We start from the raw sequence: 56,920 nt of genomic DNA, 5'->3' as shown, positions 1-56,920 counted from the left end.
TCCAACCATCGCGTCCACCATGCGCAAAATCCTGCTTACTTGGATCGTAACTACGGCGGTGTGTTCATTCTCTGGGATCGCCTGTTCGGTACGTTCAAGGAAGAGGATCCGGCGGAACCTGTGGTATTTGGTGTGACGACGCCGCTGGCCAGCTGGAACCCGCTGTGGGCCAACCTGCAGTTCTATGCCCAACTCTGGGCCGATGCCCGGCACACCGGCAGCCTGTGGGACAAGCTGCGTATCTGGTTCATGCCCACCGGTTGGCGGCCGGCCGACGTGGCCGCACGTTATCCACAGGCCAAGCAGAACCTGGCCCAGTTCCGCAAATTCGAAATCGCGCTTGGGCGAGCGCCGCAGGTTTACGTGGTGCTGCAGTTCGCCGTTTACGTGGCGTTGGGCAGTTACTTGATGGATGTGGCCGAGCACGTGCCGACTGCAGCCCTTGTGCTGGGCTGGTCGGTGATGGCGCTGGGGTTGTTCGCCTTGGGTGCGGCCTTGGAGAATCGGCCGTGGGCAGGGCGCCTGGAAGTGGCACGCCTGCTGCTGAATGCGCCGGCCCTGTATCTGGCTGGCGCGCTGGGCTTAGGGGTGGTTACGCCGTTGGTCTGGCTCTTGCTCGTGCTTTACAGCCTGCTCAGCCTCTGGGGCCTGGCTCTCTGCCGCCGCCTTGCGCTCCGCGCGCATCGTGCGAAAGCGCCGGCGCAGCCACAGCAGGGCACCAAGCAGCAGCAAGCCGCCGAGCACCCATAGCTCGTATTTCTTCACATTGCCGAGCATGCCTTCGAGAATGGCGCCAAAGTGGTACGCGGCAGCGCCCAGCGCCAAGGCCCAGACGGCCGCGCCAATACCGTTGAGCAGCAAGTAGCGGCGCGGAGGGTAGCCGGACAGGCCGATGGCCACGGGCATGACCGTGCGCAGGCCGTAGACGAAGCGGAAGCTCAGCACCCAGATGTCCGGGTGGCGGCGGATATGCTCCAGTGCGCGGTCGCCCATGGCTTGCCAACGGGGTTTGCGCGCCAGGATCTTGCGCCCATGACGGCGGCCCATGAAGTACCACAGCTGGTCGCCGGCGTAGCTGCCAAAAAATGCCACGACCACCACCAGACTGATGTCCATGTAGCCGCGAAACGCAAGAAACCCTGCAAGCACCAGGATGGTCTCGCCTTCGAAGAAGGTGCCTAGAAAAAGGGCAAAGTAGCCGAAATCCTGCAGGAATTGTTGAAGCATTTTCTGAGGTGCTGGCGAAATGAACGCGCAGCCTACCCCTTCGCGCGCATTCGTGAAAGTGTCCAAATGTGTCTCGACGTGAACATTTCCTACAAGGACAATGGCTTTGCCCCCATGCAGCGTCTTGCGCCTGACTGTCACACAGGCGTCATAATGGCTGCTTATCGTCCCGCTCAATAGATGATAGGGCGTTAACGTCCTCCAGGAACGTCCAGATGAATAATGAAGTGCTTACACCTGTCGTGATCAAGGATGCCGAGGCTGTCCCCGAAGAGCTGGTGCAGACCCCGCCGGATCTGCCTGAACTGCCGGAGCCAGCGGTTTCGGAGCCCGTAGCCGAAGCTGCCGCGCCGGCCCCCGTTGCAACCGCCGCGCCGGCCATCGCCGCCACGAGCCTGGACGACAGCAGCCTGTACATTCATCGCGAGCTGTCGCAGCTGCAGTTCAACATTCGCGTGCTGGAGCAGGCACTGGACGAGTCGTACCCGCTGCTCGAACGCCTGAAATTCCTGCTGATCTTCTCCAGCAACCTGGACGAATTCTTCGAAATCCGCGTGGCGGGCCTGAAGAAGCAGATCAACTTCGCCCGTGAGCAGGCTGGCGCCGACGGCCTGCAGCCGCACCAGGCGCTGGCGCGCATCAGCGAGCTGGTGCACATCGAAGTGGACCGCCAGTACGCGATTCTCAACGACGTGCTGCTGCCCGAGCTTGAGAAGCACGCGATCCGTTTCATCCGCCGCCGTTACTGGACACCCAAGCTCAAGACCTGGGTTCGCCGCTTCTTCCGCGACGAGATCGCGCCAATCATCACCCCGATCGGCCTCGACCCGACGCACCCGTTCCCGCTGCTGGTGAACAAGAGCCTCAACTTCATCGTCGAACTCGAAGGCGTCGACGCCTTCGGCCGCGACTCGGGCCTGGCGATCATCCCGGCGCCGCGCCTGTTGCCGCGGGTCATCCGCGTGCCGGAAGAGGTCGGTGGTGCGGGCGACAATTACGTGTTCCTGTCGTCGATGATCCACGCCCATGCCGACGACCTGTTCCAGGGCATGAAGGTCAAGGGCTGCTACCAGTTCCGCCTGACCCGTAACGCCGACCTGGCGCTGGATTCCGAAGAGGTCGACGACCTGGCCCGTGCTCTGCGCGGCGAGCTGTTCTCGCGCCGCTACGGCGATGCCGTGCGCCTCGAAGTGGCCGACACCTGCCCGAAACACCTGTCCGACTACCTGCTCAAGCAGTTCAGCCTGAGCGAGAACGAGCTGTACCAGGTCAACGGCCCGGTCAACCTGACCCGCCTGTTCAGCATTACCGGCCTCGACAGCCATCCAGAGCTGCAGTACACGCCGTTCACCCCAGCGATTCCCAAGCTGCTGACCAATGCCGAGAACATCTTCAGCGTGATCAGCAAGCAGGACATCCTGCTCATGCACCCATTCGAGTCCTTTACCCCAGTGGTCGACCTGCTGCGCCAGGCAGCCAAGGACCCGCACGTGCTTGCCGTGCGCCAGACCCTGTACCGCTCCGGGGCCAACTCGGAAATCGTCGACGCCCTGGTCGACGCGGCGCGAAACGGCAAAGAGGTCACTGCGGTGATCGAATTGCGTGCGCGTTTCGACGAAGAGTCCAACCTGCAGATGGCCAGCCGCCTGCAGGCCGCCGGTGCGGTTGTGATCTACGGCGTGGTCGGTTTCAAGACCCACGCCAAGATGATGCTTATCCTGCGCCGCGAGCAGGGCGAAATCGTCCGCTACGCGCACTTGGGTACCGGTAACTACCACGCCGGCAACGCCCGTCTGTACACCGACTACAGCCTGCTGACCTCCGACGACGCACTGACCGAAGACGTCGGCAAGCTGTTCAGCCAGTTGATCGGCATGGGCAAGACCTTGCGCATGAAAAAACTGCTGCACGCGCCGTTCACCCTGAAAAAGGGCATGCTCGACATGATCGCGCGTGAAACCCAGTTCGCCCTCGAAGGCAAGCCTGCGCACATCATCGCCAAGTTCAACTCGCTGACCGACGCCAAGGTCATCAAGGCGCTGTACAAGGCCAGCCAGTCGGGCGTGAAGATCGACCTGGTAGTGCGTGGCATGTGCTGCCTGCGCCCAGGGATTCCAGGGGTGTCGCACAACATTCAGGTGCGCTCGATCATCGGCCGCTTCCTCGAGCACACCCGGGTGTTCTACTTCCTCAATGGCGGCGAAGAGCAGATCTACCTGTCCAGCGCCGACTGGATGGAGCGCAACCTCGACAAGCGTGTCGAGACCTGCTTCCCGGTGGAGGGCAAGAAGCTGTTGCTGCGGGTCAAGAAGGAGCTGGAAGGCTACCTGACCGACAACACCCATGCCTGGACGCTGCAGCCTGACGGGCGCTACGTGCGCAGCAGCCCGACCGGCAACCAGAACCCGCGCAGTGCCCAGGCGACCCTGCTGGAGCGCCTGAGCAACCCGGTCCTCAACGTACGCTGAGGATGAAGTTGACCCGGGCCAGCCACTCCGCCTCATTGGCGAAGTCGGCCTGGGTCAGCTGGTTCTGCTCCAGCCAGCCCTGAGGGAAGACGACGTCGAGGCTGTTGTCGCCGGCTTCGAGTTGCACCTGCGGCATCTGCTGAGTGCCGCGGATGTGGTGGAAGAGGATGGCGAAGCGCAGCAATACGCACAGGCGCAGCAGTTTCACGCCTTCATCGCCCAGTTCGGCGAATTTCTCTTTGGGGATGTTGCGGCGGTGGCCGCGTACCAGCAGGGCCATCATCTGCTGGTCTTCACGCGAAAAGCCCGACAGGTCGGAGTGCTCGATCAGGTAGGCGCCATGTTTATGGTAGTGATAGTGGGCAATGTCCAGGCCGACTTCATGGATTTTTGCGGCCCAGCCCAGTAGATCGCGCCAGTTTCCATTTTCCAGATCCCACGCCTTGGCTACTTGGTCGAAGGCATGCAGCGCCTTGCGCTCGACACGCGCAGCCTGGCCCTGGTCGACGTGGTAACGCTCCATCAACGAATTCAGGGTACGCTCGCGCACGTCTTCATGGTGATGGCGGCCTAGCAGGTCGAACAACACGCCTTCACGCAGGGCGCCATCGCAGTGGTCCATGCGCTGCAGTTCCAACGCGTCGAAGATGGCTTCGAGAATCGCCATGCCGGCTGGGAAAATGGTACGACGGTCTGGTTTGACGCCTTCGAAGTCGATCTTGTCGACCTCGCCGAGCTTGAACATCTTGCGTTTGACCCAGGCCAGGCCTTCGGCATTGACCTCGCCGTTGCCCAAACCGCTGGACTTGATCGCGGCGCCGATGGCGCGGATGGTCCCCGACGAGCCGATGGCTTCGTCCCAGGTCAGGCGGTGCAAGGCGTTTTCAATGCTCATCAGCTCCAGGCGCGCGGCGGTGTAAGCCTGGGCGTAGCGCGCCGGGGTGATCTTGCCGTCGCGGAAATAACGTTGAGTGAAGCTGACGCAGCCCATTTGCAGGCTCTCGCGCAGCAGCGGCTCGAAGCGCTGGCCGATGATGAACTCGGTGCTGCCGCCGCCGATGTCGGCGACCAGGCGTTTGCCGGGAGTGTCGGCCAGGGTGTGCGAGACACCCAGGTAGATCAGGCGCGCTTCTTCACGGCCGGAAATCACTTCGACCGGATGGCCGAGGATGGCTTCGGCGCGCAGGATGAATTCGTTACGGTTGCGCGCTTCGCGCAGGGCATTGGTGCCAACGATACGCACGGCACCGGCCGGCATGCCGTTGATCAACTGGGCGAAGCGCTTGAGGCATTCAAGGCCTCGCACCATGGCTTCTTCGCTGAGCATGCGCGCTTCGTCGATGCCTGCGGCCAGCTGAACCTTCTCGCCGAGGCGCTCCAGAATGCGTATCTCGGTATGGTGAGCCTTGGCCACGACCATGTGGAAACTGTTGGAGCCGAGGTCGATGGCGGCGATCAGGGACAGGTTCTTCGCGGAGGTATGCGGCATGATCTGAGGGTTCTCGGTCGTTAACCTGGCAATCGTGCCACGTTCCTCGGCTGTCGCCAACGCGCGGCATGCCAAGGGTTGATGCAAGGCAATGTGCCATTCGATGCTATGACACTTGTGTGACAGTTTCGATTCGTGGCGTCTTGCACAACTATAGTTACACTCAATCGTGCGTGACTTCCTGTAGGCAGCCTCTGCGGCTATCATGGGCCACGTTTTTTTGCTTACGACCCCTGGAGATATCCATGAGCAGCGATCTGATCAAACACGTCACCGACGCCACCTTCGAGGCCGAAGTCCTGCAAGCCCAAGGCCCGGTGCTGGTTGATTACTGGGCTGAATGGTGCGGCCCATGCAAGATGATCGCGCCAGTCCTGGACGACATCGCTTCCACTTACGAGGGCAAACTGACCGTCGCCAAGCTGAACATCGACGACAACCAGGAAACCCCAGCCAAGCACGGCGTGCGTGGCATCCCGACGCTGATGCTGTTCAAGAACGGCAACGTCGAGGCCACCAAGGTCGGCGCACTGTCCAAATCGCAGCTGGCCGCGTTCCTCGACGCCCACCTGTGATGTGGAAAAGCCCCGGAAATCCCGGGGCTTTTTCTTTTGCAACCCACTAGACGTCGAAAAAAGCAAGTGTTACATTCGGCCTCGCACTGCTTCTCCAGTGCCCCCTGCACGCCGTCGCCGACGCACTCCTAATTAGAATCAGTGCGCGATCCTATCGCCTTCTAGCGGCGCGGCTTCATTAAGCCAGAGCTTAATCCTCCCTTCTTACATGATTACCTCACTCCCCTTATGAACCTGACTGAACTCAAGCAAAAGCCGATTACCGATCTGCTGGAAATGGCCGAACAGATGGGCATCGAAAACATGGCCCGTTCGCGCAAACAGGACGTGATTTTCGCCCTGCTGAAGAAGCACGCGAAAAGCGGCGAAGAGATCTCGGGTGACGGCGTGCTGGAGATTCTCCAGGATGGTTTCGGTTTCCTGCGTTCGGCTGATGCGTCCTACCTGGCCGGCCCCGACGACATCTACGTCTCGCCCAGCCAGATCCGCCGCTTCAACCTGCGCACCGGCGACACCATCGTCGGCAAGATCCGCCCGCCGAAGGAAGGGGAGCGTTACTTCGCCCTGCTGAAGGTCGACACGATCAACTTCGATCGCCCGGAAAACGCGAAGAACAAGATCCTGTTCGAAAACCTGACGCCGCTGTTCCCGAACAAGCGCCTGAAGATGGAAGCCGGTAACGGTTCCACCGAAGACCTGACCGGCCGCGTCATCGACCTGTGCGCCCCGATCGGCAAAGGCCAGCGCGGCCTGATCGTCGCCCCGCCGAAAGCGGGTAAAACGATCATGCTGCAGAACATCGCGGCGAACATTACCCGGAACAACCCCGAGTGCCACCTGATCGTTCTGCTGATCGACGAGCGCCCGGAAGAAGTGACCGAAATGCAGCGCACCGTGCGCGGCGAAGTGGTCGCCTCGACCTTCGACGAGCCGCCAACCCGCCACGTGCAGGTTGCCGAGATGGTCATCGAGAAGGCCAAGCGCCTGGTCGAGCACAAGAAGGACGTGGTCATTCTGCTCGACTCCATCACCCGTCTGGCGCGTGCCTACAACACCGTGATCCCGAGCTCCGGCAAGGTGTTGACCGGTGGTGTCGACGCCCACGCCCTGGAGAAGCCGAAGCGCTTCTTCGGCGCCGCGCGTAACATCGAGGAAGGCGGTTCGCTGACCATCATCGCCACCGCGCTGGTCGAAACCGGCTCGAAGATGGACGAAGTGATCTACGAAGAGTTCAAGGGTACCGGCAACATGGAGCTGCCCCTGGACCGTCGCATCGCTGAAAAGCGCGTGTTCCCGGCCATCAACATCAACCGCTCCGGCACTCGCCGCGAAGAGCTGCTGACCGCCGACGACGAACTCCAGCGCATGTGGATCCTGCGCAAGCTGCTGCACCCGATGGACGAAATCGCCGCCATCGAGTTCCTGGTCGACAAGCTCAAGCAGACCAAGACCAACGACGAGTTCTTCCTGTCGATGAAGCGCAAGTAAGCGTTTCACTCTGGCATTGTTGGGGCCGCTTCGCGCCCCTTCGCGGGGCAAGCCCGCTCCCACAGGTTTCATGCAATCCTTGTGGGAGCGGGCTTGCCCCGCGAAGGGGCGCCCAGCGGCCCCAAGTCATTTTTGCCCCAAACAAATCCCGATCAGCGCTACACTCTGCACCCCCGACCGATACGGCCAACACGAGGCTCATGCATGCAGTATCGCGATTTGCGCGACTTCATCCGCGGCCTGGAGCAGCGCGGCGAACTCAAGCGCATCCAGGTTCCGATCTCTCCCGTTCTGGAAATGACCGAGGTCTGTGACCGCACCCTGCGTGCCAAGGGCCCGGCCTTGCTGTTCGAAAAGCCCACGGGCTTCGACATTCCGGTACTTGGCAACCTGTTTGGCACGCCAGAGCGCGTTGCGATGGGCATGGGCGCCGAATCGGTCGATGAGCTGCGCGAGATCGGCAAGCTGCTGGCCTTCCTCAAGGAGCCAGAGCCGCCGAAAGGCCTGAAGGATGCCTGGTCGAAGCTGCCGATTTTCAAGAAGGTCGTATCGATGGCGCCGAAGGTGGTCAAGGACGCGGTGTGCCAGGAAGTGGTCGTCGAAGGCGACGACGTCGACCTCGGCCAGCTACCGATCCAGCACTGCTGGCCGGGCGACGTGGCGCCGCTGATCACCTGGGGCCTGACCGTGACGCGCGGGCCGAACAAGGACCGCCAGAATCTGGGCATTTATCGCCAGCAGGTCATTGGTCGCAACAAGGTGATCATGCGCTGGCTGAGCCACCGTGGCGGTGCACTGGACTATCGCGAATGGTGCGAAAAGGACCCCGGCCAACCGTTCCCGGTCGCCGTGGCGCTGGGCGCCGACCCTGCAACCATCCTCGGTGCCGTGACGCCGGTGCCTGATACCCTGTCCGAATACGCCTTCGCCGGCCTCTTGCGCGGCAACCGCACCGAGCTGGTCAAGTGCCGTGGCAGCAACCTGCAGGTGCCAGCGACTGCCGAGATCATCCTCGAAGGTGTGATCCACCCAGGGGAAATGGCGCCGGAAGGTCCGTATGGCGACCATACCGGTTACTACAATGAAGTGGACAGCTTCCCTGTGTTCACTGTCGAGCGCATCACTCACCGGCAAAAGCCGATCTACCACAGCACCTACACCGGCCGGCCGCCAGATGAGCCAGCGATCCTCGGCGTGGCGCTGAACGAAGTGTTCGTGCCGATCCTGCAGAAGCAGTTCCCGGAGATCGTCGACTTCTACCTGCCGCCGGAAGGCTGCTCGTACCGCATGGCCGTAGTGACCATGAAGAAGCAGTACCCAGGCCATGCCAAGCGCGTGATGCTGGGTGTGTGGTCGTTCCTGCGGCAGTTCATGTACACCAAATTCGTTATCGTCACCGACGACGACATCAACGCCCGCGACTGGAATGACGTGATCTGGGCCATCACCACGCGCATGGACCCCAAGCGTGATACGGTGATGATCGACAACACGCCGATCGACTACCTGGACTTCGCGTCGCCGGTATCGGGGCTGGGGTCGAAGATGGGCCTGGATGCCACGCACAAGTGGCCGGGCGAGACGACACGCGAATGGGGCCGGGTCATCGTCAAGGACGAGGCCGTCACCCGCCGCATCGATGAGCTGTGGGATCAGTTGGGAATAGATTGATGCAGGTAACGTTGCAGCCGTCCGGGGCGGTGCTGGCGCTCGAACCCGGGGAACGGATCCTGGATGGAGCGCGGCGGCTGGGCTATGACTGCCCGAACAGCTGCCGCAATGGCAACTGCCATGTCTGCGCCGCATTGTTGGTCGAAGGTCGCGTTCGCCAGAACGGTGAGGTGCGCGACCATGGCGAGCTGTTCACTTGCATCGCCGAACCCCTGGAGGACTGCGTTTTGCTCTGGGATGGTGTGCTGGCCCTGGGCGAGCTGCCAGTGCGCAAGCTGGCATGCACCGTCAGTGAGTGCGTCGACGTCGGCGGCGATGTCTGGCGAGTGCGCCTGCGCGCGCCAGCCGGCAAGCCGCCGCGCTATCACGCCGGGCAGTACTTGATGATCGAGCGCGAGGGCGGCAAGCCGGCAGCCTTCTCGCTGGCGTCCGCGCCCCATGGTGGGCGGGACCTGGAGCTGCACGTGCTGGCGCGTGAGGCCAGTGCCCTGCAGTTGCTCGATCAACTGCGGCGCAGCGGTCTGGCGCGGATCGAGATGCCGTTCGGCGACACCCACCTGGCCGAGTTGCCAGACGGGCCGCTGGTGCTGATCGCTGCGGGTACCGGCATGGGGCAGATGCACAGCCTGGTCGAGCATTGCCGCGCGCAGGGCTTTAAACACCCGGTGCACTTGTACTGGGGCGTGCGCCGTCCTGAAGACTTCTATGCCATCGAACACTGGGACGAATGGGAGCGACTGCCCAACCTGTTCCTGCACAAGGTGGTCAGCGACCTGTGTGGCTGGGAGGGCCGTTGCGGCATGCTGCACGAGGCCGTGTGCGAAGACGTGAAGGACCTCAACACCGTGCATGTCTATGCCAGCGGTTCGCCCAACATGGTCTATGCCACACTCGACGCCTTGGTCGAGGCCGGCATGGATGCGCATCGCATGCGTGCCGATGTGTTTGCCTATGCACCGCGTGGTTAATAACCTGAGTTCCACTTAGTGGTTATAAGGCGGTAATTAAATACCGCCTTCGCTGACAACTTTCACTACACTTTGGACAATGCTTTCCTCACCTCGGAAGTTAACAGAAATTTTGGCGGCAGCTCATGTCGGCACTTGAAAGTAGCTCCTGGAAAAGTTCTTATCCTCCGGCGCTCGACTTTGGCCAGCAACTGACCCGCGAGCAATTGTTCCACTCCATGCGAACGACCATGTCTCGTCATGCAGGTGGACCGGTTTGGCTGTTCGCCTATGGTTCGTTGATCTGGCGCCCCGAGTGCAATTCGGTTGAACGCCAGCGCGCCCGCGTGCACGGCTATCACCGTGGGCTCTACCTGTGGTCCCACGAGCACCGTGGCACGCCGGAAACTCCGGGCTTGGTGTTTGGCCTCGACCGTGGAGGATCGTGCAGCGGTTTTGCCTATCGCCTGGATGAAAGCGGCCTGGACGATTCACTGATGGCTTTGTGGCAGCGGGAAATGCCGTATCCGGCGTATCGTCCGCATTGGCTCAGTTGCCGGTTGGGCGATGGCAGCAAGGTTCAGGCCCTGGGTTTTGTGCTGGAGCGGCACTTGCCGTGTTACGCCGGTAACTTGCCGGACACCTTGCTCAGTCAGATTCTTGCCAGTGCCAAAGGACGGTATGGCACCACCCGCGAGTATGTCGAACAGACGTTGAATGCGCTGCGCAATCATCAGATGCCGGATCGCAACTTAGAGGCGCGCTTCAGGCGGTGCCATAACCTGCGCGAGGTTTGAGTCGCTTGTACCGGCCTCTTCGCGGGGCAAGCCCGCTCCCACAGGTACCCCACTGCCCTCAGGCCTGGTGGGGTGCCTGTGGGAGCGGGCTTGACCCGCGAAAGGGTCGGTTCAGTCAATACATTTGGAATGCCTTACTTTGTCAGCACTACCAACTTACCCACAGCCTTTCGCTGCCCGAGCTGCTCAATCGCAGCCCCAGCCTCGGCCAGTGGATAAGTTTGCGACACCAGCGGTTTGAGCTTACCTTCGGCATGCCAGGCAAACAGCTGTCGGAAATTGGCCGCGTTGTCCTCCGGCTGGCGCTGGGCAAATGCCCCCCAGAACACCCCCAGTACCGCCGCCCCTTTGAGCAGCACCAGGTTCGCAGCCATCTGTGGAATGCTGCCACTGGCGAAGCCGACCACCAGCAACCGGCCATTCCAGGCAAGCCCACGTACAGCCTGGTCGAACAGTTCGCCGCCGACCGGGTCGTAGATCACATCCACCCCCTGGCCGCCGGTCAGGCGCTTGATCTCGTCCTTGAGGCTGGCCTGGCTGTAGTCGATCAGCTCGTCAGCCCCCGCAGCCTTGGCCACGGCAAGTTTCTCGGCGCTGCTTGCCGCAGCGATCACTTTGGCGCCCAATGCCTTGCCGATCTCCACCGCGGCCAGGCCGACACCCCCGGATGCACCGAGCACCAGCAGGGTTTCCCCGGGTTGCAACTGGCCGCGCTGTTTGAGCGCGTGCATCGAGGTGCCGTAGGTCATGCCAAACGCGGCGGCGGTGGTGAAGTCCATGCTGTCGGGGATGGGCAGCACGTTGTAGAACGGCACGGCCACCTGCTCGGCGAACGCGCCCCAACCGGTCAGGGCCATAACCCGATCACCGACCTTGAACGCGCCAGCGCGCTCACCGACCGCGGCGACCACGCCCGCCGCCTCGCCACCCGGCGAAAACGGCAGCGGCGGCTGGAACTGGTATTTGCCTTCGATGATCAAGGTGTCAGGGAAGTTAACCCCGGCCGCCTGCACGTCGAGCAGAATCTCGTTCTTCTTCGGCGCCGGGCTGGCCACCTCTTCCAGCACCAGGTCGCGTGCCGGGCCCAGGGTTTTGCACAACACAGCTTTCATCGGGGCTATTCCTTTGCGGGTCGTGGCCGATAAGTGTAGGAGGGCCGCCTGCCGGGTCAACGAGCATGGCCGCTCCTGATGGGCTGGCATAAGCCGGGGCTTGGGTTTGAGCGAACTGCTGGGTAAGCTGGCGCCAATTGTTTTGAGGAGCGAATTCGTGAAAGCGTGGATCTTGATGGTGCTGGCCCTGATGCTGCCAGCGGCGGCCATGGCCGAAGAAGCCAAGGAAGGAGCCCCCAAGGTCTCCTACATCAGCCTGAGCCCACCCTTCGTTGGCAACTACGCTCTCGACGGTGGCCCCAAGCTGCGCGTCTATAAAGCCGACGTTGCCCTGCGCGTGACTGGCGATGAAGCCGCCAAGGCGGTGAAGCACCACGAACCATTGATTCGCAACCAGCTGGTGGCGCTGTTCACCCAGCAGGGTGTGGATAACCTGAGCAACGTCGAGGCCAAAGAGGCATTGCGTCAGCAAGCGCTGAAGCAGGTGCAGCAGGTGATGGAAGCGGAAGAAGGCAAGCCGATTGTTGAGGATCTGCTGTTCAATAACTTGATTGTGCAGTAATCAGCGGTGCATTAACCGCGGCAACTGTTATGCTCCGATTTTTGAAGTTGCCTATAACTCTGTGGGAGCGGGCTTGCCCGCGAACACGGGCGTAGCCCGTGCCATCCACCGTAGCGCCTGCTTCGCGGGCAAGCCCGCTCCCACAGTGGATGCCTGTAGCCTCAACGAGCAAGTGCAATAATCGCCTGCCACTGCTCTTCGGTCACCGGCATCACCGACAGCCGTGTCCCTTTCTGCACCAGCGGCAATTCCACCAACGCGCTTTGCTGCTTGAGCAATCCCAAACCCAGCACCTGCCTGAACGTCTTCACGTGCGCCACATCCACCGCGCTCCACGGGTTCTTGTCCGCAGTGGCCTTGGCGTCATGGTAATGGCTCTCCGGGTCCAGGGCTGTCGGGTCCGGGTACGCCGCCGCAGTGAGGCGGGCGATGCCGGCAATGCCGGGTTGCGGGCAGCTGGAGTGGTAAAAGAAAAACTCATCGCCCACGCTCATGGCGCGCAGAAAATTGCGCGCCTGATAGTTACGAACGCCATCCCAGCGTGCCTCGCCCAATCGATTCAAGTCTTCGATCGACAGCTCGTCGGGCTCGGATTTCATCAGCCAATAGGCCATGAATGCTGCTCCTGAAAAGGTTTGAAATAACCTGATGCACCAAACCGACAGTCGGTTGGCGTCAACGTTTGCGTGCAAGCTCAGGTTGTCGGAAAATGCGCCGATTTTAACGCTATACGCTCTGGCGACACCAAGAAGGTCGTGGAGCATGAACTGTATGCCTGGGGGGCATTCTTCGATGAATCAACGTAAACCGGACCTGCTCTGGGTTCTGGTCTTCATCTTCGGACTGGGTGTGGTCACCACTGGTTATGCTCAGGGTATCTGGGAGCGTAAGCTCGATACCGCGTACCAGACGCCCGTCGACGCCGCTCAGCCGCATCGCTGATCCCCGGTTGGCGCCGTTCAATTTGGCGCCAAGTACCAGCCACGGTCCGAGACCGTGCCCTGCAGTGGTACATCCCAACTGGCCTGCGCCAGTCGTTCGACCTTCTGGCACTCATGGGCCAGCCCCAGCAGCAGTGGTTTTTTCCAGGTTTTGCGGCGTGCCTGGTAGGCCAGGCTGCGGTCATAGAAGCCACCGCCCATGCCGAGTCGCCCGCCCACTTCATCAAACCCCACCAGCGGCAGCAGAATCAGGTCCAGCGACCAGATCGGACGCTGGCGCCTGCGGTCGGCCAAGGGTTCTGGAATCCGAAAGCGGTTACGCTTGAGCTTTTCACCCCGTTCAAAACGCTGGAACACCATGCGCGTGCGCGGCCAGGCATGCAGCACTGGCAAGTAAACCTGCTTGCCCCGGCGCTGGGCCTCGCGCAGCAGCAGGCGCGGGTCGATTTCACCGTCGTTGGGCAGGTACAGGGCAATATGCCGGGCGCGGCGGAACAGCGGGTTCTGCGCCAGTTGTCGATACAGGCCCAAAGTGGCCTGACGTTGCTGGGCGGGCGTGAGTGCGCGGCGGGCATTGCGTAGCAGGCGACGAAGCTGGGGGCGGGTGAGCGGCGCGGTGTCGGTCATGGCACAGGCGTTCCCAGTTGTCGCTAAAGGTGTGGTATCTGCCCGCGATGGTGGCAGGCAAAGAAAATGAGGCTCCCCGATAAGACCGCTATCGGTGTAGCCCTTGAACCCGAAAGTTCAAGGTGGAGATTGCAGGGGGCGTTAAGGCTTTCCGTCGGGCGGACATGCACACCGGCCCCAGCGTGCAACCCCCGTGGTTGTGCGTATCGGCTCAGGGACATAACCGACTGGCGCATCCCCCAGGGAGTGGCGCCAGTATACCAATCTCAGCCGTTTTTGGTACCCGCGTCGTCGGACAAAGCCACATCGACACGCTCGAGCAGGTCACGCACCTGTTCGCGGGTGGCGCCACCGGCGGGGGCGTCGGTGCGATCTTCCTGGCGGTGCAGCATCTCGTGGGTGATGTTCAAAGCTGCCATCACCGCAATGCGGTCGGCGCCGATCACCTTGCCGCTGCTGCGGATCTCGCGCATCTTGCCGTCCAGGTAGCGTGCGGCGCTGACCAGGTTGTTGCGTTCTTCCGGCGGGCAGATGATCGAGTATTCCTTGTCCAGGATCTGCACGGTGACGCTATTGCTTGAACTCATGAGTCTTGCTCCAGGGCCTTGAGGCGTAAGATCATCGACTCGACCTTGCGCCTGGCGATCTCGTTCTTTTCGATGAGGTGGGCGCGCTCTTCGCGCCAGGATTTTTCCTGAGCTACTAGGAGTGCATTTTGCCGCTTTAGTTGCTCGACACGTTCGATCAGCAACTCGAACCGGCTCATCAATGCTTGCAGGTCGTTCTCTTGCGTGGGTTGCACTCGATTCGCTCCGTCATTGAATCACCCGACGATGATGCCTCTCCCTGAGCGGTGGCGGCCAGTGCCGATGGTCTTGGCGCGCCTGCCGGTGCTAGGATACAAGGTCTCCATTCTAGTCAAATGCGCCGTCTGGCGCCTAGCCGACCATGCCTAATACCCAATCGCCTTACATCGCCTTCGCCATGCTGCTCTCGAGCAATGGCCATCCTGTCACTCCTGCCGAGCTGCATGGCTTGCTGGTCGGGCGCAGCTGCGCCGGCGCCGGCTTCGATGCCGAAGCCTGGCTGGCCGACGCCGCCCAACTGCTGGAAACCGAACCCGGTGACACTGTCCGCAATGCCCTGATCGGCCTGCAAGAGATGGTCAAGGGCGAGCTGAACAGCGAAGACATGGCCATCGTCCTGCTGCTGCCAACCGATGACGCCGCGCTGGCCGATCGTGCTGCGGCACTGGGCCAGTGGTGCCAAGGCTTTATCACAGGCTTTGGCCTGAACGCAGGTGGCAAGGACCTTTCCGCCGAGGCCAAGGATGTCCTGAACGATCTGGTTGCCATTTCCCAGGTGCAGGAAGCCCTCGAAGAATCCGAAGACGGTGAAAGCGACTACATGGAAGTCATGGAATACCTGCGTGTGGCGCCGCTGTTGCTGTTCTCCGAGCTGGCCAAGCCGGCAGCACCCGCGTCCAAGCCATCGCTGCACTGATCAACCGGGGGTAGTTCTGCCCATGAGCCACATACCCAAGGCCGAGTATGCCCGTCGGCGCAAGGCGCTGATGGCGCAGATGGTCCCCAACAGCATTGCCATCCTGCCGGCTGCCGCGGTCGCCATCCGCAACCGCGATGTCGAGCACGTTTACCGCCAGGACAGCGATTTCCAGTACCTCAGCGGCTTCCCCGAGCCCGAGGCGGTGATCGCGCTGATCCCCGGGCGCGAGCATGGCGAGTACGTGCTGTTCTGCCGCGAGCGCAACCCTGAGCGCGAGCAGTGGGATGGCCTGCGTGCCGGCCAGGAAGGCGCGATCCGTGACTTCGGCGCGGACGATGCCTTCCCGATCACCGACATCGACGAGATCCTGCCCGGCCTGATCGAAGGCCGTGAGCGGGTCTACAGCGCCATGGGCAGCAACCCCGAATTCGACCGCCGGCTGATGGACTGGATCAACGTGATCCGCTCCAAGGCGCGCCTCGGCGCCCAGCCGCCGAACGAGTTCGTTGCGCTGGATCATCTGCTGCACGACATGCGCCTGTATAAATCGGCGGCAGAAGTGAAAGTGATGCGCGTTGCCGCAGATATTTCTGCACGCGCCCATGTGCGGGCCATGCAGGCCTGCCGGGCGGGGCTGCACGAATACAGCCTGGAAGCCGAGCTGGACTACGAATTCCGTAAAGGCGGGGCGAAAATGCCCGCCTACGGCTCGATCGTCGCTGCGGGGCGAAATGGCTGCATCCTGCACTATCAGGAGAACGATGCGCCGCTCAAGGACGGTGACCTGGTGCTGATCGACGCCGGCTGCGAAATCGACTGCTATGCCAGCGATATCACCCGTACCTTCCCGGTCAGCGGGCGTTTTTCGCCTGAGCAGAAGGCCATCTACGAGCTGGTGCTCAAGGCCCAGGCCGCTGCGTTCGCCGAAATCGCCCCCGGCAAGCACTGGAACCACGCCCATGAAGCCACCGTGCGGGTGATCACCGAGGGCCTGGTCGAGCTCGGGCTGCTCAAAGGCGAGGTGCAGGCGTTGATCGACAACGAAGCCCACCGCGCTTTCTACATGCACCGCGCCGGCCACTGGTTGGGCATGGATGTGCACGATGTGGGCGAATACAAGGTGGGCGGCGAGTGGCGTGTACTGGAACCTGGCATGGCGCTGACCGTCGAGCCGGGTATCTACATTGCCGCCGATAACCAGAATGTCGCGAAGAAATGGCGCGGCATCGGCGTAAGAATCGAGGACGACGTGGTGGTGACCAAGCAGGGTTGTGAAATTCTGACCTCGGGTGTGCCCCGCACGGTCGCCGAGATCGAGGCGCTGATGCAGGCGGCACGTAAGGACGCGGCATGAACCGCGTGAATCTGGCGATCATCGGCGGCGGCCTGGTCGGCGCCAGCCTGGCCCTGGCCCTGCAGGCGGGTGCCAAGGCGCGTGGCTGGAAGATCCTGCTGATCGAGCCATTCGCCCCAGGCGACAGTTTCCAGCCCAGCTACGATGCGCGCTCCTCAGCGTTGTCGTTCGGTACCCGGCAGATTTATCAGCACCTGGGCCTGTGGCCAACCATCAGCCCGCGCGCCGAGCCGATCCGGCAGATTCAGGTGTCCGACCGTGGGCGCTTCGGCTCCACCCGCCTGGATGCAGGTGAAGAAGGCGTGCCGGCGTTGGGCTACGTGGTCGAGAATGCCTGGCTCGGCCAGTGCCTGTGGCAGGGCCTGGACAGTGAAGTGGTGAGCTGGCGTTGCCCCGCCGAAGTCAAAGCGATGCAGGCGATTGCCGGTGGCTACCGTCTGCAGCTGGACGACGACACCAGCCTGGAATGCGACCTGGCGATACTGGCCGACGGCGGCCGCTCCGGGTTGCGTGAACAACTGGGCATCCATGTGCGCCGCACGCCCTATGAGCAGAGCGCGCTGATCGCCAACATTACGCCGGGCGAAGCCCATTGCGGGCAGGCCTTCGAACGCTTTACCGAGCAAGGCCCAATGGCGTTGCTGCCGCTGCCTGATAACCGCTGCGCGCTGGTCTGGACCCGTCAAGGCATGGACGCCAAGCGTCTGGCCGAAATCGACGAACGCAGCTTCCTGCGCGAGTTGCAGGACGCCTTCGGCTACCGCCTCGGCGCCTTGCGCCAGGTCGGCGCACGGCACCTGTATCCGCTGGCGCTGGTCGAGGCCGAAGAGCAAGTGCGCCCGCACCTGGTGGTGCTGGGCAATGCCGCGCATAGCCTGCATCCCATTGCCGGGCAGGGTTTCAACCTGTCCCTGCGGGATGTTCAGTCGCTGGCCGACGCGTTATTGGCTGGCCCGCAACATCCAGGTGATCTGGCGACTTTGCAGGCGTATCAGCAGCGCCAGCGCCTCGACCAGGCCCTGACCATCGGCTTCTCCGACCAGGTCACCCGCCTGTTCGGCAGCAACCAGCCTTTGATCACGACAGGTCGCAACCTTGGCCTGCTCGGGCTCGACCTGCTGCCACCGGCCAAAAGCTGGTTCGCCCGCCAGGCCATGGGCCTGGGCACCCGCCCCGATTCGCGGGGCCAGGCATGAGCAACCCGCGCCGGCTGGCGCGACGGGCACGCATGCTGCGCTGGCTGCTGAACCTCTACCCGCCGTACCTTGGCGCCGGTATCCGCATCCAGCACATCAGCCCGGACATGCGCAGCGTCAAGGTGCGCATGAAACTGACCCGCTGGAACCGCAACTACGTCGGCACCCAGTTCGGTGGCAGCCTGTATTCCATGGTCGATCCGTTCTACATGCTGTTGTTGATCGAGCAGCTTGGCCGTGAGTACATCGTCTGGGACAAGGCTGCCAGCATCGACTTCATCTCGCCGGGCAAAGGCCCGGTATATGCCGAATTCCACCTTGATGACGCGCTGCTGGACGAAATTCGCCTCCAGACCGCCAGCGGCAAGAAATACCTGCCCCGTTTGCAGGTCGATATCCGCGACGGTGCCGGCGAGTTGGTGGCGCGGGTCGATAAAACCCTATACGTGCGGCTCAAGCCGCAAGCGAGGCAGGCGTAAGGCATGGAAATGCGCGCAGATCTGTTGATTGTCGGTGCCGGTATGGTCGGCAGCGCCCTGGCCCTGGCATTGCGCCACAGCGGCCTGGAAGTTCTCCTGCTCGACGGTGGTCCGCTGTCGGTGAAACCCTTCGATGACCAGGCACCCTTCGAGCCGCGGGTCAGTGCCCTGTCGGCCGCCAGCCAACGCATTCTCGAACGCCTGGGCGCCTGGGAAGGCATTGCCAAGCGGCGCGTATCGCCGTACTCGGACATGCATGTCTGGGACGGCAGCGGTACTGGGCAGATTCACTTTTCCGCAGCCAGCGTGCACGCGCAGGTGCTCGGCCATATCGTCGAAAATCGTGTGGTGCAGGATGCCCTGATAGAGCGCCTGCACGACAGTGACATCGGCCTGCTGCCCAATGCCCGCCTGGAACAGATGCGCCGCTCGGGCGACGAGTGGCTGCTGACCCTGGCCGACGGCCGGCGCCTGCGGGCACCGTTGGTGGTGGCGGCCGACGGCGCCAATTCGGCGGTGCGGCGCCTTACCGGTTGCCAGACCCGTGAGTGGGACTACCTGCACCACGCCATTGTCACCAGTGTGCGCTGCAGCGCGGCGCATCAGGCCACCGCCTGGCAGCGGTTCACTGACGAAGGGCCGCTGGCCTTCCTGCCGCTGACCCGTGACGGCCAACAGGACTGGTGCTCGATCGTCTGGTCGACCACGCCGGAGCATGCCGAGCAGCTCATGGGGCTGGAGGATCATGCCTTCCTCAAGGCCCTGGAGCGCGCCTTCGAGGGGCGTTTGGGCGAGGTGCTGGAGGCAGATCCGCGGGTTTGCGTGCCGCTGCGCCAGCGCCACGCCAAGCGCTATGTGGACGAGGGGCTGGCGCTGATCGGCGATGCCGCACACACCATCCACCCGTTGGCCGGGCAGGGCGTGAACCTGGGCTTTCTCGATGCGGCGGTGCTGGCTGAAGTGCTGGTGAATGCCTGTGAGCGCGGGGAGCGGTTGGCGGATGAAAAGGTACTCAGCCGCTACGAGCGCCGACGCATGCCCCACAACCTCGCGCTGATGGCGGCGATGGAGGGCTTCGAGCGGCTGTTCCAGGCAAACCCGCTGCCGCTGCGCTGGTTGCGCAACAGTGGGCTGAAAATGGTCGAAAAGCTGCCAGAAGCCAAGGCGCTGTTCGTGCGCCAGGCGTTGGGGCTGACGGGTGATCTGCCGGACTTGGCCAAGCCTTGAGGGTTCTTTGCAACATCCGGTAACTGCTGGGTGGATGAGCCGTAAAATGGGATTCACTACCATTTACGCCTTTCATACGATCCGAGGAGTGCTTTCCATGTTGCCACGCAAGCCCCTACTGGCCGCTCTGGCCTTGACCCTGTTCGGCGGCACGGCCCAGGCGGCGGACGAAGTGGTAGTGTACTCCTCGCGCATCGACGAGCTGATCAAGCCAGTGTTCGATGCTTACACCGCCAAGACCGGGGTCAAGATCAAGTTCATCACCGACAAGGAAGCCCCGCTGATGCAGCGCATCAAGGCCGAGGGCGAGAACGGTGTGGCCGACCTGCTGCTGACCGTCGATGCTGGCAACCTCTGGCAGGCCGAGCAGATGGGGATCCTGCAGCCGATCAAGTCGGACATCATCGACCAGAACATCCCGCCGCAATACCGCGCTTCGTCCCATGACTGGACCGGCCTGAGCCTGCGCGCACGGACCATCATCTACTCCACCGAGCGGGTCAAGCCGGCGGAGCTCAGCACTTACGAAGCCCTCGCCGACAAGAACTGGGAAGGCCGCTTGTGCCTGCGCACGGCCAAAAAGGTCTACAACCAGTCGCTGACGGCCACGCTGATCGAGACCCACGGCGAAGCGAAGACCGAGCAGATCGTCAAAGGCTGGGTGAACAACCTGTCCACCGACGTGTTCTCCGATGACAATGCGGTAATCCAGGCCGTCGCGGCTGGCCAGTGTGATGTGGGTGTGGTCAACACCTATTACTACGGCCGTCTGCACAAGCAGAACCCGAACCTGCCGGTGAAGATCTTCTGGCCCAACCAGAGCGACCGAGGGGTGCACGTCAACCTGTCGGGCATCGGTCTGACCAAGCATGCACCGCATCCGGAGGCCGCCAAGAAGCTGGTGGAATGGATGACCGGCGATGAGGCGCAGAAGCTGTTCGCCGACATCAACCAGGAGTTCCCGGCCAACCCGAAGGTCAAGCCTTCGGACGAAGTCGCGGCCTGGGGCAGCTTCAAGGCTGACAGCATTGCAGTTGAAGTGGCCGGCAAGCGCCAGGCCGAGGCCATTCGCCTGATGGATCGGGCTGGCTGGAACTGAGGTATCCTTCCGGGGGCCTGCCAGGGCCCCTTCGCGGGGCAAGCCCGCTCCCACAAAGTTCATCCAACACCGATCCTTGTGGGAGCGGGCTTGCCCCGCGAACGGCCGCGCAGCGGTCGCCATCGCATCCGAGACTTGAGCCTTGCCCCACACCCCCCAACGCCGCTGGTACCTCCCGGTCACCCTGACCGCCGCCCTGGTACTCCTGCCGCTGAGCGTCCTGCTGCTGTCCTGGCAGTCGATCGACCTGCAGATCTGGTCGCACCTGCTCGACACCCAGATGAGCCGCCTGCTCGGCAACACCCTCACCCTGGTGCTCGGGGTAGGCGTTGGCGTCACCGTGCTTGGCGTCAGCCTGGCCTGGCTCACCAGCCTCTGCGAGTTCCCTGGCAGACGCTGGCTGGACTGGGCGCTGATGCTGCCGTTCGCCATTCCCGCCTATGTGCTGGCCTTCGTCTTCGTCGGCCTGCTGGACTTCGCTGGCCCCGTGCAGAGCGCCTTGCGCGAGGTGTTCGGGCCGATGCGGCTGCCCCGGGTGCGCTCCACCAGTGGAGTGATCATCGTGCTGGTGCTGGTGTTCTACCCCTATGTCTACCTGCTCGCGCGCACCGCGTTCCTGGCCCAGGGCAAGGGCCTGATGGAAGCAGCGCGGGTCCTCGGCCTGTCGCCGCTGCAAGCCTTCTGGCGGGTCGCCCTGCCCATGGCACGCCCGGCAATCGGTGCGGGCATCGCGCTGGCGCTGATGGAAACGCTGGCCGATTTCGGCGCGGTGGCGGTGTTCAACTTCGACACCTTCACCACCGCCATCTACAAGACCTGGTACGGCTTCTTCAGCCTCTCCAGCGCAGCGCAGTTGGCCAGCCTGCTGCTGCTGGCGGTGATGCTGGTGCTGTACGGCGAGCGCCGTGCCCGTGGCGCCACGCGCACGGGCAACGAACGCCCGCGCGGGCAGGCGCTCTACCACCTGCATGGCTTCAAGGCGTTGCTGGCCAGTGGCTGGTGCCTGCTGGTGTTCGCCTGCGCCTTCGTCATCCCGCTGCTGCAGTTGCTCGTTTGGTTCTGGCAGCGCGGGCGGCATGATCTGGACGAACGCTACATTGGCTTGGTGCTGCACACGCTGTATCTGGGCGGCATGGCCGCTTTGATCACAGTATGCGTGGCGATGGTGCTGGCATTTGCCCGACGCCAGGCGCCGACCGGTGGTATCCGTGCCGGGGTTGGCCTGGCCAATCTGGGCTATGCCTTGCCAGGCTCGGTGCTGGCGGTGTCGATCATGCTCGCCTTCAGTTATCTCGACAATAACTTGGTGATCCCGCTGTCCACGTGGCTGGGCGGTGCCGGCAAGCCGCTGCTATTGGGCAGCCTCGCGGCGTTGCTGCTGGCCTACCTGGTGCGCTTCATCGCCGTCGCTTACGGGCCCCTGGAAGGCAGCCTGGAGCGTATCCGCCCATCGCTGCCCGAGGCTTCGCGCAGCCTGGGCGTCGGCGGCGCGAGATTGTTTTTCAAGGTGTATCTACCGCTCTTGGTGCCCGGCGCCCTCAGCGCTGCGCTGCTGGTCTTCGTCGATGTGCTCAAGGAAATGCCGGCCACCTTGCTGATGCGCCCGTTCGGCTGGGACACCCTGGCGGTGCGGGTGTTCGAGATGACCAGCGAAGGCGAGTGGGCGCGCGCTTCGCTGCCTGCCTTGAGCTTGGTGCTGGTGGGCCTGCTGCCGGTCATCGGCCTGATCCGCCGTTCCGCCAAGCGCCCCGGTCACAGTCACTGAGGGTGCCAGTCCGCGCCCTTGCAGCTACAATGCGCGGCATTCGCGCGACGGGTCCTACAAGAAGAGCTGACGATCAAACGTCATCGACCGCCGCCGCTTCGCCACGCCCGGAAGGAGAAACCCATGGGACAGCGCACGCTTTTATACGACCTGCACCTGGCGCTAGGCGCCAAGACGGTCGATTTCGGTGGTTGGGACATGCCCCTGCACTATGGCTCGCAGGTCGAGGAGCACCATCAGGTGCGCAGTGACTGTGGGGTGTTCGATGTTTCCCACATGACAGTGATCGATGTCGATGGCAGCGATGCCAGTACCTGGCTTCAGCGTCTGCTGGCCAACGATGTCGTCCGCCTCGATGGCGTCGGCAAGGCGCTGTACAGCCCCCTGCTCAACGAAAACGGTGGGGTCATCGACGACCTGATCGCCTACCGCACCGAGAGTGGCTACCGCCTGGTCACCAACGCGGCCACCCGCGCCAGGGTGCTGGCTTGGCTGGAAGCTCAGAGCGCTGGCTTCTCGGTCGATATCGAGGTGCGCCCCGACCTGGCCATTCTTGCCATTCAGGGCCCCCAGGCGCGGGAAAAGGTCGCAGCCCTGCTCAGCCCCACGCGCGCTGCGCTGATCCGCCAGCTGCGCCCATTCGAGGGGCTTGCCGAGGGCGACTGGTTCATTGCCCGTACGGGCTACACCGGTGAAGACGGGTTGGAGATCATCCTCCCTGGCCACGAAGCGGTGGCGTTCTACAACGATCTGGTCGGCGCCGGTATCGCTCCTAGCGGCCTTGGTGCCCGCGACACGTTGCGCCTGGAAGCCGGCATGAACCTCTACGGCCAGGACATCGACGAAAGCCACACGCCGCTGACGTCCAACCTGGGCTGGAGCGTTGCCTGGGAGCCAGCCGAGCGCGACTTCATCGGCCGCGCCGGCCTGCTGGCGGAAATCGAGCACGGTGTGCAGGACAAACTGGTCGGCCTGGTACTCGAAGAGCGGGGTGTTTTGCGTGCCCATCAGATGGTGCGCGTAGCGGGGATTGGCGAAGGTGAGATCACCAGTGGTAGTTTCTCTCCTACGCTGAGCAAGTCCATTGCCCTGGCGCGCGTACCCATGGCCACCGGCGACCGTGCCGAGGTCGAGATTCGCGGCAAGTGGTACCCGGTGCGGGTGGTCAAACCGACCTTCGTGCGCCACGGCAAGATCCTGATCTGAACATTTAACGGCGGGCCGACCGCTGACCCAATCGAGGAATACAAGACATGAGCAATATCCCCGCCGACCTGCGTTTTGCCGAAAGCCATGAATGGGCTCGCCTGGAAGCCGATGGCTCCGTGACCGTGGGCATCAGCGACCATGCCCAGCAGGCTCTGGGTGACGTGGTGTTCGTAGAGCTGGCTGAAGTTGGCAAGGTGTTCGCTGCTGGTGATGCGGCAGGCGTGGTCGAGTCGGTCAAGGCCGCTTCGGATATCTATGCCCCGGTGGGTGGTGAAGTGATCGCGGTCAACGAAGAGCTGGCTGACAGCCCGGAAGCGCTCAACGAAGAACCTTACGCCGCGTGGATCTTCAAGCTCAAGCCAAGCGACAAGAGTGAACTGGACAAGCTGCTGGATGCTGCCGGTTACAAAGCTGCTATCGGCGAGTGATACCGCGTCGCCTGCTTCGCGGCTGAAGCCGCTCCCACCGGATGTTCATTGAACCCGTAGGAGCGGCTTCAGCCGCGAAGAGGCCGGCACTGCCAAAGCAACTTTCCCCGCAAAAACGGCAATCCTTCCTAGACTTATAAGTCTCCATGAGACCTGGTCCAGGAAGAGAGCGTCGTCATGTCCCAATCGCCATCCCTGCATCAACTGCAAGAACTCAACCCTTTCCTGCGTCGCCACCTGGGCCCCGATGCCGCAGAGCAGCAGGCCATGCTCAGCAGCCTCGGCCTCGCCAGCCGCAGCGAACTGATCGAGCAGACCGTCCCCCCAGGCATCCGCTTCAACCGCGCCCTCGACTTGCCCCCGGCCCTGGACGAACAGGCCGCGCTGGCCAAACTTGCCGGCTACGCCGAACACAACCAAGTCTGGACCAGCCTGATCGGCATGGGTTACCACGGCACCATCACACCCACCGTCATCCTGCGCAACGTGCTGGAAAACCCCGGCTGGTACACCGCCTACACCCCCTACCAGCCAGAAATCGCCCAGGGCCGGCTGGAAGCCCTGCTCAACTTCCAGCAGATGGTCATCGACCTGACCGGCCTCTCCTTGGCCAACGCCTCGCTGCTCGATGAAGCCACCGCCGCTGCCGAAGCCATGGCCCTGGCCAAGCGCGTGGCGCGCAACAAGAGCAATGCGTTCTTTGCCGATGAGCACTGCCATCCGCAGACACTGTCGGTGTTGAAGACGCGGGCTGAAGGCTTCGGATTCGAGCTGATCGTCGACACTGTGGATAACCTCGCCCAGCACCAGGTATTCGGCGCACTGTTGCAATACCCGGACACCCATGGCGAGGTGCGTGACCTGCGTCCGCTGATCGACCAGTTGCACAGCCAGCAAGCCCTGGCCTGCGTGGCAGCCGACCTGCTCAGCCTGGTGGTGTTGACCCCGCCCGGCGAGCTCGGCGCCGATGTGGTGCTGGGCTCGACCCAGCGCTTCGGCGTACCCATGGGCTACGGAGGCCCGCACGCGGCTTACTTTGCCTGCCGCGACGATTACAAGCGCGCCATGCCGGGGCGCATCATCGGTGTGTCGCGCGACGCCCGTGGCAACACGGCGCTGCGTATGGCGCTGCAGACTCGCGAGCAGCATATCCGCCGCGAGAAGGCCAACTCCAACATTTGCACGGCCCAGGTGCTGCTGGCCAATATCGCCGGCTTCTATGCGGTGTACCACGGTCCTGAAGGCCTGCAGCGCATCGCCCAGCGCGTGCACCGGCTGACCTTCGTGCTGGCTGCCGGCCTCGAAGCCAAGGGTATGAAGCGCCTCAACCAGCATTTTTTCGACACCCTCACGCTGGATGTCGGCGGTGCCCAGGCGGCGATCATCGAAAGCGCGGAAGCGGCGCGAATCAACCTGCGCATTCTCGGGCGCGGGCATCTGGGCGTGAGCCTGGATGAAACCTGTAACGAAGACACCGTGCTGCGGCTGCTCGATATCTTCCTCGGTGTAGATCACGGTCTGGACATCACCACGCTCGACCAGCAGGCCCAGCCCGAAGGTATTCCCGCCGCGCTGGTAAGGCGCACGCCGTTCCTGGCCCACCCGGTGTTCAACCTGCATCACAGCGAAACCGAAATGTTGCGCTACCTCAAGCAACTGGAGAACAAGGACCTGGCGCTGAACCAGTCGATGATTCCCCTGGGCTCCTGCACCATGAAGCTCAACGCCACCAGCGAAATGATCCCCATCACCTGGCCCGCCTTCGCCAATCTCCACCCCTTTGCGCCTGCCGCCCAGGCCACCGGCTACAAAGCGATGATCGACGAGCTGGAGTGCTGGTTGTGCGCCATCACCGGCTTCGATGCCATCTGCATGCAGCCCAACTCCGGTGCGCAAGGTGAGTACGCCGGGTTGATGGCGATCACCCGCTACCATCGCAGCCGCCATCAACCGCAACGCACGTTGTGCCTGATCCCGTCATCGGCCCACGGCACCAATCCCGCTTCGGCACAGATGGCCGGCATGGAGGTGGTGATCGTCGACTGCGACGATGACGGCAACGTCGACCTCGATGACCTCAAGGCCAAGGCCGCTGTCGCTGGCGAGCGCTTGTCCTGCCTGATGGTCACCTACCCCTCGACCCATGGCGTTTACGAGGAAGGCATCCGTGAAATCTGCGACGTCGTGCACCAGCACGGCGGTCAGGTGTACATGGACGGCGCCAACCTCAACGCTCAGGTGGGGCTGGCACGGCCGGCGGATATCGGTGCCGACGTGTCGCACATGAACCTGCACAAGACCTTCTGCATCCCCCACGGTGGTGGCGGCCCGGGCATGGGGCCGATTGGCATACGCGATCACCTGAAGCCGTTCGTTGCCAGCCACCCGGTGGTGCCAGTGCCAGGCCTGGACCCGAACATCAGTGCGGTCAGCGCCGCGCCCTGGGGCAGTGCGAGCATCCTGCCGATCAGCTGGATGTATATCGCCATGATGGGGCCGCAGCTGGCCGATGCCAGTGAAGTGGCGATTCTGTCGGCCAACTACCTGGCCGGCCAACTCGGCGGCGCCTTCCCGGTACTGTACCGAGGCCGCAACCAGCGGGTCGCGCATGAGTGCATTCTTGACCTGCGGCCGCTCAAGGCACAGACCGGGATCACTGAGGAGGATGTTGCCAAACGCCTGATGGACTATGGTTTTCACGCCCCGACCATGTCATTCCCAGTACCGGGAACGCTGATGGTCGAGCCCACCGAGAGCGAATCCAAGGCTGAGTTGGACCGGTTTGTCGATGCCATGCTGGCGATTCGTGCGGAGATCGCCGAGGTGCAGGAGGGCAACTGGCCGGCGGAGGACAACCCGCTAAAGCATGCGCCGCATACGCTGGCCGATGTGTTGGCGCCCTGGACCCGGCCGTACAGCCTGGAGCAGGCGATCACCCCCAGCGCTCACGTGCGCCAGCATAAATACTGGCCAGCGGTGAACCGGGTCGACAATGTATATGGGGATAGAAACCTGTTCTGCGCGTGTGTGCCGGTGGAGGACTATCGCTAGGCTCTTCGCGGCTGAAGCCGCTCCCACGGATATGCATTGAACCCCGTGGGAGCGGCTTTAGCCGCGAAAAGAGCGACGCAGTTATTCGGCTACTGCATTGTTCGCCAGGATGGCTTCGGCCAGTTCCATGTCGCTGGCTTGCAGACTTGGGTTCTCAGCCCGTAGCTGATGCAAGGCCGCTTCCAGGTACGGTCCACGGATCGCGCCCTCGCTTGCCACGAAGCTGCCGGCATCGTCCTGGGCTGCGATGACCAGCTTCTTATCCCGGGAGGTCAGGTAGGTAGATGACGTGGTCGCGCCGGAAGTAAGCACGTCGCGCCAGGAGGCAAAGGCAGTGCCAACGGGCAGCGAAAGTACAACTGTGGCTGCGATGGCGGTTTGGAGACGCATGATGAAACACCTAGAAAAATGAGGGTTGAAGATGCCCGCTTAGATCCCGTCCAAAGGGCGCAAGTTCTTTATATACAAGGATTTTTCGCTTACGCACAGACGCGAAATACTTCCCCGGGAAGCGTCAGCCCACGGGCTACTTTTGCCTCGCCACAGCGGTGCAGGTCGAGCATGCCCTCTTCCAATGCTTGATGCCGCAAGCAGGCCAGGTCGGCCCCGGCGCCGATCCGTGCACGCAACGCTGCACTGGGCACCAACAGCTCGAACAAGCCCGTGCGACCATGGAATCCGGTGCCGCGGCACACCAGGCAGGGCTGGCCGCAGGCTGAAGATGCACCCCCCTGGCACTCGCGGCACAGCAATCGCACCAGGCGCTGGGCCATTACCCCGCCCAGGGTGGCCCGGATCAGGTAATCGGCCACGCCCAGTTCAAGCAGGCGTGTGATGGCACTGCAGCTGTCGTTGGTGTGCAGGGTCGACAGCACCAGATGCCCGGTAAGGGCGGCCTGCACGGCCACCAGCGCGGTCTCGCGATCGCGGATCTCACCGATCATGATGATGTCCGGGTCCTGGCGTAACAGAGCACGTACGCCGTTGGCAAAGCCCAGGTCCAGAGCCGGTTGCACCTGCATCTGGTTGAACGCCGGCTCCAGGCGCTCGATCGGATCTTCGATGGTGCACAGGTTGACCTCCGGCGTTGCAAGCAGCTTGAGGCTGGCGTAGAGCGTGCTGGTCTTGCCCGAGCCGGTAGGCCCAGTCACCAGCAAGATGCCTTGCCGGCGCTGCAACAGTGCCTGCCACTGCGCCAACTGCTCGCCCTCGAGGCCCAGGTGGGCGAAGTCCTCCTGCCGTTGCTGCGGATCGAATAGCCGCAGCACCAGTTTTTCGCCGAATGGAGTGGGCAGGGTCGACAGCCGCAGCTCCACCTCACAGCCACCAGACAGGGCGCTCTTGACCCGGCCATCCTGAGGGCGACGCTTCTCCGCCACATCCATGCGGCCCAAGTGCTTCAGGCGGCTGACCACGGCCAGCGTCACGCTGGCGGGAAAGGCATAGACCGTGTGCAACAGGCCGTCGATGCGGTAGCGCAGCCGGCCCTGCTCGCGCCGCGGCTCCAGGTGGATATCGCTGGCGCGCTGCTCGATGGCGTACTGCAGCAACCAGTCGACGATGTGCACGATATGCGCATCGTCGGCGTTGGCTTCGCCCTGGCGTTTTCCCACTTCCAGCAGCTGTTCGAGCTCCCCCAGGCTGGCCGCCTGCTGATGCTGTGCCCCCTGCACCGAGTGGGCCAGGCGGAACAATGACTGGGTGAGCTGGCGCAGTTGCAACGGGCTGGCCAGCACATGATGGACCGGTTTGCCCAGGCTGCGGGCCAGGTCGGCTTGCCAGTCGCGCCGGTAGGGTTGGGCGCTGGCCACGGTAACGCCATGGCTGTCGCTGGCGAGGATGAGTATGCCGTGGCGTTGGGCGAAAGCCGGGGAGATCAGCGCGTTGACCTGGGACAGGTCTAGCTGCATGGGGTCGATGCGTTGGTAAGGCAGGCCGACCTTGCTCGCCAGCCACAGGCAAAGGCTATCCAGGTTCAAGCGCTGACCGGGGTGCCGGCGATTTTCGAGGTTCAGGGCGGCGATGGTTTCGAGGGGATGGCGGGCCGGTTGTGTGGCCGCGAGGTCGAGCACCTGCCGTGCATCGCGGGGGTTCAGGTGCTGGTCGGCCTGCAGGGTATCCAACAGGCGTTCGAGGTCGAGGGATTGATCGTCGGGCTTGCGCATGGCGGCATCCGTGCCAGGTGATGAATTCCTGGTAAAGGCTAGCCGGGGTTGCTGAGCCGAGCGCAGGTAAAGGGTTTCGGGATCTTGCCGGGATGCTTTTGCGCAATCGGCTCAGCCCGCCAATATCATGACGTCGATGGGGGTGCTTTTCGCTATCATTTGATCAGTTTGCAGAATTAGCAGATGGATCAATTCATAAGGTTGAAACTTGAGGAATTATTAATGCAAGGCGAGTTGGATGCTTATGACAGGCGCATTCTGGAGCTGCTGCAAGAGGATGCGTCACTGTCCAGTGCGCAGATCGCCGAACGCGTGGGCCTGTCACAATCGCCCTGCTGGCGCCGCATACAGCGGTTGAAGGAGGAGGGGATTATCCGTGGGCAGGTTACCTTGCTCGACCGAAAGAAGGTCGGCCTGAACACGCAGATTTTTGCCGAGGTGAAACTCAACGCCCATGGGCGTTCCAATTTCACCGAGTTCACCGAGGCGATTCGCGGTTTTCCGGAAGTGCTGGAGTGCTATGTGCTGATGGGGGCGGTGGACTTTCTGTTGCGTATCGTCACCCAGGACATCGAAGCCTATGAGCGGTTCTTCTTCGAAAAGCTGTCGAACGTCCCGGGGATTCAGGAGGTCAATTCGATCGTGGCGTTGTCCGAGATCAAGTCCACCACTAGCCTGCCACTTTCTCGGTGAGGCCATTCGCGGGGCAAGCCCGCTCCCACAAATTCCTGCGCAGAACTTGTGGGAGCGGGCTTGCCCCGCGAAAGGCGCGACGCGCAATCAAGCCTTGAGCAGATGCTTCCAACCACGGCTCTGATCAACCGCCCGAGCCTGCTCGATACGCGCTTCAAGCAACTCGCCAGGCTCTTCACCCAGCGGCAACTCCGCCAGTTCATGCAGCTTCTTCAGATCGCCATACAAGCGGTCCATCTGCGGCGCTTCCAGCACCTGGCGCGCATGGTGCAGCCAGGCCAGCAACTGTTCGATACGCGGCAGCTGCTCAGCCAGGTCTTCCGGGCGCTGGGTGTACAACCCAAGCTTCAGCGCGCGGCCTTCTTCACCCAGCAGATGCGCCAGCCAGCTGGCCAGTTGCGCCTTGCCCTGGCGCTCGCCACGGCCTTTGCGTTCTGCGGTCCAGGCACGGGCCAGCAGCCAGCGCGAGGTTTCCAGGGAGAACTGGCCCCAGCGCACGTCTTCCAGCTCTTCGAGGAACTGCTCAGGCGCGGCGCGGCGGATGTCTTCGTCGTCATTGCCGGCCTGCACCAGCGGGCGCCAGTCTTCCAGCAGCGCGTCGAGGCTGGCGCGCAGCTCGCGGGTGGTGGCGCGTGGCGCGGCTTGGCCGAGGCTTGCGACCAGTGCGCGCAGTTCGGCCAGGCACTGCACCCAGTCCTGCAACAGGCGCCAGTGGCCATTGTGGCGATACTGTTCGGCCAGGCGCTGGCTGCTGCCGAGCAACTGCCAGGCGAGCGCAGTGAAGGCATCGTCCACCGCCATTTCCGCGTCCAGCTCGGTGCTGGGCAGGCCCAGTTCGTAGCTGTCCGGCTCCAGCAGGCGGTAGCCGCGCTCGGCCTTGCTGATGTCGCACGGCATCAGCGGCAGGCTGGCAGCCAGCTCGGCGGCCAGCTCCAGCAGGGCCTCGGGCTCGCCCTCGCGCAGTTCCAGCTCCAGCTCGCAGATCTCTTCCTTGCGCTTGCCGGCGATCACGAAGCCCTGGTCCAGCGCGGCCTCTATCACCACCTTGCTCTTGCCCCGGCCCCAGGCGATTTCAGCGAACTCGCGGGTGAAGTCGGTGGTGAACAGGGGCTTGATGGTTTTCTTGTCCAGCTCGGCCAGTTGCTCGGGCCAGCAAGTGGCATCGAGCTTCTTCAGGTCGAGCTTGGCCTTTTCCAGGTTCCACTCGTACTCGTTGCGCTCGGACAACCCCGCCACGCTTTGGCCGCGGCACTTCAAGGTCTGGATGATCACCTCACCGTCGCGGCGCAGGCGCAGCGCCACGCGGGCGGCAGAGAGTTCACGATCCGGAGTGTCGAAGTACTGGTTGAGCAGTTCGCGGGTCTGCCAGCCAGACTTGTTGCGCTTTTTCAGCAGCGGGTGCTCGCGCAGTGCGGCCAGGGTCTCGCGGCTGGCGCGGAGCTTGAGTTCGGTTTCTTTGTGCATCGCAGGCTCGAAGGGAAGGCGTGATTACCGTGCAGTCTACAGGACTGGGCTGGCAACGGTTTATTCCTTGCGGCGGATAGCCCTATGATGGGCAATGCTTTCGAGGAGTACGCGCATGCCGTTGCCAACGCTGAAAGACCAGTTTGCCGCTTTGATCGCCGCGCCCTCGGTCAGTTGCACTCAACCCGCGCTGGACCAGTCCAACCGTCAGGTCATCGACCTGCTGGCCGGCTGGTTGGCCGACCTGGGCTTCAGCTGCGACATCCAGCAGGTCAGCCCCGGCAAGTTCAACCTGCTGGCGAGCCGTGGCAGCGGCCCAGGCGGGCTGGTGCTGGCCGGCCATAGCGACACGGTGCCATACGACGAGCAGTTGTGGGCCAGCGACCCGCTGAAGCTGACCGAGGTCGACGGCCGCTGGGTAGGCCTGGGCAGCTGTGACATGAAAGGCTTTTTCGCGCTGGTCATCGAAGCGGTCATTCCGCTGCTGGAGCATGACTTCAAGCAGCCCTTGCTGATCCTCGCCACCTGCGACGAAGAAAGCTCGATGTCCGGTGCCCGTGCCCTGGCCGAGGCCGGCCAGCCGCTGGGCCGTGCGGCGGTGATCGGCGAGCCCACGGGCCTGCGGCCGATCCGCATGCACAAGGGCATCCTCATGGACCGCATCGACATCCTTGGCCGCAGCGGCCATTCCTCCGACCCCAACCTTGGGCGTAGCGCGATGGAAGCGATGCACGCGGTGATGGGCGAGTTGATGGGCCTGCGTCGGCAATGGCAGGACACCTACCGCAACCCGCAATTCAGCGTGCCAACCCCAACCATGAACTTTGGCTGCATCCACGGGGGCGACAACCCCAACCGCATCTGCGGCCAGTGCGCCCTGGAATTCGACCTGCGCCCGCTGCCGGGCATGGATGCCGAACAGCTGCGTGCGGCCATTCGCGAAAAACTGCAGCCGGTGGCCGAGCGCCACGAGGTGCGCATCGACTACGCAACACTATTCCCCGAGGTGCCGCCGTTCGAGCAAGCTGCCGATGCCGAGCTGGTGCAAGTGGCCGAACGCCTGACCGGCCATCGCGCCGAAGCGGTGGCGTTCGGCACCGAAGCGCCTTATCTTCAGCAGCTGGGTTGCCAGACCATCGTCCTTGGCCCCGGCGACATCGCCTGCGCCCATCAGCCCGGCGAATACCTTGAAATGTCACGAATCGAGCCTACCGTGCGTCTATTGCGTGACCTGATCCGGCACTATTGCCTCAATTAAACGTCCACCCTGCTGATTCGTTCTTGCCTAGAGGAGACCGCGCGTGACCGCAAGCCTGTTCCGACGATGATCCTGAACGCCATGTGATCCAACGTTCTCCGTCCACTTTATCCACAGGCCCTGTCATGCCCGATTACGTCAACTGGCTGCGTCATGCCTCCCCGTACATCAATGCCCATCGCGACTGCACCTTCGTGGTCATGCTCCCCGGAGATGGGGTGGAACACCCGAATTTCGGCAACATCGTCCACGACCTGGTGCTGCTGCACAGCCTCGGCGTGCGCCTGGTGCTGGTGCATGGTTCGCGCCCGCAGATCGAGAGCCGCCTGGCCGCCCGTGGCCTGACCCCGCACTACCACCGCGGCCTGCGCATCACCGATGCGGCGACCCTGGACTGCGTGATCGATGCCGTAGGTGCTTTGCGCCTGGCCATCGAGGCGCGCCTGTCGATGGACATCGCCGCCTCGCCCATGCAGGGTTCGCGCCTGCGCGTGGCCTGCGGCAACCTGGTGACCGCGCGGCCAATCGGCGTGCTCGAAGGGGTGGACTATCACCACACCGGCGAAGTACGGCGCATCGACCGCAAGGGCATCAGCCGCCTGCTCGACGAGCGTTCAATCGTGCTGCTGTCGCCACTGGGCTATTCGCCGACTGGCGAGATTTTCAACCTGGCCTGCGAAGACGTGGCCACCCGTGCTGCCATCGAGCTGGGCGCTGACAAGTTGCTGCTGTTCGGCGCCGAGCCCGGCTTGCTGGACGAGCAAGGCAAGCTGGTGCGTGAACTGCGCCCGCAGCACATCGCGCCTCACCTGGCGCGATTGGGTACGGATTATCAGGGCGAGCTACTGGATGCCGCCGCCGAGGCTTGCAAAGGCGGCGTGGCACGTAGCCATATCGTCAGCTATGCCGAAGATGGTGCACTGCTGACCGAGCTGTTCACCCGAGGCGGTGGCGGCACGCTGGTGTCGCAGGAGCAGTTCGAGGTGGTGCGTGAGGCGACCATCGAGGACGTCGGCGGGTTGCTGGAGCTGATCAGCCCGCTGGAAGAGCAGGGCATTCTGGTGCGGCGCTCGCGTGAGGTGCTGGAGCGGGAGATCGAGCAGTTCAGCGTGGTCGAGCGCGAAGGCATGATCATCGCCTGTGCGGCGCTGTACCCGATTGCCGATTCGCAGGCCGGTGAGCTGGCGTGCCTGGCGGTGAACCCGGAGTATCGCCATGGTGGGCGTGGGGACGAGCTGCTGGAACGGATCGAGAGCCGGGCACGGGCGTTGGGTTTGAATACGCTGTTCGTGCTTACCACCCGGACTGCGCACTGGTTCCGTGAGCGTGGCTTTGCGCCCAGTGGCGTGGAACGGCTGCCGGCGGCGCGGGCTTCGCTGTACAACTATCAGCGTAATTCGAAAATTTTCGAGAAGCAGATCTGACATGTATTGCTAGTGCCGGCCACTTCGCGGGCAAGCCCGCTCCCACAGGAACTCCACAGCACTTGAAGGTTGTGGATCACCTGTGGGAGCGGGCTTGCCCGCGAAGCAGACGATATGGTCCCGCATGAAAAACGCCGCCCTGATGGGCGGCGTTTTGGTTTACACGGTATGCAGATACCAGTTGTACTCGAGGTCGGAGATCGAGTGCTCGAACTCCTCCAGCTCGCTCTCCTTGCACGCGACGAAGATGTCGATGTACTTCGGATCGATGTACTTGTTCAGGATCTCGCTGTCGTCCAGCTCGCGCAGGGCATCGCGCAGGTTGTTCGGCAGGCTCTGCTCCAGCTGTTCGTACGAGTTGCCTTCGATCGGCTCGCCCGGCTCGACCTTGTTGGTCAAGCCATGGTGCACACCGGCCAGCACGGCGGCCATCATCAAGTACGGGTTGGCGTCGGCGCCAGCCACGCGGTGCTCCAGGCGTACGGCGTCCGGCGAGCCGGTCGGTACACGCAGGGCCACGGTGCGGTTGTCCAGGCCCCAGCTCGGCGCGTTCGGCACGTAGAACTGCGCGCCAAAACGACGGTACGAGTTGACGTTCGGGCAGAGGAACGCCATGGACGCGGGCAGGGTCTCGAGCACACCGCCGACAGCGTGACGTAGCGCGGCGTTCTGCTCGGGATCCTCGCTGGTGAAGATGTTGTTGCCATCCTTGTCCAGCACGGAGATGTGTACATGCAGGCCGTTGCCAGCCTGGCCCGGGTAGGGCTTGGCCATGAAGGTGGTGTCCATTTCATGGTCATAGGCGATGTTCTTGATCAGGCGCTTGAGCAGCACTGCATAGTCACAGGCCTTGAGCGGGTCGGCGACGTGGTGCAGGTTGACCTCGAACTGCGCCGGAGCGCTTTCCTTGACGATGGCATCGGCCGGGATACCCTGCTCCTTGGCACCTTCGAGGATGTCCTGGAGGCAGTCGGCGTATTCGTCGAGGTCGTCGATCAGGTAGACCTGGGTCGACTGCGGGCGCTTGCCCGAGATCGGCGAGCGGGGCGGCTGCGGGCGGCCGTTCACGTTCTCCTGGTCGATCAGGTAGAACTCCAGCTCGAACGCGGCACAGATGGTCAGGCCGAGGTCGTCGAACTTGCTCACCACCTGGCGCAACACTTCACGCGGGTCGGCGAAGAAGGGTTCGCCTTCGAGCTCGTGCATGGTCATCAGCAACTGCGCAGTGGGGCGCTTTTGCCAGGGTTCGTTGGAGAGAGTGCCAGGGATCGGGTAGCAGATGCGGTCCGCATCGCCGATGTCCAGGCCAAGCCCGGTGCTTTCGACGGTGGAGCCGTTGATGTCCAGGGCGAAGAGGGAGGCCGGCAAATTGATGCCTTTCTCGTAAACCTTGTGGAGGCTGGTGCGCTCTATGCGCTTGCCACGCACCACACCATTCATATCTGCAATCAGAAGGTCAACGTAGAGAACCTCAGGATGTTCCTTAAGGAACGCGTTCGCTTCGTTAAGCTGAACGGCACGCGGGGGTACCGACATGATGCAACACCTTTGTTGTTAAAAATATCAATCAAGGGGGGCTTGCAGGACCAGTCAATCGAAAAGCCATACTGATGTCAAGCCAACCCCATGATGCCCTGAAATGGCACATCGACGGCAGATTTGCTGCATATCGGGGCGTGCCATTATCCGCTATTTCCCTCATGCAGGGCTATCTCCGGCATGCCGTGTTTTATTTTTTACGCAGGTGTTGTGTAAAAAAATGAACAAGGCTAAGCTCGGTCACAACCCAAAACACAATAATACGAGGGTCACATGGTCCGCTTGCCGCGGCCTGAAAGCGCTGCCTGTGCAGTGTGTTCGGGCATTCCTGCCGCTGTTCGAAGCATACGCCAAGCGCGTGGCCGCCTGGCCGCAATAATTAACGCCCTCGTCGCAATTTTTGCCGCGCGCCCTCGCTGCGCCTTTTCTTCCTTCCTGCCCTTTATGCTCATTGCGGACACACGCAACCGCCGTGTATCCACCGTGCTCCTGCGCGGGTGTTTTGCTTTAGCAATCTACTCCATCCAGAATCAAGGCGCGGACCACCTTACCTCCTGAGGTATTTATGAGTAACAACCTCGACCAGCTCACCGATTGGTTGAAAGAACACAAGATCACCGAAGTCGAATGCCTGATCAGCGACCTGACCGGCATCACCCGCGGCAAGATCTCGCCGACCAACAAATTCATCGCCGAAAAAGGCATGCGCCTGCCCGAGAGCGTGCTGCTGCAGACCGTGACCGGCGATTACGTCGATGACGACATCTATTACGAACTGCTCGACCCGGCCGACATCGACATGATCTGCCGTCCCGACGAAAACGCCGTGTTTCTCGTGCCGTGGGCCATCGAGCCCACCGCGCAGGTGATCCACGACACCTACGACAAGAAGGGCAACCCGGTCGAACTGTCGCCGCGCAACGTCTTGAAAAAGGTGCTGCAGCTATACGCCGACAAGGGTTGGCAGCCGATCGTCGCGCCGGAGATGGAGTTCTACCTGACCAAGCGCAGCGAAGACCCGGACTTCCCGCTGCAACCGCCGGTCGGCCGTTCGGGCCGCCCGGAAACCGGCCGCCAGTCGTTCTCGATCGAGGCGGCCAACGAATTCGACCCGCTGTTCGAGGACGTCTATGACTGGTGCGAACTGCAGCAGCTGGACCTCGACACGCTGATTCACGAAGACGGCACGGCGCAGATGGAAATCAACTTCCGTCACGGCAACGCCCTGCACCTGGCCGACCAGATCCTGGTGTTCAAGCGCACCATGCGCGAGGCGGCGCTCAAGCACAACGTGGCCGCCACCTTCATGGCCAAGCCGATGACCGGCGAGCCGGGCAGCGCCATGCACCTGCACCAGAGCGTGGTGGATGCGGTCACCGGCAAGAACATCTTCAGCAATGAAGACGGCAGCATGAGCGAGCTGTTCCTCAACCACATCGGTGGCCTGCAGAAGTTCATCCCCGAAGCGCTGCCGCTGTTCGCCCCCAACGTCAACTCGTTCCGCCGCTTCCTGCCCGACACCTCGGCGCCAGTGAACGTTGAATGGGGCGAGGAAAACCGCACCGTCGGCCTGCGCGTACCGGATGCCGGCCCGCAGAACCGCCGTGTCGAAAACCGCCTGCCCGGCGCCGATGCCAACCCCTACCTGGCCATCGCCGCCAGCCTGCTGTGCGGCTACATCGGCATGGTCGAAGGCATCGCCGCCAGCGCCCCGGTGCAGGGCCGCGGCTACGAGCGGCGCAACCTGCGCCTGCCGCTGACCATCGAAGATGCCCTGGAACGCATGGAAGTCAGCCGCGCGCTGACCCAGTACCTGGGCAAGAAATTCATCACCGGCTACGTCGCCACCAAACGCGCCGAGCATGAGAACTTCAAGCGTGTCATCAGCTCCTGGGAGCGTGAGTTCCTGCTGTTTGCTGTGTGATCAACCCTGAGGCCGCCCGCCGGCGGCCTGCGGACCATGGAGAAGCACATGAGCGTCAAAAACCCGCAAACCCGTGAATGGCAAACCCTGAGCGGCGAGCACCACCTTGCACCTTTCAGTGATTACAAGCAGCTGAAGGAGAAGGGGCCGCGCATCATCACCAAGGCGCAGGGCGTGCATTTGTGGGACAGCGAGGGGCACAAGATCCTCGACGGCATGGCCGGCCTGTGGTGCGTGGCGGTCGGTTACGGGCGTGAAGAGCTGGTGCAGGCGGCCGAAAAGCAGATGCGCGAGCTGCCGTACTACAACCTGTTCTTCCAGACCGCCCACCCGCCTGCGCTGGAGCTGGCCAAGGCCATCACCGACGTGGCGCCCGAGGGCATGACCCATGTGTTCTTCACCGGCTCCGGCTCCGAGGGCAACGACACCGTGCTGCGCATGGTCCGCCACTACTGGGCGCTCAAGGGCAAACCGCAGAAGCAGACCATCATTGGCCGCATCAACGGCTATCACGGCTCTACCGTTGCCGGTGCCAGCCTCGGCGGCATGAGCGGCATGCACGAACAGGGCGGCCTGCCGATCCCGGGCATCGTGCACATCCCGCAGCCGTACTGGTTCGGCGAAGGCGGCGACATGACCCCGGACGCGTTCGGCGTGTGGGCGGCCGAGCAGCTGGAGAAGAAGATTCTGGAAGTTGGCGAAGACAATGTCGCCGCCTTCATCGCCGAGCCGATCCAGGGCGCCGGCGGCGTGATCATCCCGCCGCAAACCTACTGGCCGAAGGTGAAGGAGATTCTCGCCAAGTACGACATCCTGTTCGTCGCCGATGAAGTGATCTGCGGCTTCGGCCGTACCGGCGAGTGGTTCGGCTCCGACTACTACGACCTCAAGCCCGACTTGATGACCATCGCCAAGGGCCTTACCTCCGGTTACATCCCCATGGGCGGTGTGATCGTGCGTGACAAGGTGGCCGAGGTGCTCAGCGAAGGCGGCGATTTCAACCACGGTTTCACCTATTCCGGCCACCCGGTGGCGGCTGCGGTAGGCCTGGAAAACCTGCGCATTCTGCGCGACGAGAAGATCGTCGAGAATGCCCGCACGGAAGTGGCACCGTACTTGCAAAAACGTCTGCGTGAGCTGCAGGACCACCCGCTGGTGGGCGAGGTGCGCGGCCTGGGCCTGCTCGGCGCGATCGAGCTGGTCAAGGACAAGGCCACCCGCAGCCGTTACGAAGGCAAAGGCGTGGGCATGGTCTGCCGCAACTTCTGCTTCGAAAACGGCCTGATCATGCGCGCGGTGGGCGACACCATGATCATCGCGCCGCCTCTGGTGATTACCCATGCCGAGGTGGACGAGCTGGTGGAAAAGGCGCGCAAGTGCCTGGACCTGACCCTCGAAGCGATCCGTTGAGCGCCTGCTAGGCTAGCGAAGTGACATTAAGTCGTTACAAGGGGCTGCTTTCCTTGAAACAGCGCCTTGTAACTTGCCAGACTAGCGGCTGTTCCAGTCGCCCGGCGCTCTGCACCGTAGGTCCTGGCTGCTGAACAGATGGCTAAATAAAAATTCTGGAGCATGACGCATGAAGAAAATGGGCAAGACGTTGCTGGCTGCAGCCCTGATGGGTGCCATGGCCACCGCTGTTCAGGCTGACGACAAAGTACTGCACGTGTACAACTGGTCTGACTACATCGCCCCGGACACCGTGGCCAACTTCGAGAAAGAGACCGGCATCAAAGTCGTCTACGACGTCTTCGACAGCAACGAAACCCTCGAGGCCAAGCTTTTGGCAGGCAAGTCCGGCTATGACATCGTCGTGCCGTCCAACAACTTCCTGGCCAAGCAGATCAAGGCCGGCGTCTACCAGGAGCTGGACCGCGCCAAGCTGCCGAGCTGGAAGAACCTCGACCCGGCCCTGCTCAAGGCCGTTGGCGATGCCAGCGACCCAGGCAACAAGTTCGCCTTCCCCTACATGTGGGGCTCCATCGGCATCGGCTACAACCCGGAGAAGGTCAAGGCCGCACTGGGCATCGACAAGATCGACTCGTGGGAGGTGGTGTTCAAGCCTGAGAACATCGAAAAACTCAAGAGCTGCGGCGTGAGCTTCCTCGACGCCCCGACCGAGATGATCCCGGCCGCCTTGCACTACCTGGGCAAGCCGAGCGACAGCACCACCAAGCCTGACCTGAAGGCCGCCGAAGAGCTGTTCCTGAAGATTCGCCCTTCGATCACCTACTTCCACTCCTCCAAGTACATCTCGGACCTGGCCAACGGCAACATCTGCGTGGCCGTGGGTTACTCGGGTGACCTGGAGCAGTCCAAGGCCCGTGCCCACGAGGCCGGCGACAAGGTCAAGCTGAACTACGTCATTCCGAAGGAAGGTGCAGGCACCTTCTACGACATGGTCGCGATTCCGAAAGACGCCGAGAACGTCGACGCTGCCTACAAGTTCATGGAATACCTCCTGCAGCCGAAAGTGATGGCCGGCATTACCAATGCCGTGCGCTTCCCGAATGGCAACAAGGCCGCCACCGAGTTCGTGGAGAAGGACATCACCAGCGACCCGGCCATCTACCCGTCCGAGGAAGTGAAGGCGCAGCTGTACGCCATCAAGGCGCCTGAGAAGTCTGCCCAGCGCGACATCACCCGCAGCTGGACCAAGATCAAGTCGGGCAAATAACCCCGATGCAACACCTCTGGGCCGGGGTTTTCCGGCCCAGAGCCAGTGAATGGCAATTGTTGATTGCGGCATCGAGGCTGCGAAGGTAAGTTGCGCGCCGGTTTTACGCGCGCGGCAGCACCGCGCCGTTACCAGGGCACTGATTTTGAGGACTACCCACTTGTCTATTTCTGTATTACGCAAAGCCTTGATGGCTGGAGCGGGCCTGACGCTGGCATGCAGCGTCCAAGCGGCGCCTACGGTGCACCTGTACAACTGGTCGGATTACATAGGCCCGACCACGCTAGCGGACTTCGAAAAGGCCACCGGGATCAAGCCCGTGCAGGACGTTTTCGACTCCAACGAAACCCTGGAAGGCAAGCTGCTGGCCGGTAACACCGGCTATGACGTGGTGGTGCCGTCCAACCATTTCCTCGGCAAGCAGATCAAGGCGGGGGCGTTCCAGAAGCTCGACCGCAACCTGCTGCCCAACTATTCCAACCTTGACCCGGCACTGATGAAGCGCCTGGAAAAGAACGATCCGGGCAATCAGTACGCCGTGCCTTATCTGTGGGGCACCAATGGCATCGGCTACAACGTCGACAAGGTCAAGGCGGCGCTGGGCGTGGATACCATCGATTCCTGGGCCGTGCTGTTCGAACCCGAGAACATGAAGAAGCTGTCCAAGTGCGGTGTGGCCTTCCTCGACTCGGCGGACGAAATGCTCCCGGCGGTGCTCAACTACATGGGGCTCAACCCCAACAGCACCGACCCCAAGGACTACGCCAAGGCCGAGCAGAAGCTGCTGGCCGTGCGCCCGTACGTGACCTACTTCCATTCGTCCAAGTACATCACCGACCTGGCCAACGGCGACATCTGCGTCGCGGCAGGCTTCTCCGGTGATGTGTTCCAGGCCAAGGCCCGCGCTGAAGAAGCGAAGAAGGGTGTGAACCTGGCCTACGCCATTCCCAAGGAAGGCGGCAACCTCTGGTTCGACGTGCTGGCGATTCCCAAGGACGCCAAGAACGTCAAAGAGGCGCATGCCTTCATCAACTATTTGCTGAAACCTGAGGTTATCGCCCAGGTCAGTGATTACGTCGGTTACGCCAACCCGAACCCCAAGGCTGGCGACCTGATGGACCAGGCCGTGAGGACTGACGCCGCGGTATACCCACCGCAGGAAGTGCTGGACAAGATGTTCGTCAACAGTGAGTTGCCACCCAAGGTGCAACGTTTGATGACCCGCAGCTGGACCAAGGTCAAGTCGGGCAAGTAACAATCCAGGCCCGCTGACCAAGCAGCGGCGGGCACACAAATCTTGTTGGGAGTTTCACTCATGGCAGTTGCCTCCGGTGCCTATAAGAAAGCCCTCGAGGGTGGCCAGCAACCCAAGCAGGTGCTGGTCAAGATCGACCGGGTCACGAAAAAGTTCGACGAAACCATCGCCGTAGACGATGTGTCACTGGAAATCCGCAAAGGCGAGATCTTCGCCCTGCTGGGTGGCTCCGGCTCGGGCAAATCGACCTTGCTGCGCATGCTGGCAGGCTTCGAGCGTCCGACCGAAGGGCGGATTTTCCTCGATGGCGTCGACATCACCGACATGCCGCCCTATGAGCGGCCGATCAACATGATGTTCCAGTCCTATGCACTGTTCCCGCACATGACCGTGGCGCAGAACATCGCCTTCGGCCTGCAGCAGGACAAACTGCCCAAGGCCGACATCGACGCCCGCGTGGCCGAGATGCTCAAGCTGGTGCACATGACCCAGTACGCCAAGCGCAAGCCGCACCAGCTGTCCGGTGGCCAGCGTCAGCGTGTGGCCCTGGCCCGCTCGCTGGCCAAGCGCCCCAAGCTGCTGCTGCTCGACGAGCCGATGGGCGCGCTGGACAAGAAGCTGCGTTCGCAGATGCAGCTGGAGCTGGTGGAGATCATCGAGCGCGTCGGCGTGACCTGCGTGATGGTGACCCACGACCAGGAAGAGGCCATGACCATGGCCCAGCGCATCGCCATCATGCACCTGGGCTGGATCGCCCAGATCGGCTCGCCTGTGGATATCTACGAGACGCCGACCAGCCGCCTGGTGTGTGAATTCATCGGCAACGTCAACCTGTTCGAAGGTGACGTGGTCGACGACGCCGAAGGCCATGCGATCATTGCCAGCCCGGAGCTGGAGCGCAAGATCTACGTTGGCCACGGCATCACCACCTCGGTCGAAGACAAGCACATCACCTACGCCCTGCGCCCGGAAAAGCTGCTGGTGACCACCAAGCAGCCTGAATTCGAGCACAACTGGTCGCGCGGCAAGGTCCACGACATTGCCTACCTGGGCGGCCACTCGGTGTTCTACGTCGAGCTGCCGAGCGGCAAGGTCGTGCAATCGTTCGTCGCCAACGCCGAGCGCCAGGGCACCCGCCCGACCTGGGGCGATGAAGTGTACGTGTGGTGGGAAGACGACAGCGGCGTGGTACTGCGGTCATGAAACTGCGCAAGCTCAAGCGAGCCTTCCAGCGCATCACCCCGCAGGGGCGGCATTTGGTGATCGGCGTGCCGTTCATCTGGCTGTTCCTGTTCTTCATGCTGCCGTTCTTCATCGTGCTGAAGATCAGCTTCGCCGAAGCCGACGTGGCTATCCCGCCGTATACCGAGATCTACAGCTACGTCGAAGACAAGATCCAGCTGGTGCTCAACCTGGCCAACTACGGCCTGTTGACCGAGGATGAGCTGTACATCTCGGCCTACCTGGGTTCGTTGAAGATGGCCTTCTTCAGTACCCTGCTGTGCCTGCTGATCGGCTACCCGATGGCCTACGCCATCGCCAATGCCAAGAAGGAGACCCAGACGGTCCTGCTGCTGCTGATCATGATGCCGACCTGGACCGCGATCCTGATCCGCGTCTATGCCTGGATGGGCATCCTCAGCAACAACGGCCTGCTCAATGGTTTCCTGATGTGGATCGGCTTGATCGACCAGCCGCTGCAGATCCTCAACACCAACCTTGCGGTGTACATCGGCGTGGTCTATTCGTACCTGCCGTTCATGATCCTGCCGCTGTTCGCCAACCTGGTGAAGCACGACCAGAGCTTGCTTGAGGCCGCATCGGACCTGGGTTCGAGCACCTTCAACAGCTTCTGGAAAATCACTGTGCCGCTGTCGAAAAACGGCATCATCGCCGGCTGCATGCTGGTGTTCATCCCGGTGGTGGGTGAATTCGTTATCCCGGAACTGCTGGGCGGCCCGGAAACCCTGATGATCGGTAAAGTGCTGTGGCAGGAGTTCTTCAACAACCGCGACTGGCCGGTGGCATCCGCCCTGGCGGTAGTGATGCTGGCGATCCTGATCGTGCCGATTCTGCTGTTCAACCGCAGCCAGGCCAAAGAAATGGAGGGCCGCGCATGAAACGCTTCAGTTTCTCCAAGCTGATGCTGGTGCTCGGCTTGCTGTTCATCTACCTGCCGATGCTGATCCTGGTGATCTACTCGTTCAACGCCTCCAAGCTGGTGACGGTGTGGGGCGGCTGGTCGATCAAGTGGTACGTCGGCCTGCTCGACAACACCCAGCTGATGGGTTCGGTGATGCGCTCGCTGGAGATCGCCTGTTACACGGCGGTGGCGGCGGTGGCATTGGGTACCCTGGCGGCCTTCGTGCTGACCCGGGTCACCCGCTTCAAAGGCCGCACGCTGTTCGGTGGCCTGGTCACCGCGCCGCTGGTGATGCCCGAGGTGATCACCGGTCTGTCGCTGTTGCTGCTGTTCGTGGCCATGGCGCAGATGATCGGCTGGCCGCAGGAGCGCGGCATCGTCACCATCTGGATCGCCCACACCACGTTCTGCGCGGCCTATGTGGCGGTGGTGGTGTCGGCGCGGTTGCGTGAGCTGGACCTGTCGATCGAAGAAGCGGCGATGGACCTGGGTGCCAAACCGTGGAAGGTGTTCTTCCTGATCACCATCCCGATGATTGCACCCTCGTTGGCGGCGGGCGGCATGATGTCGTTCGCTCTGTCGCTGGACGACCTGGTATTGGCCAGCTTCGTTTCCGGGCCAGGTTCGACCACCTTGCCGATGGAAGTGTTCTCGGCGGTGCGGTTGGGCGTGAAGCCGGAGATCAACGCCGTGGCCAGCTTGATTCTGCTGTCGGTGTCGTTGGTGACCTTCTTCGTCTGGTTCTTCAGCCGCCGTGCAGAGGAGCGCCGTCGCAAGGCGATCCAGCAGGCGATCGAGGAAGGGGCGGCGGCCAATGTGTCGGCGCCGCAGGTCAAGCGGCCTGCCGCAGCGGCTGCTTCGGCCTGACGATCCTGAACTCTCAAGGGCAGCCCGATCCTCTGTGGGAGCGGGCTTGCCCCGCGAAGAGGTCATCTCTGAATGGCCAGGGCTCTGCCCTGGTTCGCGGGACAAGCCCGCTCCCACACACACACCGTGAAACAGCCGCCATACCCGCCCAACTGACCTCCATCAGTGTTTTTTCTGAACCCTGATCTACGCTAACAGTCGCATCCCACGAATCATTTGCGCGCAAGCTAGGAGCCTGCATGAGGGTGACGCGACCACTGTTGGCCGTAGGCCTGGGGCTGTTTGGCCTGCTCTCAGGCTGCGGCAAGGAAGAACTGCCCGAGGTCATGCCGCGGGTCGGTGTCGTACAAGTACAACCCACCGATTTTGCCGCCAGGGTCACGCTGACCGGCGATGTACAGGCGCGGGTGCAAACCGACCTGTCGTTCCGCGTGGGCGGCAAGATCATCTCGCGCAGCGTCGATGTGGGTGACCACGTCAAGGCCAACCAGGTGTTGGCGCGGCTGGACCCGAAAGACCTGCAGAACAACGTCGACTCGGCCAAGGCCGAGGTGTTCGCCGCCCAGGCACGGGTCACCCAGACCAGCGCTGCCTTCGTCCGCCAGCAAAAACTGTTGCCCAAGGGCTACACCAGCCAGAGCGAGTACGACTCAGCCGAGGCTGCGCTGCGCAGCAACCAGAGCGCGCTGAAAGCCGCCCAGGCACAACTGGCCAACGCCAAGGAACAACTCAGCTACACCGCACTGGTGTCCGAGGCCGATGGCGTGATCACCGAGCGCCAGGCCGAAGTCGGCCAGGTGGTGCAGGCGACGATGCCGATTTTCAGTTTGGCCCGCGATGGCGACCGCGATGCGGTGTTCAACGTTTACGAGTCGCTGCTGGTGGCGCCGCCGAGTGATGCGGGCGTAATCGTCAGCTTGCTCGACGATCCCAAAGTCCAGGCCCAGGGCTTTGTCCGTGAAGTGACCCCGACCGTTTCCGCAGAGAGCGGCACGGTGCAGGTCAAGGTAGCCCTGCGCAACGTCCCGCCGGCCATGCAATTGGGCTCGCCAGTGACCGCCACGGCCAATGCCCAAGGGCGGCCAAGCATCGAATTGCCCTGGGCGGCACTGACCAAGGCCTTGCACGAACCCGCCGTGTGGGTGGTGGGCGAGGGCGACAAGGTCGAGCTGCGCAAGGTCCAGGTCACCCGCTACCTGACCGGCAAGGTGGTCATCGCCCAAGGTATCAAAGGCGGCGAAACGGTCGTGGTCGCCGGTGGGCAGCTATTGCATCCGGGCATGCAGGTGGAAAAAGTCGATGCCAAGGATGGAGGAGCTGCACCATGAAGCGCCTGCTGCTGATTTGCGCCACAGGCGTGCTGCTGGCCGCCTGTGGCAGTGAGGAAGAACAACCTGAAACGGTGCGCCCGGTGCTGTCGACATTGGTCGAGGCCCAGGCGCAATCGCAACTGGGCCGCTTCGCCGGCACCATTCAGGCACGCTTCGAAAGCACCCTGGGCTTCCGAGTGGCCGGGCGCATCGCCCGCCGTTGGCTGGATGTCGGTGCCCAGGTGAAGCCCGGCGATACTCTGGCCACCCTCGATCCGACCGACCAGCAAAACCAGCTGCGCGCCGCCGAGGGCGACCTGGCCAGGATCCAGGCGCAATGGATCAACGCCCAGGCCAACGCCCGCCGCCAGCAACAGCTGTACGACCGCGGCGTCGGTGCCCAGGCACAGCTGGACATCGCCCAGACCGACCTGAAAACCACCGGTGCCAGCCTTGAACAAGCGCGCTCGGCCGTCAGCCAGGCCCGCGACCAGCTCGACTACAGCACTCTGCGCAGCGACCACGCGGCGGTGATCACCGCCTGGCAGGCCGAAGCCGGGCAGACGGTCAGCGCCGGGCAGGCAGTGGTCACCCTGGCCCGCCCCGACGTCAAGGAAGCCGTGATCGACCTGCCCATCGGCATCGCCGAGGCCTTGACCAAGGACCTCACCTTCACGGTCGCCTCGCAGCTCGACAACAGCATCAACACCACCGCCACCCTGCGCGAGCTCGAGCCCCAAGCCGATGCCGCCACCCGCACCCGTCGTGCACGCCTGACTCTGGCCAGCACCCCCGCAGCATTCCACCTGGGCACGGCGATCAGCGTGACCCTTACGTCGGCGATCACTCCACGTAGCGAGCTGCCCCTGAGCGCGTTGCTGGAGCGCGATGGCAAAACCCAGGTGTGGGTGATCGACACGCAGCAGAAAACCGTCGCCACCCGCGATGTGAAACTGGTGGAACGCACCGCCGACAGCATCGTGCTGGCCTCCGGCGTGCAGCCTGGTGAGCGGGTGGTCACCGCTGGCGTCAACAGCCTCAAGCCCGGGCAGAAAGTCATCTTCGACGAGGACGCGCAATGAAAGGAAGCTTCAACCTGTCCGAGTGGGCACTGCGCCACCAGTCGTTCGTTTGGTACCTGATGTTCGTTGGCTTGCTGATGGGGATCTTTTCCTACTTCAACCTGGGCCGCGAGGAAGATCCGTCCTTCACCATCAAGACCATGGTGATCCAGACCCGCTGGCCCGGCGCGACCCAGGACGAAACGCTGTATCAGGTCACCGACCGCATCGAGAAGAAACTCGAAGAGCTCGACTCGCTCGATTACACCAAGAGCTACACCCGCCCCGGCGAGTCCACCGTCTACGTCTACCTGCGCGACACCACCAAGGCCGCCGACATCCCGCAGATCTGGTACCAGGTACGCAAGAAGATCCAGGACATTCGTGGCGAGTTTCCCCAGGGCATTCAGGGCCCAGGGTTCAACGACGAATTCGGTGACGTGTTCGGCTCGATCTACGCCTTCACCGCCGACGGCCTGACCTTGCGCCAGTTGCGCGATTACGTCGAGCAGGCCCGCGCCGAGGTGCGCGAAGTGCCCAACATCGGCAAGATCGAGATGGTCGGCACCCAGGACGAAGTGCTCTATCTGAACTTCTCCACCCGCAAACTGGCGGCGCTGGGCATCGACCAGCGCCAGGTCATGCAAGCCCTGCAACAACAGAACGCCGTGACCCCGGCCGGGGTGATCGAGGCCGGCCCGGAGCGCATCTCGGTGCGTACTACCGGGCAGTTCGCCTCGGAAAAGGACCTGCAGACCGTCAACTTGCGCATCAATGACCGCTTCTTCCGCCTGGCCGATATTGCCGATATCGAGCGCGGCTACGTCGACCCGCCCTCGCCGATGTTCCGCTACAACGGCCAGACCGCCATTGGCCTGGCGATCGGCATGAAGGCCGGCGGCAACATCCAGGTGTTCGGCGCCGCGCTGGAAAAGAAGATGGCCAGCGTGATCAAGGACCTGCCGGTGGGCGTTGGTGTGCACACCGTGTCCGACCAGGCTGTGGTGGTAAAAGAAGCGGTCGGTGGCTTCACCAGTGCCTTGTTCGAGGCGGTGGTGATCGTGCTGGCAGTGAGCTTCGTCAGCCTCGGCGTGCGTGCCGGGCTGGTGGTGGCCTGCTCGATCCCGCTGGTGCTGGCGATGGTCTTCGTGTTCATGGAGTACAGCGGCATCACCATGCAGCGGATCTCGCTGGGCGCGCTGATCATTGCCCTCGGCCTGCTGGTGGACGATGCGATGATCACCGTCGAGGTCATGGTCACGCGGCTGGAAATGGGCGAGAGCAAAGAGGCCGCGGCGACCTTCGCCTACACCTCGACGGCATTCCCCATGCTCACCGGCACCCTGGTAACCGTGGCCGGCTTCGTGCCCATCGGCCTCAACGCCAGCTCTGCCGGTGAGTACACCTACACCCTGTTCGCGGTGATCGCCGTGGCGCTGATCGTGTCCTGGGTGGTAGCGGTGTTCTTCGCCCCGGTGCTCGGCGTGCATATTCTCAAGGCCGACAAACTCAAGGCCCACGAGGCAGAGCCTGGCCGGGTCGGGCGAGCGTTCGAGGGCGGCCTGGTGTGGTGCATGCGCCATCGCTGGCTGACCATCATCGGCACCATCGTGCTGTTTGCCCTGTCGTTGTTCTGCATGCGTTTCGTGCAGAACCAGTTCTTCCCGTCGTCCGACCGCCCGGAAATCCTCGTCGACCTCAACCTGCCGCAGAACGCCTCGATCGAGGAGACGCGCAAGGTGGTCGACCGGCTGGAGGCGCGCATCAAGGACGACCCGGACATGGTGCGCTGGAGTACCTACATCGGCCAGGGTGCGATCCGCTTCTACCTGCCGCTGGACCAGCAACTGCAGAACCCGTACTACGCCCAGTTGGTCATCGTCAGCAAAGGCTTCGAAGAGCGCGCGGGCATGATTGCGCGCCTGCAGAAATTGCTGCATGAAGAGTTCGTCGGCGTCGGCACCAACGTGCAGTCACTGGAAATGGGCCCGCCAGTGGGCCGGCCGATCCAGTACCGGGTCAGCGGCAAGGACATCGACCAGGTGCGCAAGCACGCCATCGACCTGGCCACGATGCTCAATGCCAACGAGCACATCGGCGAGATGATCTACGACTGGAACGAACCCGGTAAGGTGCTGCGCATCGAAATCGCCCAGGACAAGGCGCGCCAGCTGGGGCTGTCGTCGGAAGACGTGGCCAACGTGATGAACAGCATCGTCAGCGGCGCACCGGTGACCGAGGTCAACGACAATATCTACCTGGTGGACGTGATCGCCCGCGCCGTGGACAGCGAGCGCGGCTCGCCGGACACCCTGCAGAACCTGCAGATCGTCACCCCCAGCGGCACCTCGATACCGCTGCTGGCCTTCGCCACCGTGCGCTACGAGCTGGAGCAGCCACTGGTGTGGCGCCGCGACCGCAAGCCGACCATCACCATCAAGGCCTCGGTCAACGGTGACATCCAGCCCACCGACCTGGTGGCGCAGCTCAAGCCGAAGATCGACGAATTCGCCAGCCAGCTGCCAGTCGGTTACGAAGTCGCCACCGGCGGTACGGTGGAGGAGAGCGGCAAGGCACAGGGGCCGATCGCCAAGGTCATTCCGCTGATGCTGTTCCTCATGGCGACCTTCCTGATGATCCAGCTGCACAGCACGCAGAAGCTGTTCCTGGTGGTCAGCGTGGCGCCCTTGGGGCTGATCGGCGTGGTGCTGGCGCTGGTGCCTACAGGCACGCCGATGGGCTTCGTGGCGATTCTCGGCATCCTCGCCCTGGCGGGCATCATCATTCGTAACTCGGTGATCCTGGTGACCCAGATCGACGAGTTCGAGGCCCAGGGCTATTCGCCATGGGATGCAGTGATGGAGGCCACCAACCACCGCCGGCGGCCAATCCTGCTGACCGCGGCGGCGGCCAGCCTGGGCATGATCCCGATCGCCCGCGAAGTGTTCTGGGGGCCGATGGCCTACGCCATGATCGGCGGCATCATCAGTGCAACGCTGCTGACGCTGTTGTTCCTGCCGGCGCTGTATGTGGCCTGGTACAAGATTCGTGAGCCGGAGACCTCGGCCAAACCCCAACACTAAGCCCAATGGAGATCCTTGTGGGAGCGGGCTTGCCCGCGAAGACGGCGGTGGCAACACCATCGCATTCGCGGGCAAGCCCGCTCCCACAGAGCCCGCGCCATAATTTTGAAAATGGTTATATAAACATTCTTAAACAGTATTTTTAAGAATATCCGCGCCTCACTACTATTGCCCTCAAGCCAGGCGCAAATCCCCTCCAAAACCTCTGCCCGGCACCTCACTCACAGGAGAACGAGCATGAGTGCATCTTTGCGTAGCATCGACGGTCAGGACGAAGCCACCATTCTGCGTGAGATCCAGAGCGCCCTGCGCGATCTGCGTTTCGGTGCGGTGGAGATTACCGTGCACAACGCTCAGGTCGTGCAGATCGAGCGCAAGGAGAAGTTCCGCCTGCAACAGCCCGGCCACAAACCCGGCTGATACCGCCCCACCTTCAAAACTAGAAAAATGCCAATCGGGAGCTTCACCATGTCCATCCGCCGTTATGCGCTCGCCGCCCTGGCCAGTGCCGTTTTTGCCGGTTCCGCCATCGCCAAGGACTACGAACTGCTGAACGTGTCCTATGACCCGACCCGCGAGCTGTATCAGCAGTACAACGCCGAGTTCATCAAGCACTGGCAGCAAGCGCACCCGGACGACAAGGTGAAGATCCAGCAGTCCCATGGCGGTTCGGGCAAGCAGGGCCGCGCTGTGATCGACGGCCTGCGTGCCGACGTGGTGACCCTGGCCCTGGCCGGCGACATCGACGAAATCGCCAAGCTCGGCAAGACCCTGCCGGACAACTGGCAGACCCGCCTGCCGGATGCCAGCACCCCGTACACCTCGACCATCGTGTTCCTGGTGCGCAAGGGCAACCCGAAAGGCATCAAGGACTGGGGCGATTTGATCAAGAAGGACGTCTCGGTCATTACCCCGAACCCCAAGACCTCCGGCGGCGCCCGCTGGAACTTCCTCGCTGCCTGGGCATACGGCCTGAAACAGGGTGGCGAAGCCAAGGCCACCGAATACGTGAGAGAGCTGTTCAAGCACGTGCCGGTACTGGACACCGGCGCCCGCGGCTCGACCATCACCTTCGTCAACAACGGCCAGGGCGATGTATTGCTGGCCTGGGAAAACGAAGCCTTCCTGGCCTTGAAGGAAGACGGCGGCGCCGACAAGTTCGAAATCGTCGTGCCTTCGCTGTCGATTCTCGCCGAGCCGCCCGTGGCCGTGGTCGACAAGAACGCGCAGAAAAAGGGCAACGAGCAGATCGCCGAGGCGTACCTCAAGCATCTGTACAGCCCGGCCGGCCAGAAAATCGCCGCCGAAAACTTCTACCGCCCACGTGACGCGAAGGTCGCTGCCGAATACGGCAAGCAATTCCCGAAACTGGATCTGGTAACCATCGACAAGGACTTCGGTGGCTGGAAGACTGCACAACCGAAGTTCTTCAATGACGGCGGTGTGTTCGACCAGATCTATCAGGCGCAGTAATGCCATGGTGAAGCTGGGGCCGCGTTGCGGCCCATTCGCGGCGCAAGGCCGCTCCCACAGGGAACCGCGATCCAATGTGGGAGCGGCCTTGCGCCGCGAATGGGCTGCAAAGCAGCCCCCGGATTCAAAAGCCTGCACCGGCCCGGCATGACTGCCGGGCTTCGTGCGTTCAACCAGGGATTTTTATGTCACGTCGCATTTCCCCCGTCATACCCGGCTTCGGGCTGACACTGGGCTACACCTTGGTGTACCTCAGCCTGATCGTGCTGATACCGCTGGCGGCCATGTTCATCCATGCCTCGCAGCTCACCTGGGAGCAGTTCTGGAACATCATCAGTGCGCCGCGGGTGATCGCCGCGCTCAAACTGAGTTTCGGCACCGCCCTGTTCGCCGCCATCATCAATGGCGTGATCGGTACCCTGCTGGCCTGGGTGCTGGTGCGCTACACCTTCCCCGGGCGCAAGATCATCGATGCGATGATCGACCTGCCGTTCGCCCTGCCCACCGCCGTAGCCGGTATCGCCCTGACCGCCCTCTACGCCCCGCAAGGCTGGGTCGGCCAGTTCGCCACCGACCTGGGCTTCAAGATCGCCTACACCCCGCTGGGCATCACCCTGGCGCTGACCTTCGTCACCCTGCCGTTCGTGGTGCGCACAGTACAGCCGGTGCTGGCGGACATCCCGCGTGAGGTAGAGGAAGCCGCCGCCTGCCTGGGCGCGAAGCCGCTGCAGGTGTTCCGTCACGTGCTGGCGCCGGCCTTGCTACCTGCCTGGCTCACCGGCTTTGCCCTGGCCTTTGCCCGTGGCGTCGGCGAGTATGGCTCGGTGATCTTCATTGCCGGCAACATGCCGATGAAGACCGAAATCCTGCCGCTGCTGATCATGGTCAAGCTCGACCAGTACGACTACACCGGCGCGACCGCCATCGGCGTGCTGATGCTGGTGGTTTCCTTCATCCTGCTGCTGCTGATCAACCTGCTGCAGCGCCGCATTGAAACCCCTTGAAGGAGGCCCGGCCATGTCCAGTTCATCCCTGAGCACTACCGCCGCCGCCAATGCCGCGCGGCGCGGCAGTGCCACTTCGCGGCGCATCCTGATCGGCCTTGGCTGGCTGGTGTTCGCGCTGTTCCTGCTGCTGCCTTTGGTGATCGTTGTATCCCAGGCATTGAAAAACGGCTTCGGGACGTTCTTCGAGGCGATCTTCGAGCCTGATGCATTGTCCGCACTCAAGTTGACCTTGCTGGCAGTGGGCATCTCGGTGCCGCTGAACCTGGTGTTCGGCGTCAGCGCCGCCTGGTGCGTGAGCAAGTACACCTTCCGTGGCAAGAGCATCCTGGTCACCCTCATCGACCTGCCGTTCTCGGTGTCGCCGGTGATCGCCGGCCTGGTCTATGTGCTGATGTTCGGCGCCCAGGGCCTGTTCGGGCCGTGGTTGCAGGACCACGATATCCAGATCGTCTTCGCCCTGCCGGGCATCGTCCTGGCGACCATCTTCGTCACCGTGCCCTTCGTGGCCCGTGAACTGATCCCGCTGATGCAGGAGCAGGGCACCCAGGAAGAAGAAGCCGCGCGCTTGCTCGGCGCCAATGGCTGGCAGATGTTCTGGCACGTGACTCTGCCGAACATCAAGTGGGGCCTGATCTACGGCGTGGTGCTGTGTACCGCGCGGGCCATGGGCGAGTTCGGCGCGGTGTCGGTGGTGTCGGGGCATATCCGCGGCGTCACCAATACCTTGCCGCTGCACGTGGAGATCCTCTACAACGAGTACAACCACGTCGCGGCCTTCAGCGTGGCCAGCCTGTTGCTGATCCTGGCGCTCTTCATCCTGCTGCTCAAGCAGTGGAGCGAGAACCGTATTAACCGCCTGCGCCATAGCGCCGCGGAGGAATGATTCATGTCGATCGAAGTTCGTAATGTCAGCAAGCGCTTCAACAGCTTCCAGGCCCTGGACAACATCAACCTGGATATCCACAGCGGCGAGCTGGTGGCCCTGCTCGGCCCGTCCGGCTGCGGCAAGACCACCCTGCTGCGCATCATCGCCGGCCTGGAAACGCCGGATGACGGCAGCATCGTGTTCCACGGCGAGGACGTGTCCGGCCACGACGTGCGCGATCGCAACGTCGGCTTCGTGTTCCAGCACTACGCGCTGTTCCGCCACATGAGCGTGTTCGACAACGTCGCCTTCGGCCTGCGCATGAAACCCAAGGGCGAGCGCCCGAGCGAGAGCAAGATCGCCGAGAAGGTCCATGAGCTGCTGAACATGGTGCAACTGGACTGGCTGTCCGACCGCTACCCCGAGCAGCTTTCCGGTGGCCAGCGCCAGCGGATCGCCCTGGCCCGCGCCCTGGCGGTGGAGCCCAAGGTGCTGCTGCTGGATGAACCGTTCGGCGCCCTCGACGCCAAGGTGCGCAAAGAGCTGCGCCGCTGGCTGGCACGGCTGCACGAGGACATCAACCTGACCTCGGTGTTCGTTACCCACGACCAGGAAGAAGCCATGGAGGTGGCGGATCGAATCGTGGTGATGAACAAGGGCGTGATCGAACAGATCGGCTCGCCGGGCGAGGTGTATGAAAAACCGGCCAACGATTTCGTTTACCACTTCCTCGGCGACTCCAACCGCTTGGCGCTGAGCGAAGGCCACCACGTGCTGTTCCGCCCGCACGAGGTGTCGTTGTCGCGCCATGAGACCGAAGGGCACCATGCCGCCGAGGTGCGTGACATTCGCCCGTTGGGTGCGACGACACGGGTAACGCTCAAGGTTGAAGGACAGAGCGAGCTGATCGAGGCCGAGGTGGTCAAGGATCACGACAGCCTGACCGGGCTGGCGCGGGGGGAGACGCTGTTCTTCAGGCCGAAGGTTTGGCAGAAGGTGGCGGACATCTGATTCGTCAGGTGATGAAAAACCCGGGCATGGTCCCGGGTTTTTTATTGCCCGTGCGACCGCATTCGCGGGCAAGCCCGCTCCCACAAGGTTCAGCACCAGCCCTGTGGGAGCGGGCTTGCCCCGCGAACGAGGGCGCAGCCCTCGCATCATTTCAATGCCTTGCACGAATATTTCATATGCCCACAAGGCATCCCCAGATCGTCGCTCGCCCACACCCCGCGAAACCCGCGGGCTAGAGGGAGTGACTCAATTTAGTTATTCCATAATGCGCTAACTTTAACTTCAAACATTACTTTAAGAGCTAAGCCCCTGCCCCCGATGATGCAGCCACACACCTGAATCAAGAACCCCAGGAGTTTGATCAATGGGTAATGTCCAGACGGCCGTCAGGGCCTACGACCAGCCATGGCGCCCGGCCCCGGGTGACCTGGTCGAGCTTGGACGGACGCTTCGCCTGCCACTGGGCCAACTGCGCCTGCAACGCACCCCGGTCAGCGGCCTCAAGCGCAGGGACAAGCTGGCTCTCGGCCTGCTGGTGCTGGCCTTGCACGGCGCTGCCGCCTACTGGGTGAGCCAGTCGCCGACGCCTGAGCTGCCAGTGGTACCACCGCAGATTCCGCCCATGACCATCGAGTTCGCGGCCCCTGCGCCGCCTGTGCTCCAGCCGCCACCTCCGGCACCCGCACCGCCGGTGGTGGAGCCGCCGCCACCGGTGGTCGACGAGCTCGCCGCGAAGCCCAAACCGAAGCCGAAACCTGTGCCCAAGCCGGTCGCCAAGCAACCGCCCAAGCCGCAGCCCAAGCCGGTCGAGGCACCACCCCCTGCGCCCGCACCGGTGGCCGCCCCGGCGCCGCCCGCACCACCGGCCCCGGTGACGCCACCCTCGGCCAACGCCGCATACCTGAAGAATCCGGCGCCGGAGTACCCGCAGATGGCCCTGCGTCGTGGCTGGGAAGGCACCGTGCTGCTGCGGGTCGAGGTATTGCCCAGCGGCAAGCCGGGGCAGATTCAGGTCCAGAAGAGCAGCGGCCGCGACGCCCTCGACGCCGCCGCGCTGGCTGCAGTCAAGCGCTGGAGCTTCGTCCCCGCCAAGCAGGGCGACGTGGCCCAGGCCGGCTGGGTCAGCGTGCCGATCGATTTCAAGCTTCGCTAACTTTTCACAGAACATAGGAAGACATCACCATGAGCCTGCTGGCATCCCCCCTCGAATCCGTTGAAAGCGCAGTCATCTGGCTGCTGGTTGGTTTCTCTGTCGCCACCTGGGGCCTGGCCCTGGTCAAGGTCGTGCAGTTCGTGCGGTTGAAGAATCAGGACAAGCGCTTTCACCAGCAATTCTGGGCCGCATCGAGCCTGGATTCGGCCGCCGAGATCAGCCACGAACTGCCTGGCCCGGCTGCCCGTGTCGCCCAGTCCGGTTATGCCGCGATTGCCGTCGGCGATGCCCAGGCCAACGACCTGAGCCACGCCATCAACCACCAGGACCGCCTGGAGCGCGCCCTGCGCCAGCAGATCGTGCGTGAGCGCCGCTCGCTGGAAACCGGCCTGGCGGTGGTGGCCAGTATCGGCAGCACCTCGCCGTTCATCGGCCTGTTCGGCACGGTGTGGGGCATCATGGAAGCCCTCAAGGGCATCAGCGCGGCAGGCTCGGCCAGCCTCGAAACCGTGGCCGGCCCGATCGGCGCGGCACTGGTCGCCACCGGTGTGGGTATCGCCGTCGCGGTGCCAGCGGTGCTGGTCTACAACTACTTCCTGCGCCGCCTCAAGCTGACCGCCGCCGACCTGGATGACTTCGCCCATGACTTCTACAGCCTGGCGCAGAAGAGCGCCTTCCGCGTGCTGGTGCACCCTACCGTCCACAAGGCCCAGGCCGGTTTCACCCAGCCGGTGAAGGAGGCGTCCTGATATGGCCTTTTCGACCCAGGACAGCGACGAAGTCCTCAGTGAAATCAACGTCACGCCGCTGGTGGACGTCATGCTGGTGCTGCTGGTGGTGTTCATCGTCACCGCGCCGCTACTGACCAACGCCATCCCCATCAACCTGCCCAAGACCGAGGCCGTGGCCCCGGTGGAGCAGAAGGACCCGCTGGTGGTGAGCATCGATGGCGGCGGCAAGTTGTTCATCAACAAGGACGAGATCCAACCAGACCTGCTGGAAAGCAATCTCAAGGCGGCCAAGGCCAAGGATGCAGAGTTGCGTGTGCAGCTGCAGGCCGACGATGGTGTGAATTATGGCGAGGTGGCGCGGGCCATGGCGGCGATTGAACGTGCGGGGATCAGCAAGCTGGCGGTGATTACGGCGCGTTGATGTTCAGGGTTTTCTTCAGGCAAATGCTTATGGGCCTTATCTCTTGGCAGGGGTAGGCCCTTTTTTTATGCCTGTAGTGACCCGTGGGAGCAACTGTCTTCCACAAAACTTAAAAAGCTGCGCGGATTGAGCTGTGGGAGCGGCTTCAGCCGCGAACACGGGCGTAGCCCGTGCCATA

At 62.9% G+C, this 56,920-nt stretch carries 50 protein-coding genes, 1 other RNA gene and 1 pseudogene (1 of these 52 cut by a window edge); 40 read left to right on the top strand and 12 right to left on the bottom strand.

The features are described 5' to 3' along the window. A pseudogene (locus ACIPZF_RS23880) lies at positions 1-81 on the top strand (sterol desaturase family protein) (its annotated part extends 546 nt beyond the left edge of the window); the annotation flags it as partial. 501 nt (positions 82-582) lie between these two features. Here the strand turns inward: ACIPZF_RS23880 and ACIPZF_RS23875 are convergent. Next, entirely contained in the window at positions 583-1,227 is a 645-nt protein-coding gene (locus ACIPZF_RS23875; protein ID WP_400803973.1) for a DedA family protein, read from the bottom strand. 215 nt (positions 1,228-1,442) lie between these two features. Between ACIPZF_RS23875 and ppk1 the strand changes: the two genes are divergently transcribed. Next, the gene (gene ppk1 / locus ACIPZF_RS23870; protein ID WP_400803971.1) at positions 1,443-3,695 is read left to right on the top strand and encodes a polyphosphate kinase 1; all 2,253 of its coding nucleotides are present in this window, start codon (positions 1,443-1,445) and stop codon (positions 3,693-3,695) included. Here the strand turns inward: ppk1 and ppx are convergent. Then, positions 3,682-5,184: an exopolyphosphatase gene (gene ppx, locus ACIPZF_RS23865; protein WP_400803969.1), complete on the bottom strand. Its 1,503-nt coding sequence runs from the start codon at positions 5,182-5,184 to the stop codon at positions 3,682-3,684. The two genes, ppk1 and ppx, sit on opposite strands and share 14 nt — an antisense overlap. 245 nt (positions 5,185-5,429) lie before the next feature. Between ppx and trxA the strand changes: the two genes are divergently transcribed. The 5 genes from trxA (at position 5,430) to ACIPZF_RS23840 (ending at position 10,662) form a co-directional block, all read left to right on the top strand. Continuing rightward, positions 5,430-5,759 (top strand): thioredoxin TrxA, encoded by a 330-nt coding sequence (trxA, locus tag ACIPZF_RS23860; protein ID WP_009684153.1) that lies wholly within the window; start codon positions 5,430-5,432, stop codon positions 5,757-5,759. Between the two features lie 228 nt (positions 5,760-5,987). Next, positions 5,988-7,247 (top strand): transcription termination factor Rho, encoded by a 1,260-nt coding sequence (rho, locus tag ACIPZF_RS23855; RefSeq protein ID WP_003253661.1) that lies wholly within the window; start codon positions 5,988-5,990, stop codon positions 7,245-7,247. Positions 7,248-7,451: 204 nt separating this feature from the next. Beyond that, positions 7,452-8,918 (top strand): 4-hydroxy-3-polyprenylbenzoate decarboxylase, encoded by a 1,467-nt coding sequence (gene ubiD / locus ACIPZF_RS23850; RefSeq protein WP_400803966.1) that lies wholly within the window; start codon positions 7,452-7,454, stop codon positions 8,916-8,918. Beyond that, on the top strand, positions 8,918-9,886 hold the full coding sequence (locus ACIPZF_RS23845; protein WP_400803963.1) for a CDP-6-deoxy-delta-3,4-glucoseen reductase: 969 nt from the start codon (positions 8,918-8,920) through the stop codon (positions 9,884-9,886). The genes ubiD and ACIPZF_RS23845 overlap by 1 nt, the downstream gene beginning before the upstream one ends. A 125-nt stretch (positions 9,887-10,011) precedes the next feature. Next, a complete protein-coding gene (locus ACIPZF_RS23840) occupies positions 10,012-10,662 on the top strand; it encodes a gamma-glutamylcyclotransferase (protein ID WP_400803960.1) in 651 nt (216 codons plus the stop codon). Between the two features lie 134 nt (positions 10,663-10,796). Here ACIPZF_RS23840 and ACIPZF_RS23835 read toward each other — a convergent pair whose 3' ends face one another. Then, the gene (locus ACIPZF_RS23835; RefSeq protein WP_400803957.1) at positions 10,797-11,774 is read right to left on the bottom strand and encodes an NADPH:quinone oxidoreductase family protein; all 978 of its coding nucleotides are present in this window, start codon (positions 11,772-11,774) and stop codon (positions 10,797-10,799) included. A gap of 157 nt (positions 11,775-11,931) precedes the next feature. Here ACIPZF_RS23835 and ACIPZF_RS23830 point away from each other — a divergent pair, with 157 nt between their 5' ends. After that, positions 11,932-12,336, top strand: a complete 405-nt coding sequence (locus ACIPZF_RS23830) for a flagellar basal body-associated protein FliL (RefSeq protein WP_400803955.1) — start codon at positions 11,932-11,934, stop codon at positions 12,334-12,336. Between the two features lie 161 nt (positions 12,337-12,497). On the opposite strand, the gene ACIPZF_RS23825 is transcribed toward ACIPZF_RS23830, so the two are convergent. Continuing rightward, positions 12,498-12,950 (bottom strand): EVE domain-containing protein, encoded by a 453-nt coding sequence (locus tag ACIPZF_RS23825; RefSeq protein ID WP_400804013.1) that lies wholly within the window; start codon positions 12,948-12,950, stop codon positions 12,498-12,500. A gap of 178 nt (positions 12,951-13,128) precedes the next feature. On the opposite strand from ACIPZF_RS23825, the gene ACIPZF_RS23820 reads away from it, so the two are divergent. Next, positions 13,129-13,278 carry a hypothetical protein gene (locus ACIPZF_RS23820; RefSeq protein WP_400803953.1) on the top strand — a complete coding sequence of 50 codons (150 nt, stop codon included), beginning with the start codon at positions 13,129-13,131 and terminating at the stop codon, positions 13,276-13,278. A gap of 17 nt (positions 13,279-13,295) precedes the next feature. Here ACIPZF_RS23820 and ACIPZF_RS23815 read toward each other — a convergent pair whose 3' ends face one another. The 4 genes from ACIPZF_RS23815 to ACIPZF_RS23800 all read right to left on the bottom strand — a co-directional run bounded on the left by ACIPZF_RS23815 (position 13,296) and on the right by ACIPZF_RS23800 (position 14,670). After that, a complete protein-coding gene (locus tag ACIPZF_RS23815) occupies positions 13,296-13,904 on the bottom strand; it encodes a 5-formyltetrahydrofolate cyclo-ligase (protein ID WP_400803950.1) in 609 nt (202 codons plus the stop codon). Between the two features lie 69 nt (positions 13,905-13,973). Further along, a non-coding RNA gene (ssrS, locus tag ACIPZF_RS23810) (6S RNA) lies at positions 13,974-14,153 on the bottom strand. A 17-nt stretch (positions 14,154-14,170) separates the two neighbouring features. Then, complete coding sequence (locus ACIPZF_RS23805; RefSeq protein ID WP_400803947.1) at positions 14,171-14,491, bottom strand: cell division protein ZapA; 321 nt, start codon at positions 14,489-14,491, stop codon at positions 14,171-14,173. Next, positions 14,488-14,670 carry a TIGR02449 family protein gene (locus ACIPZF_RS23800; protein WP_033693939.1) on the bottom strand — a complete coding sequence of 61 codons (183 nt, stop codon included), beginning with the start codon at positions 14,668-14,670 and terminating at the stop codon, positions 14,488-14,490. Before ACIPZF_RS23800 ends, ACIPZF_RS23805 begins: the two co-directional genes overlap by 4 nt. A 182-nt stretch (positions 14,671-14,852) precedes the next feature. Here ACIPZF_RS23800 and ACIPZF_RS23795 point away from each other — a divergent pair, with 182 nt between their 5' ends. The 10 genes from ACIPZF_RS23795 to gcvP all read left to right on the top strand — a co-directional run bounded on the left by ACIPZF_RS23795 (position 14,853) and on the right by gcvP (position 27,218). Continuing rightward, complete coding sequence (locus ACIPZF_RS23795; RefSeq protein ID WP_400803945.1) at positions 14,853-15,407, top strand: YecA family protein; 555 nt, start codon at positions 14,853-14,855, stop codon at positions 15,405-15,407. A 22-nt stretch (positions 15,408-15,429) separates the two neighbouring features. After that, positions 15,430-16,764 (top strand): Xaa-Pro aminopeptidase, encoded by a 1,335-nt coding sequence (pepP, locus tag ACIPZF_RS23790; protein ID WP_400803942.1) that lies wholly within the window; start codon positions 15,430-15,432, stop codon positions 16,762-16,764. Then, positions 16,761-17,960 carry a 2-octaprenyl-6-methoxyphenyl hydroxylase gene (gene ubiH, locus ACIPZF_RS23785; RefSeq protein WP_400803939.1) on the top strand — a complete coding sequence of 400 codons (1,200 nt, stop codon included), beginning with the start codon at positions 16,761-16,763 and terminating at the stop codon, positions 17,958-17,960. The genes pepP and ubiH overlap by 4 nt, the downstream gene beginning before the upstream one ends. Next, complete coding sequence (locus ACIPZF_RS23780) at positions 17,957-18,439, top strand: DUF4442 domain-containing protein (protein WP_400803936.1); 483 nt, start codon at positions 17,957-17,959, stop codon at positions 18,437-18,439. The genes ubiH and ACIPZF_RS23780 overlap by 4 nt, the downstream gene beginning before the upstream one ends. Positions 18,440-18,448: 9 nt before the next feature. Continuing rightward, positions 18,449-19,666 carry a 2-octaprenyl-3-methyl-6-methoxy-1,4-benzoquinol hydroxylase gene (locus ACIPZF_RS23775; RefSeq protein ID WP_400804010.1) on the top strand — a complete coding sequence of 406 codons (1,218 nt, stop codon included), beginning with the start codon at positions 18,449-18,451 and terminating at the stop codon, positions 19,664-19,666. A 97-nt stretch (positions 19,667-19,763) separates the two neighbouring features. After that, positions 19,764-20,765, top strand: a complete 1,002-nt coding sequence (locus ACIPZF_RS23770) for an extracellular solute-binding protein (protein ID WP_400803934.1) — start codon at positions 19,764-19,766, stop codon at positions 20,763-20,765. 142 nt (positions 20,766-20,907) lie between these two features. Next, positions 20,908-22,530 carry an ABC transporter permease gene (locus tag ACIPZF_RS23765; protein ID WP_400803931.1) on the top strand — a complete coding sequence of 541 codons (1,623 nt, stop codon included), beginning with the start codon at positions 20,908-20,910 and terminating at the stop codon, positions 22,528-22,530. Positions 22,531-22,653: 123 nt separating this feature from the next. Further along, positions 22,654-23,736 (top strand): glycine cleavage system aminomethyltransferase GcvT, encoded by a 1,083-nt coding sequence (gcvT, locus tag ACIPZF_RS23760; protein WP_400803929.1) that lies wholly within the window; start codon positions 22,654-22,656, stop codon positions 23,734-23,736. A 47-nt stretch (positions 23,737-23,783) separates the two neighbouring features. After that, complete coding sequence (gcvH, locus tag ACIPZF_RS23755) at positions 23,784-24,167, top strand: glycine cleavage system protein GcvH (RefSeq protein ID WP_400803927.1); 384 nt, start codon at positions 23,784-23,786, stop codon at positions 24,165-24,167. A gap of 177 nt (positions 24,168-24,344) precedes the next feature. Beyond that, entirely contained in the window at positions 24,345-27,218 is a 2,874-nt protein-coding gene (gcvP, locus tag ACIPZF_RS23750; RefSeq protein WP_400803924.1) for an aminomethyl-transferring glycine dehydrogenase, read from the top strand. A gap of 81 nt (positions 27,219-27,299) precedes the next feature. Here gcvP and ACIPZF_RS23745 read toward each other — a convergent pair whose 3' ends face one another. Both ACIPZF_RS23745 and ACIPZF_RS23740 read right to left on the bottom strand, forming a co-directional pair. Further along, positions 27,300-27,608 (bottom strand): DUF2388 domain-containing protein, encoded by a 309-nt coding sequence (locus ACIPZF_RS23745; RefSeq protein ID WP_400803922.1) that lies wholly within the window; start codon positions 27,606-27,608, stop codon positions 27,300-27,302. A gap of 89 nt (positions 27,609-27,697) precedes the next feature. Then, positions 27,698-29,383, bottom strand: coding sequence for a GspE/PulE family protein (locus tag ACIPZF_RS23740; protein WP_400803920.1), 1,686 nt, complete (start codon positions 29,381-29,383; stop codon positions 27,698-27,700). Between the two features lie 222 nt (positions 29,384-29,605). Here ACIPZF_RS23740 and ACIPZF_RS23735 point away from each other — a divergent pair, with 222 nt between their 5' ends. Further along, positions 29,606-30,076 (top strand): Lrp/AsnC family transcriptional regulator, encoded by a 471-nt coding sequence (locus ACIPZF_RS23735; protein WP_400803917.1) that lies wholly within the window; start codon positions 29,606-29,608, stop codon positions 30,074-30,076. Between the two features lie 87 nt (positions 30,077-30,163). Here the strand turns inward: ACIPZF_RS23735 and ACIPZF_RS23730 are convergent, their stop codons facing one another. Next, on the bottom strand, positions 30,164-31,540 hold the full coding sequence (locus tag ACIPZF_RS23730; RefSeq protein WP_400803915.1) for an inorganic triphosphatase: 1,377 nt from the start codon (positions 31,538-31,540) through the stop codon (positions 30,164-30,166). Between the two features lie 115 nt (positions 31,541-31,655). On the opposite strand from ACIPZF_RS23730, the gene argE reads away from it, so the two are divergent. Both argE and argA read left to right on the top strand, forming a co-directional pair. Further along, positions 31,656-32,798 (top strand): acetylornithine deacetylase, encoded by a 1,143-nt coding sequence (gene argE, locus ACIPZF_RS23725; RefSeq protein ID WP_400803912.1) that lies wholly within the window; start codon positions 31,656-31,658, stop codon positions 32,796-32,798. Positions 32,799-32,923: 125 nt separating this feature from the next. After that, the gene (gene argA / locus ACIPZF_RS23720; RefSeq protein WP_400803910.1) at positions 32,924-34,222 is read left to right on the top strand and encodes an amino-acid N-acetyltransferase; all 1,299 of its coding nucleotides are present in this window, start codon (positions 32,924-32,926) and stop codon (positions 34,220-34,222) included. Between the two features lie 159 nt (positions 34,223-34,381). Here the strand turns inward: argA and ACIPZF_RS23715 are convergent, their stop codons facing one another. Next, complete coding sequence (locus tag ACIPZF_RS23715) at positions 34,382-35,758, bottom strand: glutamine synthetase family protein (RefSeq protein ID WP_400803908.1); 1,377 nt, start codon at positions 35,756-35,758, stop codon at positions 34,382-34,384. A 568-nt stretch (positions 35,759-36,326) separates the two neighbouring features. Between ACIPZF_RS23715 and ACIPZF_RS23710 the strand changes: the two genes are divergently transcribed. The 18 genes from ACIPZF_RS23710 to ACIPZF_RS23625 all read left to right on the top strand — a co-directional run bounded on the left by ACIPZF_RS23710 (position 36,327) and on the right by ACIPZF_RS23625 (position 56,742). Further along, positions 36,327-37,685 (top strand): glutamine synthetase family protein, encoded by a 1,359-nt coding sequence (locus tag ACIPZF_RS23710; RefSeq protein WP_400803905.1) that lies wholly within the window; start codon positions 36,327-36,329, stop codon positions 37,683-37,685. Between the two features lie 48 nt (positions 37,686-37,733). Next, on the top strand, positions 37,734-39,095 hold the full coding sequence (locus ACIPZF_RS23705; protein ID WP_400803904.1) for an aspartate aminotransferase family protein: 1,362 nt from the start codon (positions 37,734-37,736) through the stop codon (positions 39,093-39,095). Between the two features lie 169 nt (positions 39,096-39,264). Continuing rightward, positions 39,265-40,362 (top strand): polyamine ABC transporter substrate-binding protein, encoded by a 1,098-nt coding sequence (locus ACIPZF_RS23700; protein ID WP_400803901.1) that lies wholly within the window; start codon positions 39,265-39,267, stop codon positions 40,360-40,362. 160 nt (positions 40,363-40,522) lie between these two features. Next, entirely contained in the window at positions 40,523-41,617 is a 1,095-nt protein-coding gene (locus ACIPZF_RS23695; protein WP_400803898.1) for a polyamine ABC transporter substrate-binding protein, read from the top strand. A gap of 60 nt (positions 41,618-41,677) precedes the next feature. Further along, positions 41,678-42,820, top strand: coding sequence for a polyamine ABC transporter ATP-binding protein (gene potA / locus ACIPZF_RS23690; protein ID WP_400803897.1), 1,143 nt, complete (start codon positions 41,678-41,680; stop codon positions 42,818-42,820). Continuing rightward, the gene (locus tag ACIPZF_RS23685) at positions 42,817-43,737 is read left to right on the top strand and encodes an ABC transporter permease subunit (protein ID WP_400803894.1); all 921 of its coding nucleotides are present in this window, start codon (positions 42,817-42,819) and stop codon (positions 43,735-43,737) included. The genes potA and ACIPZF_RS23685 overlap by 4 nt, the downstream gene beginning before the upstream one ends. Further along, entirely contained in the window at positions 43,734-44,627 is an 894-nt protein-coding gene (locus tag ACIPZF_RS23680; RefSeq protein ID WP_400803892.1) for an ABC transporter permease subunit, read from the top strand. Before ACIPZF_RS23685 ends, ACIPZF_RS23680 begins: the two co-directional genes overlap by 4 nt. Positions 44,628-44,866: 239 nt before the next feature. Further along, the gene (locus ACIPZF_RS23675) at positions 44,867-45,955 is read left to right on the top strand and encodes an efflux RND transporter periplasmic adaptor subunit (protein ID WP_400803889.1); all 1,089 of its coding nucleotides are present in this window, start codon (positions 44,867-44,869) and stop codon (positions 45,953-45,955) included. Then, positions 45,952-47,019 carry an efflux RND transporter periplasmic adaptor subunit gene (locus ACIPZF_RS23670; RefSeq protein ID WP_400803886.1) on the top strand — a complete coding sequence of 356 codons (1,068 nt, stop codon included), beginning with the start codon at positions 45,952-45,954 and terminating at the stop codon, positions 47,017-47,019. The genes ACIPZF_RS23675 and ACIPZF_RS23670 overlap by 4 nt, the downstream gene beginning before the upstream one ends. Continuing rightward, a complete protein-coding gene (locus ACIPZF_RS23665) occupies positions 47,016-50,081 on the top strand; it encodes an efflux RND transporter permease subunit (RefSeq protein ID WP_400803883.1) in 3,066 nt (1,021 codons plus the stop codon). The genes ACIPZF_RS23670 and ACIPZF_RS23665 overlap by 4 nt, the downstream gene beginning before the upstream one ends. Positions 50,082-50,318: 237 nt before the next feature. Continuing rightward, the gene (gene oscA, locus ACIPZF_RS23660) at positions 50,319-50,501 is read left to right on the top strand and encodes a sulfur starvation response protein OscA (protein WP_264311110.1); all 183 of its coding nucleotides are present in this window, start codon (positions 50,319-50,321) and stop codon (positions 50,499-50,501) included. Positions 50,502-50,549: 48 nt separating this feature from the next. Continuing rightward, complete coding sequence (locus ACIPZF_RS23655) at positions 50,550-51,554, top strand: sulfate ABC transporter substrate-binding protein (protein WP_400803880.1); 1,005 nt, start codon at positions 50,550-50,552, stop codon at positions 51,552-51,554. A 185-nt stretch (positions 51,555-51,739) separates the two neighbouring features. Beyond that, positions 51,740-52,558, top strand: coding sequence for a sulfate ABC transporter permease subunit CysT (gene cysT, locus ACIPZF_RS23650; protein WP_400803877.1), 819 nt, complete (start codon positions 51,740-51,742; stop codon positions 52,556-52,558). Between the two features lie 13 nt (positions 52,559-52,571). Then, on the top strand, positions 52,572-53,444 hold the full coding sequence (gene cysW / locus ACIPZF_RS23645) for a sulfate ABC transporter permease subunit CysW (protein WP_400803875.1): 873 nt from the start codon (positions 52,572-52,574) through the stop codon (positions 53,442-53,444). Positions 53,445-53,447: 3 nt separating this feature from the next. Then, on the top strand, positions 53,448-54,437 hold the full coding sequence (locus ACIPZF_RS23640; RefSeq protein WP_008093195.1) for a sulfate/molybdate ABC transporter ATP-binding protein: 990 nt from the start codon (positions 53,448-53,450) through the stop codon (positions 54,435-54,437). A 364-nt stretch (positions 54,438-54,801) separates the two neighbouring features. After that, entirely contained in the window at positions 54,802-55,590 is a 789-nt protein-coding gene (locus ACIPZF_RS23635) for an energy transducer TonB (protein WP_400803873.1), read from the top strand. Between the two features lie 29 nt (positions 55,591-55,619). After that, on the top strand, positions 55,620-56,339 hold the full coding sequence (locus ACIPZF_RS23630) for a MotA/TolQ/ExbB proton channel family protein (protein WP_400803870.1): 720 nt from the start codon (positions 55,620-55,622) through the stop codon (positions 56,337-56,339). 1 nt (position 56,340) lies between these two features. Then, positions 56,341-56,742, top strand: a complete 402-nt coding sequence (locus ACIPZF_RS23625; RefSeq protein WP_400803868.1) for an ExbD/TolR family protein — start codon at positions 56,341-56,343, stop codon at positions 56,740-56,742. Positions 56,743-56,920 lie beyond the last annotated feature (178 nt).

Source organism: Pseudomonas sp. NPDC089752 (assembly GCF_044748725.1).
Classification (GTDB): Bacteria; Pseudomonadota; Gammaproteobacteria; order Pseudomonadales; family Pseudomonadaceae; genus Aquipseudomonas.
This window is presented reverse-complemented; position numbering and strand designations above follow the sequence as displayed.

Coding starts and splice junctions, on each gene's coding strand:
- ACIPZF_RS23625 (WP_400803868.1), top strand. CDS start 56,341: ATGGCCTTTTCGACCCAGGACAGCGACGAAGTCCTCAGTGAAATCAAC.
- ACIPZF_RS23640 (WP_008093195.1), top strand. CDS start 53,448: ATGTCGATCGAAGTTCGTAATGTCAGCAAGCGCTTCAACAGCTTCCAG.
- ACIPZF_RS23735 (WP_400803917.1), top strand. CDS start 29,606: ATGCAAGGCGAGTTGGATGCTTATGACAGGCGCATTCTGGAGCTGCTG.
- ACIPZF_RS23700 (WP_400803901.1), top strand. CDS start 39,265: ATGAAGAAAATGGGCAAGACGTTGCTGGCTGCAGCCCTGATGGGTGCC.
- ACIPZF_RS23835 (WP_400803957.1), bottom strand. CDS start 11,774: ATGAAAGCTGTGTTGTGCAAAACCCTGGGCCCGGCACGCGACCTGGTG.
- ACIPZF_RS23670 (WP_400803886.1), top strand. CDS start 45,952: ATGAAGCGCCTGCTGCTGATTTGCGCCACAGGCGTGCTGCTGGCCGCC.
- ubiD (WP_400803966.1), top strand. CDS start 7,452: ATGCAGTATCGCGATTTGCGCGACTTCATCCGCGGCCTGGAGCAGCGC.
- ACIPZF_RS23710 (WP_400803905.1), top strand. CDS start 36,327: ATGAGTAACAACCTCGACCAGCTCACCGATTGGTTGAAAGAACACAAG.
- oscA (WP_264311110.1), top strand. CDS start 50,319: ATGAGTGCATCTTTGCGTAGCATCGACGGTCAGGACGAAGCCACCATT.
- ACIPZF_RS23665 (WP_400803883.1), top strand. CDS start 47,016: ATGAAAGGAAGCTTCAACCTGTCCGAGTGGGCACTGCGCCACCAGTCG.
- ACIPZF_RS23680 (WP_400803892.1), top strand. CDS start 43,734: ATGAAACGCTTCAGTTTCTCCAAGCTGATGCTGGTGCTCGGCTTGCTG.
- trxA (WP_009684153.1), top strand. CDS start 5,430: ATGAGCAGCGATCTGATCAAACACGTCACCGACGCCACCTTCGAGGCC.
- ACIPZF_RS23705 (WP_400803904.1), top strand. CDS start 37,734: ATGAGCGTCAAAAACCCGCAAACCCGTGAATGGCAAACCCTGAGCGGC.
- cysT (WP_400803877.1), top strand. CDS start 51,740: ATGTCACGTCGCATTTCCCCCGTCATACCCGGCTTCGGGCTGACACTG.
- ACIPZF_RS23655 (WP_400803880.1), top strand. CDS start 50,550: ATGTCCATCCGCCGTTATGCGCTCGCCGCCCTGGCCAGTGCCGTTTTT.
- rho (WP_003253661.1), top strand. CDS start 5,988: ATGAACCTGACTGAACTCAAGCAAAAGCCGATTACCGATCTGCTGGAA.
- ACIPZF_RS23815 (WP_400803950.1), bottom strand. CDS start 13,904: ATGACCGACACCGCGCCGCTCACCCGCCCCCAGCTTCGTCGCCTGCTA.
- ACIPZF_RS23795 (WP_400803945.1), top strand. CDS start 14,853: ATGCCTAATACCCAATCGCCTTACATCGCCTTCGCCATGCTGCTCTCG.
- cysW (WP_400803875.1), top strand. CDS start 52,572: ATGTCCAGTTCATCCCTGAGCACTACCGCCGCCGCCAATGCCGCGCGG.
- ppk1 (WP_400803971.1), top strand. CDS start 1,443: ATGAATAATGAAGTGCTTACACCTGTCGTGATCAAGGATGCCGAGGCT.
- gcvP (WP_400803924.1), top strand. CDS start 24,345: ATGTCCCAATCGCCATCCCTGCATCAACTGCAAGAACTCAACCCTTTC.
- ACIPZF_RS23875 (WP_400803973.1), bottom strand. CDS start 1,227: ATGCTTCAACAATTCCTGCAGGATTTCGGCTACTTTGCCCTTTTTCTA.
- ACIPZF_RS23715 (WP_400803908.1), bottom strand. CDS start 35,758: ATGTCGGTACCCCCGCGTGCCGTTCAGCTTAACGAAGCGAACGCGTTC.
- gcvT (WP_400803929.1), top strand. CDS start 22,654: ATGGGACAGCGCACGCTTTTATACGACCTGCACCTGGCGCTAGGCGCC.
- ACIPZF_RS23770 (WP_400803934.1), top strand. CDS start 19,764: ATGTTGCCACGCAAGCCCCTACTGGCCGCTCTGGCCTTGACCCTGTTC.
- ACIPZF_RS23675 (WP_400803889.1), top strand. CDS start 44,867: ATGAGGGTGACGCGACCACTGTTGGCCGTAGGCCTGGGGCTGTTTGGC.
- ACIPZF_RS23805 (WP_400803947.1), bottom strand. CDS start 14,491: ATGAGTTCAAGCAATAGCGTCACCGTGCAGATCCTGGACAAGGAATAC.
- ACIPZF_RS23825 (WP_400804013.1), bottom strand. CDS start 12,950: ATGGCCTATTGGCTGATGAAATCCGAGCCCGACGAGCTGTCGATCGAA.
- ACIPZF_RS23800 (WP_033693939.1), bottom strand. CDS start 14,670: ATGAGCCGGTTCGAGTTGCTGATCGAACGTGTCGAGCAACTAAAGCGG.
- argA (WP_400803910.1), top strand. CDS start 32,924: ATGCCCGATTACGTCAACTGGCTGCGTCATGCCTCCCCGTACATCAAT.
- ubiH (WP_400803939.1), top strand. CDS start 16,761: ATGAACCGCGTGAATCTGGCGATCATCGGCGGCGGCCTGGTCGGCGCC.
- ACIPZF_RS23745 (WP_400803922.1), bottom strand. CDS start 27,608: ATGCGTCTCCAAACCGCCATCGCAGCCACAGTTGTACTTTCGCTGCCC.
- ACIPZF_RS23780 (WP_400803936.1), top strand. CDS start 17,957: ATGAGCAACCCGCGCCGGCTGGCGCGACGGGCACGCATGCTGCGCTGG.
- ACIPZF_RS23630 (WP_400803870.1), top strand. CDS start 55,620: ATGAGCCTGCTGGCATCCCCCCTCGAATCCGTTGAAAGCGCAGTCATC.
- potA (WP_400803897.1), top strand. CDS start 41,678: ATGGCAGTTGCCTCCGGTGCCTATAAGAAAGCCCTCGAGGGTGGCCAG.
- ACIPZF_RS23685 (WP_400803894.1), top strand. CDS start 42,817: ATGAAACTGCGCAAGCTCAAGCGAGCCTTCCAGCGCATCACCCCGCAG.
- pepP (WP_400803942.1), top strand. CDS start 15,430: ATGAGCCACATACCCAAGGCCGAGTATGCCCGTCGGCGCAAGGCGCTG.
- ACIPZF_RS23740 (WP_400803920.1), bottom strand. CDS start 29,383: ATGCGCAAGCCCGACGATCAATCCCTCGACCTCGAACGCCTGTTGGAT.
- ACIPZF_RS23840 (WP_400803960.1), top strand. CDS start 10,012: ATGTCGGCACTTGAAAGTAGCTCCTGGAAAAGTTCTTATCCTCCGGCG.
- argE (WP_400803912.1), top strand. CDS start 31,656: ATGCCGTTGCCAACGCTGAAAGACCAGTTTGCCGCTTTGATCGCCGCG.
- ppx (WP_400803969.1), bottom strand. CDS start 5,184: ATGCCGCATACCTCCGCGAAGAACCTGTCCCTGATCGCCGCCATCGAC.
- ACIPZF_RS23775 (WP_400804010.1), top strand. CDS start 18,449: ATGCGCGCAGATCTGTTGATTGTCGGTGCCGGTATGGTCGGCAGCGCC.
- ACIPZF_RS23635 (WP_400803873.1), top strand. CDS start 54,802: ATGGGTAATGTCCAGACGGCCGTCAGGGCCTACGACCAGCCATGGCGC.
- ACIPZF_RS23820 (WP_400803953.1), top strand. CDS start 13,129: ATGAATCAACGTAAACCGGACCTGCTCTGGGTTCTGGTCTTCATCTTC.
- gcvH (WP_400803927.1), top strand. CDS start 23,784: ATGAGCAATATCCCCGCCGACCTGCGTTTTGCCGAAAGCCATGAATGG.
- ACIPZF_RS23730 (WP_400803915.1), bottom strand. CDS start 31,540: ATGCACAAAGAAACCGAACTCAAGCTCCGCGCCAGCCGCGAGACCCTG.
- ACIPZF_RS23845 (WP_400803963.1), top strand. CDS start 8,918: ATGCAGGTAACGTTGCAGCCGTCCGGGGCGGTGCTGGCGCTCGAACCC.